At 55.7% G+C, this 55,173-nt stretch carries 48 protein-coding genes (1 of these 48 running past the window's edge); 27 read left to right on the top strand and 21 right to left on the bottom strand.

The window, feature by feature from the left end:
- On the bottom strand, positions 1-249 hold a 249-nt coding region (locus tag ED901_RS05880; RefSeq protein WP_240993874.1), incomplete at its 3' end, for a DNA-3-methyladenine glycosylase I.
- Positions 250-618: 369 nt separating this feature from the next.
- Between ED901_RS05880 and tus the strand changes: the two genes are divergently transcribed.
- Positions 619-1,554 carry a DNA replication terminus site-binding protein gene (tus, locus tag ED901_RS05875; protein ID WP_056770569.1) on the top strand — a complete coding sequence of 312 codons (936 nt, stop codon included), beginning with the start codon at positions 619-621 and terminating at the stop codon, positions 1,552-1,554.
- A 53-nt stretch (positions 1,555-1,607) separates the two neighbouring features.
- Here the strand turns inward: tus and fumC are convergent, their stop codons facing one another.
- On the bottom strand, positions 1,608-3,005 hold the full coding sequence (fumC, locus tag ED901_RS05870) for a class II fumarate hydratase (protein ID WP_122095285.1): 1,398 nt from the start codon (positions 3,003-3,005) through the stop codon (positions 1,608-1,610).
- A gap of 249 nt (positions 3,006-3,254) precedes the next feature.
- Here fumC and manA point away from each other — a divergent pair, with 249 nt between their 5' ends.
- Positions 3,255-4,433, top strand: coding sequence for a mannose-6-phosphate isomerase (gene manA / locus ED901_RS05865; protein ID WP_056770562.1), 1,179 nt, complete (start codon positions 3,255-3,257; stop codon positions 4,431-4,433).
- A gap of 137 nt (positions 4,434-4,570) precedes the next feature.
- On the top strand, positions 4,571-6,109 hold the full coding sequence (locus ED901_RS05860) for a YdgA family protein (protein ID WP_122095284.1): 1,539 nt from the start codon (positions 4,571-4,573) through the stop codon (positions 6,107-6,109).
- Positions 6,110-6,192: 83 nt separating this feature from the next.
- Here the strand turns inward: ED901_RS05860 and ED901_RS05855 are convergent, their stop codons facing one another.
- From ED901_RS05855 to bcsR, 5 genes are read right to left on the bottom strand one after another with little or no spacing between them, the layout of a single operon-like run.
- Positions 6,193-9,489 carry a cellulose synthase subunit BcsC-related outer membrane protein gene (locus tag ED901_RS05855; protein ID WP_240993873.1) on the bottom strand — a complete coding sequence of 1,099 codons (3,297 nt, stop codon included), beginning with the start codon at positions 9,487-9,489 and terminating at the stop codon, positions 6,193-6,195.
- Between the two features lie 4 nt (positions 9,490-9,493).
- Positions 9,494-11,833, bottom strand: a complete 2,340-nt coding sequence (gene bcsB, locus ED901_RS05850; protein WP_122095282.1) for a cellulose biosynthesis cyclic di-GMP-binding regulatory protein BcsB — start codon at positions 11,831-11,833, stop codon at positions 9,494-9,496.
- Entirely contained in the window at positions 11,833-14,445 is a 2,613-nt protein-coding gene (gene bcsA, locus ED901_RS05845; protein ID WP_122095281.1) for a UDP-forming cellulose synthase catalytic subunit, read from the bottom strand. The genes bcsB and bcsA overlap by 1 nt, the downstream gene beginning before the upstream one ends.
- The gene (bcsQ, locus tag ED901_RS05840; RefSeq protein ID WP_122095280.1) at positions 14,442-15,167 is read right to left on the bottom strand and encodes a cellulose biosynthesis protein BcsQ; all 726 of its coding nucleotides are present in this window, start codon (positions 15,165-15,167) and stop codon (positions 14,442-14,444) included. The genes bcsA and bcsQ overlap by 4 nt, the downstream gene beginning before the upstream one ends.
- Before the next feature lie 2 nt (positions 15,168-15,169).
- Positions 15,170-15,379, bottom strand: coding sequence for a cellulose biosynthesis protein BcsR (gene bcsR, locus ED901_RS05835; RefSeq protein WP_056770546.1), 210 nt, complete (start codon positions 15,377-15,379; stop codon positions 15,170-15,172).
- Between the two features lie 204 nt (positions 15,380-15,583).
- Between bcsR and bcsE the strand changes: the two genes are divergently transcribed.
- From bcsE to fetB, 5 genes are all read left to right on the top strand, one after another.
- Complete coding sequence (gene bcsE / locus ED901_RS05830) at positions 15,584-17,185, top strand: cellulose biosynthesis protein BcsE (protein WP_122095279.1); 1,602 nt, start codon at positions 15,584-15,586, stop codon at positions 17,183-17,185.
- A 1-nt stretch (position 17,186) separates the two neighbouring features.
- Positions 17,187-17,417 (top strand): cellulose biosynthesis protein BcsF, encoded by a 231-nt coding sequence (bcsF, locus tag ED901_RS05825; RefSeq protein ID WP_122095278.1) that lies wholly within the window; start codon positions 17,187-17,189, stop codon positions 17,415-17,417.
- On the top strand, positions 17,414-19,057 hold the full coding sequence (bcsG, locus tag ED901_RS05820) for a cellulose biosynthesis protein BcsG (protein WP_122095277.1): 1,644 nt from the start codon (positions 17,414-17,416) through the stop codon (positions 19,055-19,057). Before bcsF ends, bcsG begins: the two co-directional genes overlap by 4 nt.
- Positions 19,058-19,180: 123 nt before the next feature.
- On the top strand, positions 19,181-19,852 hold the full coding sequence (gene fetA, locus ED901_RS05815; protein WP_122095276.1) for an iron ABC transporter ATP-binding protein FetA: 672 nt from the start codon (positions 19,181-19,183) through the stop codon (positions 19,850-19,852).
- On the top strand, positions 19,839-20,612 hold the full coding sequence (gene fetB / locus ED901_RS05810) for an iron export ABC transporter permease subunit FetB (protein WP_122095275.1): 774 nt from the start codon (positions 19,839-19,841) through the stop codon (positions 20,610-20,612). The genes fetA and fetB overlap by 14 nt, the downstream gene beginning before the upstream one ends.
- 49 nt (positions 20,613-20,661) lie before the next feature.
- Here the strand turns inward: fetB and ED901_RS05805 are convergent, their stop codons facing one another.
- Positions 20,662-21,357, bottom strand: a complete 696-nt coding sequence (locus ED901_RS05805) for a GntR family transcriptional regulator (protein WP_056770529.1) — start codon at positions 21,355-21,357, stop codon at positions 20,662-20,664.
- A 199-nt stretch (positions 21,358-21,556) separates the two neighbouring features.
- Positions 21,557-22,207, bottom strand: a complete 651-nt coding sequence (locus tag ED901_RS05800) for an NAD(P)H-binding protein (RefSeq protein ID WP_122095274.1) — start codon at positions 22,205-22,207, stop codon at positions 21,557-21,559.
- Between the two features lie 427 nt (positions 22,208-22,634).
- On the opposite strand from ED901_RS05800, the gene ED901_RS05795 reads away from it, so the two are divergent.
- Entirely contained in the window at positions 22,635-22,937 is a 303-nt protein-coding gene (locus ED901_RS05795) for a helix-turn-helix transcriptional regulator (RefSeq protein ID WP_056770523.1), read from the top strand.
- On the opposite strand, the gene xdhC is transcribed toward ED901_RS05795, so the two are convergent.
- The 6 genes from xdhC to ED901_RS05765 all read right to left on the bottom strand — a co-directional run bounded on the left by xdhC (position 22,930) and on the right by ED901_RS05765 (position 30,802).
- Positions 22,930-23,718: a xanthine dehydrogenase accessory protein XdhC gene (gene xdhC / locus ED901_RS05790; protein WP_122095273.1), complete on the bottom strand. Its 789-nt coding sequence runs from the start codon at positions 23,716-23,718 to the stop codon at positions 22,930-22,932. The two genes, ED901_RS05795 and xdhC, sit on opposite strands and share 8 nt — an antisense overlap.
- An 11-nt stretch (positions 23,719-23,729) precedes the next feature.
- Complete coding sequence (xdhB, locus tag ED901_RS05785) at positions 23,730-26,129, bottom strand: xanthine dehydrogenase molybdopterin binding subunit (RefSeq protein ID WP_122095272.1); 2,400 nt, start codon at positions 26,127-26,129, stop codon at positions 23,730-23,732.
- On the bottom strand, positions 26,122-27,525 hold the full coding sequence (gene xdhA / locus ED901_RS05780) for a xanthine dehydrogenase small subunit (RefSeq protein WP_122095271.1): 1,404 nt from the start codon (positions 27,523-27,525) through the stop codon (positions 26,122-26,124). The genes xdhB and xdhA overlap by 8 nt, the downstream gene beginning before the upstream one ends.
- The gene (locus ED901_RS05775; protein ID WP_122095270.1) at positions 27,522-28,160 is read right to left on the bottom strand and encodes a TetR family transcriptional regulator C-terminal domain-containing protein; all 639 of its coding nucleotides are present in this window, start codon (positions 28,158-28,160) and stop codon (positions 27,522-27,524) included. The genes xdhA and ED901_RS05775 overlap by 4 nt, the downstream gene beginning before the upstream one ends.
- Positions 28,157-29,509: a guanine deaminase gene (gene guaD / locus ED901_RS05770; RefSeq protein WP_122095269.1), complete on the bottom strand. Its 1,353-nt coding sequence runs from the start codon at positions 29,507-29,509 to the stop codon at positions 28,157-28,159. Before guaD ends, ED901_RS05775 begins: the two co-directional genes overlap by 4 nt.
- Positions 29,510-29,629: 120 nt before the next feature.
- On the bottom strand, positions 29,630-30,802 hold the full coding sequence (locus tag ED901_RS05765; protein WP_205965082.1) for an ROK family transcriptional regulator: 1,173 nt from the start codon (positions 30,800-30,802) through the stop codon (positions 29,630-29,632).
- A gap of 306 nt (positions 30,803-31,108) precedes the next feature.
- Here ED901_RS05765 and ED901_RS05760 point away from each other — a divergent pair, with 306 nt between their 5' ends.
- From ED901_RS05760 to ED901_RS05740, 5 genes are all read left to right on the top strand, one after another.
- Entirely contained in the window at positions 31,109-32,359 is a 1,251-nt protein-coding gene (locus ED901_RS05760; RefSeq protein ID WP_122095267.1) for an extracellular solute-binding protein, read from the top strand.
- Positions 32,360-32,420: 61 nt separating this feature from the next.
- A complete protein-coding gene (locus ED901_RS05755; protein WP_056770501.1) occupies positions 32,421-33,323 on the top strand; it encodes a carbohydrate ABC transporter permease in 903 nt (300 codons plus the stop codon).
- Positions 33,320-34,159, top strand: a complete 840-nt coding sequence (locus tag ED901_RS05750) for a carbohydrate ABC transporter permease (RefSeq protein WP_122095266.1) — start codon at positions 33,320-33,322, stop codon at positions 34,157-34,159. The genes ED901_RS05755 and ED901_RS05750 overlap by 4 nt, the downstream gene beginning before the upstream one ends.
- A 26-nt stretch (positions 34,160-34,185) precedes the next feature.
- Positions 34,186-35,139, top strand: coding sequence for a carbohydrate kinase family protein (locus ED901_RS05745; RefSeq protein ID WP_122095265.1), 954 nt, complete (start codon positions 34,186-34,188; stop codon positions 35,137-35,139).
- The gene (locus tag ED901_RS05740) at positions 35,140-36,228 is read left to right on the top strand and encodes an ABC transporter ATP-binding protein (protein WP_122095264.1); all 1,089 of its coding nucleotides are present in this window, start codon (positions 35,140-35,142) and stop codon (positions 36,226-36,228) included.
- A 57-nt stretch (positions 36,229-36,285) separates the two neighbouring features.
- Here ED901_RS05740 and ED901_RS05735 read toward each other — a convergent pair whose 3' ends face one another.
- The gene (locus tag ED901_RS05735) at positions 36,286-37,305 is read right to left on the bottom strand and encodes a DUF3829 domain-containing protein (RefSeq protein ID WP_122095263.1); all 1,020 of its coding nucleotides are present in this window, start codon (positions 37,303-37,305) and stop codon (positions 36,286-36,288) included.
- A 362-nt stretch (positions 37,306-37,667) separates the two neighbouring features.
- Between ED901_RS05735 and ED901_RS05730 the strand changes: the two genes are divergently transcribed.
- The 5 genes from ED901_RS05730 (at position 37,668) to ED901_RS05710 (ending at position 41,994) form a co-directional block, all read left to right on the top strand.
- Complete coding sequence (locus ED901_RS05730) at positions 37,668-39,113, top strand: MFS transporter (protein ID WP_240993872.1); 1,446 nt, start codon at positions 37,668-37,670, stop codon at positions 39,111-39,113.
- A gap of 47 nt (positions 39,114-39,160) precedes the next feature.
- Positions 39,161-40,216, top strand: a complete 1,056-nt coding sequence (locus ED901_RS05725; RefSeq protein ID WP_122095261.1) for an aldo/keto reductase — start codon at positions 39,161-39,163, stop codon at positions 40,214-40,216.
- A 123-nt stretch (positions 40,217-40,339) separates the two neighbouring features.
- Entirely contained in the window at positions 40,340-41,089 is a 750-nt protein-coding gene (gene ydfG, locus ED901_RS05720) for a bifunctional NADP-dependent 3-hydroxy acid dehydrogenase/3-hydroxypropionate dehydrogenase YdfG (RefSeq protein ID WP_056770477.1), read from the top strand.
- Between the two features lie 18 nt (positions 41,090-41,107).
- Positions 41,108-41,620: a hypothetical protein gene (locus tag ED901_RS05715; protein WP_235533376.1), complete on the top strand. Its 513-nt coding sequence runs from the start codon at positions 41,108-41,110 to the stop codon at positions 41,618-41,620.
- Positions 41,617-41,994, top strand: coding sequence for a MarR family transcriptional regulator (locus ED901_RS05710; RefSeq protein WP_056770475.1), 378 nt, complete (start codon positions 41,617-41,619; stop codon positions 41,992-41,994). Before ED901_RS05715 ends, ED901_RS05710 begins: the two co-directional genes overlap by 4 nt.
- 78 nt (positions 41,995-42,072) lie before the next feature.
- Here the strand turns inward: ED901_RS05710 and ED901_RS05705 are convergent, their stop codons facing one another.
- The gene (locus ED901_RS05705; RefSeq protein WP_056771944.1) at positions 42,073-43,368 is read right to left on the bottom strand and encodes an NCS2 family permease; all 1,296 of its coding nucleotides are present in this window, start codon (positions 43,366-43,368) and stop codon (positions 42,073-42,075) included.
- Positions 43,369-43,678: 310 nt separating this feature from the next.
- On the opposite strand from ED901_RS05705, the gene ED901_RS05700 reads away from it, so the two are divergent.
- Positions 43,679-44,584: a LysR family transcriptional regulator gene (locus tag ED901_RS05700; RefSeq protein ID WP_056770472.1), complete on the top strand. Its 906-nt coding sequence runs from the start codon at positions 43,679-43,681 to the stop codon at positions 44,582-44,584.
- On the opposite strand, the gene ED901_RS05695 is transcribed toward ED901_RS05700, so the two are convergent.
- Positions 44,581-44,907, bottom strand: coding sequence for a YnfA family protein (locus ED901_RS05695; protein WP_122095260.1), 327 nt, complete (start codon positions 44,905-44,907; stop codon positions 44,581-44,583). The genes ED901_RS05700 and ED901_RS05695 overlap by 4 nt on opposite strands.
- A 134-nt stretch (positions 44,908-45,041) precedes the next feature.
- Here ED901_RS05695 and ED901_RS05690 point away from each other — a divergent pair, with 134 nt between their 5' ends.
- Together ED901_RS05690 and ED901_RS05685 are read left to right on the top strand one after the other, a co-directional pair.
- Positions 45,042-45,410 (top strand): DUF1283 family protein, encoded by a 369-nt coding sequence (locus tag ED901_RS05690; protein WP_056770469.1) that lies wholly within the window; start codon positions 45,042-45,044, stop codon positions 45,408-45,410.
- Between the two features lie 46 nt (positions 45,411-45,456).
- Positions 45,457-45,750, top strand: coding sequence for a DUF1161 domain-containing protein (locus ED901_RS05685; RefSeq protein ID WP_056770466.1), 294 nt, complete (start codon positions 45,457-45,459; stop codon positions 45,748-45,750).
- A gap of 136 nt (positions 45,751-45,886) precedes the next feature.
- On the opposite strand, the gene ED901_RS05680 is transcribed toward ED901_RS05685, so the two are convergent.
- Positions 45,887-46,585, bottom strand: coding sequence for a FadR/GntR family transcriptional regulator (locus tag ED901_RS05680; RefSeq protein ID WP_122095629.1), 699 nt, complete (start codon positions 46,583-46,585; stop codon positions 45,887-45,889).
- Between the two features lie 197 nt (positions 46,586-46,782).
- Here ED901_RS05680 and uxuA point away from each other — a divergent pair, with 197 nt between their 5' ends.
- The gene (uxuA, locus tag ED901_RS05675) at positions 46,783-47,967 is read left to right on the top strand and encodes a mannonate dehydratase (protein WP_122095259.1); all 1,185 of its coding nucleotides are present in this window, start codon (positions 46,783-46,785) and stop codon (positions 47,965-47,967) included.
- A 105-nt stretch (positions 47,968-48,072) separates the two neighbouring features.
- On the opposite strand, the gene ED901_RS05670 is transcribed toward uxuA, so the two are convergent.
- Positions 48,073-49,587: a YchO/YchP family invasin gene (locus ED901_RS05670; protein ID WP_122095258.1), complete on the bottom strand. Its 1,515-nt coding sequence runs from the start codon at positions 49,585-49,587 to the stop codon at positions 48,073-48,075.
- A 364-nt stretch (positions 49,588-49,951) separates the two neighbouring features.
- Between ED901_RS05670 and ED901_RS05665 the strand changes: the two genes are divergently transcribed.
- The 3 genes from ED901_RS05665 to ED901_RS05655 are packed head-to-tail and all read left to right on the top strand — an operon-like array spanning position 49,952 to position 53,712.
- Positions 49,952-50,701, top strand: a complete 750-nt coding sequence (locus ED901_RS05665) for a gluconate 2-dehydrogenase subunit 3 family protein (protein ID WP_056770454.1) — start codon at positions 49,952-49,954, stop codon at positions 50,699-50,701.
- Positions 50,702-50,716: 15 nt separating this feature from the next.
- Complete coding sequence (locus ED901_RS05660; RefSeq protein WP_122095257.1) at positions 50,717-52,480, top strand: GMC family oxidoreductase; 1,764 nt, start codon at positions 50,717-50,719, stop codon at positions 52,478-52,480.
- Positions 52,477-53,712, top strand: coding sequence for a cytochrome c (locus ED901_RS05655; protein WP_056770450.1), 1,236 nt, complete (start codon positions 52,477-52,479; stop codon positions 53,710-53,712). Before ED901_RS05660 ends, ED901_RS05655 begins: the two co-directional genes overlap by 4 nt.
- 88 nt (positions 53,713-53,800) lie before the next feature.
- On the opposite strand, the gene ED901_RS05650 is transcribed toward ED901_RS05655, so the two are convergent.
- The gene (locus tag ED901_RS05650) at positions 53,801-54,220 is read right to left on the bottom strand and encodes a hypothetical protein (RefSeq protein WP_056770448.1); all 420 of its coding nucleotides are present in this window, start codon (positions 54,218-54,220) and stop codon (positions 53,801-53,803) included.
- A 316-nt stretch (positions 54,221-54,536) separates the two neighbouring features.
- Here ED901_RS05650 and rstA point away from each other — a divergent pair, with 316 nt between their 5' ends.
- On the top strand, positions 54,537-55,173 hold the 5' portion of the coding sequence (rstA, locus tag ED901_RS05645) for a two-component system response regulator RstA (protein ID WP_056770445.1). Its footprint extends 95 nt past the window's final position; the window shows 637 of its 732 coding nt (coding positions 1-637); the start codon lies at positions 54,537-54,539; its stop codon lies off the right edge, out of view.

The following is a 55,173-nucleotide window of genomic DNA, read 5'->3' as shown; positions in this document are numbered from 1 at the left end:
CGCCGCCGTAATTTTGCTGCGTGAGCGGATGATATCGGCGTTGTTCATCAGCTTTTCGATATCATCTTCGGTGAATTCAGCGACTTTTTCCGGCTCAAACTGGCAGAACGCGAGACGCAATGCCTCACGTTTTTTCAGCACAATCCGCCAGGACAGCCCCGCCTGAAAACCATCCAGCATCAGCTTTTCCCACAACGCACGGCTGTCGCGCACGGGTTTACCCCATTCGGTGTCGTGGTAGTGAATCATGAGATCGTCCTGGAGATTCCAGGGACAACGGACGGGATCAATGGTCATGGCGGAACTCGGGCTGATGGGTTTTGCGTAGTCTACCCGAGAACGGTCTTCGTTATTCAGGGAAAAAAAATCTCGCACGCCCCTGTGGTTTTATGAATTTCATTCATAGCGGCTATTTACCGGGCGTAATCTGAAGTTTCATGAACCACCGGCAGGGTTCAGCAAATATTCATGAGCCCTGCTGATTAACCTCGGTTTTACACTCCCTTGATTTCCCTTCCAGGCGCCTTAAAAACAACCGCTGCACATTTCCCCGAAGGTTAAGTATGCACATTTAATTATAATACCCTATAATGTATGTTGTAACTAACCGGAGGGGATATGGCAGATTATGATTTGATCGCTCGTATGAATGGCTGTTTTAACGAGCTGGAAATGGCGTTGCACGACCTGGGGAATTTCCTGAGCAGGCTGGAATTACTGCAGGCGCGGGTGTTTGCCTTGCCGGACATCGCCAAAGGCGAAGAACATAATCCTGCGGATAAGATTTCTGTTACCCCTTATCTCGGTGAAGCCGCGCAGGAGATGGCGTTGCAGCATTTCCAGCGGCTGTTCATTCATCATAATAACGAGAATATCAGCAGCAAATCCGCGGTCCGTTTGCCCGGCGTGCTGTGCTATGCCGTTGACCCCGCAGAGCACCAGTCTGCCCTGTTGCTGATCGAAGAAGTGAACAAACTCAAGGCGGAACTTGAGCACATCGTCACCGTTGAATCCGGGCTGGCCCGCGAGCAGCGTTTCGAGTTTGTGCACACCCATTTGCGCGGCCTGATTACCCTTAACGCCTACCGCTCCGTGACCTTTTTAAATGACCCGGATTCGGTGCGCTTTGGCTGGGCCAACAAGCACATTATTAAGAATGTCAGCCGGGACGAAGTGCTGGCGATGCTGGAAAAAAGCCTCAATGCCGGACGCGCCGTGTCGCCGTATACCCGTGAACAGTGGATGGAAAATATCAACCGCGAAATGATTGATGTGAAACGGCTACCGGAACATGCCGCGCTGAAATTTAAACGTCCGGTGAAAGTTCAGCCCATTGCCCGCGTGTGGTATCGCAACAGCCAGAAACAGGTGCAACACCCCTGCCCGCTGCCGCTGATCGCATTGTGCCTGCGTACGCCGATGATGCAGGTACCGAAGCTAGGCGAATTGCCGGATTACGACGTCACCGCCATTAAACACAAGTACAAACCGCAGTCTCAGCCGCTGAGCCTGCTGATCAAACGCCTGCATTTATACACCGACCATCCGCTGTAAATGAAAAAGGTCCGGCAAGCCGGACCTTTCTGGTGCACAGGTATCAGGGAAACTTATGCCTTCATGCTGCCGACCATGGCTTCCGGTCTGACCCATTCGTCGAACTGTTCTTCGGTCAGATAACCGAGTTTCAGCGCAGAACCTTTCAGGGTCAGCCCTTCTTTATGGGCTTTCTTGGCGATTTCCGCCGCTTTGTCATAACCGATATGGGTATTGAGCGCCGTCACCAGCATCAGCGATTCATTCAGCAACTGCGTAATGCGGTCACGATTTGGCTCAATGCCGACGGCACAGTGCTCATTAAAACCACGCATTCCGTCGGCCAGCAAACGGATTGATTGCAGATAGTTGTGGATCACCAGCGGGCGGAACACATTCAGCTCGAAGTTACCGGAAGCACCACCAATATTGACGGCGACATCATTTCCCAGCACCTGCGCGCAAAGCATGGTCATGGCTTCACACTGCGTCGGGTTCACTTTGCCTGGCATGATCGAGCTTCCCGGTTCATTTTCCGGAATGGAAATCTCGCCAATACCGCAACGCGGGCCGGAAGATAACCAGCGAACGTCGTTGGCGATTTTCATCAGCGAAGCCGCCAGGCCTTTCAGTGCGCCATGCCCATGCACCAGCGCGTCGCAGGTTGCCAGCGCTTCGAACTTATTCGGCGACGTGACGAACGGCTGTTTGGTCAGGTCAGCCAGCGCTTTCGCGACGCGAACCGCATATTCAGGGTGCGTATTCAGGCCAGTACCTACCGCCGTGCCGCCCAGCGCCAGCTCCGCGATGTGCGGAATACTGTTTTCAATGTGCGTGACATTATGCGCCAGCATCGCCACCCAGCCGGAAATCTCCTGGCCCAGGGTCAGCGGCGTGGCATCCTGTAAATGTGTCCGGCCAATTTTAACGATATCGCGATAGGCTTCGGCTTTCGCTTCCAGCGTTTTGTGCAGCACTTTCAGCTCAGGCAGCAGCGTTTCACGCAGTTCAATCACCGCGGCGACGTGCATCGCAGTCGGAAAAACGTCGTTGGAACTTTGACTTTTGTTGACGTCATCGTTCGGATGCACTTTACGCGCTTCGCCGCGCTCACCGCCGAGGATCTCACTCGCCCGGTTCGCCAGCACTTCATTCATATTCATGTTGGTCTGGGTGCCGGAACCGGTCTGCCAGATGGAAAGCGGAAACTCTTCAGGATGTTTATTCGCCAGCACTTCATCGGCAGCGGCAACAATGGCGTCGCCCCGCTCGGCGGGCAGCAAACCGAGATCCATATTGACGCTGGCGGCCGCACGTTTAGTCAGGGCCAGCGCGTGGATCAGCGCCGTGGGCATTTTTTCAGAGGAAATACGAAAGTGTTCAAGCGAACGTTGCGTCTGTGCGCCCCAAAGCTTATCTGCCGGAACATCGATAGGCCCCATTGAGTCTTTTTCAATGCGAGTCGCTGTCATTGTTGTCTCCTTAGATAGTTATTTTCGAATGAGTGTCTGTGTTTTGTGCAGGATTTTCAGCCGCCAGGTGCGCTCCCACGCGTTCATCAGCGGCCTGACGAGTATAGTGACATATAAGGCAAGCGTATTACCCGTTCGTTTTACATTGAAGAGATTGCGCCATCACCGCACTTTTTGACCCTTCACAGTTGTAAAGGCCGCCCCGTCATTGTTTACTAGCGGGTAGAATTTTCCATTCAGGATGAAGCAATGCAAAAGATGCATAACGGTGTACAAAATTACGCCTGGGGCAGTAAAGACGCGCTGACAGAACTTTATGGCATTACCGATCCGCAAGATCGTCCGATGGCGGAATTGTGGATGGGTGCTCACCCGAAAAGCAGCTCTCAGGTTGAGAATGCCGCCGGTGAGACGATTTCACTGCGCGATCAAATCAGTGCCAATCTTGAGGGGCAGTTAGGTAAAAAAGTCGCCAAACGTTTTGGTGAACTGCCTTTCCTGTTCAAAGTATTGTGTGCCGATCAGCCGCTGTCAATTCAGGTTCATCCAAGCAAAGGCGCAGCCGAGCTGGGTTACGCCAAAGAAAACGCCAACGGGATCCCGCTCGATGCGGCTGAACGTAACTATAAAGATCCGAATCACAAGCCGGAACTGGTCTATGCCCTGACCGAGTTCCAGGCCATGAACGGTTTTCGCGAGCTGCGTGAAACCGTTTCTTTGCTGCAACCGGTCGCCGGTGCCCATCCGCTGATTGCCAGCTTCCTGTCTTATCCCGATGTTGACCACCTGCGTACCCTGTTCGCCGGGCTGCTGAGTCTGGAAGGCGACGATAAATCGCGGGCGCTGGATGTGCTGAAATCCGTCCTCAACGATCAGCGCGGCGAGCCGTGGGACACCATCCGCAGCATCGCTGAATTTTATCCGCACGACACCGGCCTTTTCTCTCCGCTGCTGCTGAACGTGATTACCCTGCAACCGGGCGAAGGCATGTTCCTGTATGCCGAAACGCCGCACGCCTATCTGAAAGGAGTGTCGCTGGAAGTGATGGCGAATTCCGATAACGTCCTGCGCGCAGGCCTGACGCCGAAATACATCGATATCCCAGAGTTGCTGGCGAACCTGAAATTCAATGCCAAACCGGCCAGTGAATTGCTGACGACGCCGGTGGAAAAAGGCGCAGAGCTTAACTTCCCGATCCCGGTGGAAGATTTTGCGTTCTCCATCCACAGCCTGTCTGCAGAGCCGCAAACGCTTGAACAAGACAGCGCGGCGATTGTCTTTTGTATCGAAGGCCAGAGCGTGCTGGTGAAAGACGGCCAGACGCTGGTGCTCAATCCGGGTGAGTCCGGCTATATTGCGGCCAGTGAATCGCCGGTCAGCATAAGTGGCAACGGGCGCATTGCCCGCGTGTTCAATACCCTGAGTTAAGTATCCGGTCATTAAACAAATTGGGGCTAATGGCCTCAATTTGATGATTTTTTTACTGATTGAGCTACACTCAGGAGACTAATAACGCCGCAAGGCGTTTTTTGTTTTCGGGACATTTCATAAGGATAAACAGAGATATGAAGAAGTCGTTAGTCGCTGTAAGCGTCATTGTCGTCCTTGGCGCAGCCTGGACAGGCGTCTCGTGGTACACGGGTAAACTCATCGAACAACATATGGATGAAGAAGTCGCGGCGGCCAACAGCCAGCTGCAGACTGCTTTCCCGAAAGCCGGTCTGAAAGTCAGTTATCAGGATTACCAGCGTGGCGTGTTCAGCAGTAAATTGCGCATCGTTTTGCAACCTGATGCCGCTGCGGCCACCGCAGGTACCAGCGCGCTGAAAACCGGTGATGAAATCGCGTTTATCGAAACCGTCGATCATGGCCCGTTCCCTGCCGCTCAGCTGAAGAAATTCAACCTGATCCCGAGCATGGCCTCGGTGCATTCCGAACTGCAAAACACCCCAACGCTCAAACCGTTGTTTGACGTGACCAAAGGTCGCTCGCTGATCACCGCGGATACCCGCGTCTCTTACAGCGGTGCGAGCGCTTCGGCCATCGACATTATCCCGGTGACCTACCAGAAAGAAGAGAGCCAGCTGCAATTCTCCGGCGGCACCATCAATGTGGATGTGGATAAAGAGCTGACGGCGATGAAGCTGAAAGCGGACATCGACAGCCTGGCGATCACCTCTAAAAACCAGTTTGGTCAGCTTGAAAAAGTGACGCTGGCCGGTTTGAACATGGACAGCGATACCCAACAGGGTAAATTCCAGGTTGGCGTAGGCGATCAGAACCTGAGCATCAAACAGATTCTGGTGAACGTTGACGGTAAAGACGCGGGCTCCCTGGATAACTTTAAACTGGTGAGCAAATTTGCTGAAAACGGCAATAACATCGGCGGCCAGCAGGATTACACCATTGATGCGCTGAAAATTCAGGGTGCTGATTTCGGTTCTGCCAAACTGACGCTGAAGCTGGACAAACTGGATGGCCCGGCGCTGAAACAGTTTGCTGATAATTACAATCAGCAATCCCGCGCCCTGCTGATGCAACAAGGTGAACTGGATCCTGCGGTTTACCAGCAACAAGCCGCCGATATGCTGCTGGCGAATCTGCCACTGCTGCTCAAAGGCAATCCAAGTATCAGCATTGCACCACTGAGCTGGAAAAACAGCAAAGGTGAAAGTACCTTCAACCTGCATCTGGATCTGAAAGATCCGGCCGCTACGCCTGCGCAAACGCAGGATCAGATGTTGTCTAATCTGGTCAGCAAAATCGACGCTAAACTGAATGTCCCGCTGGCGATGGCGACCGAAGTCACCACTCAGGTGGCTAAACTGGAAGGTTACAGCGGCGATGACGCCACCAAGCTGGCACAGCAGCAGGTTCAGGGTCTGGCAGCCATGGGTCAGATGTTTAAACTGACCACGGTGAAAGATGACACCCTGACCAGCAGCTTCAGCTATGCGGATAATCAGGTGGATCTGAACGGTCAGAAGATGACGTTGCAGGAATTTGCCGGTATGTTTGGCCTGTTCAGCGGCCCGGCTGCTCAGCCACAGCCTGAAGCCCCTGCGCCTCTGGCACCGCCGGTCGCCCCGGTTCCGGCGCAGTAATTCTGATACAGCCGCGTTAAGCGATAAGTAAGAACGAAAAGAGGGGAATGTCTTCCCCTCTTTTTTATGCCTGAACCTTTCGCTTATTTAAAATCAGCATACGGCGTTAAAGGTTGCGGCGGCAGATCCAGACTGCCCTGCCAGCCCCCCATCGAATACCTCGCGTACAGTAAATAATGGCTCGGCGTGTAATCTTTCGCCTGCTGAATGTCGATACCCGCCCCGACCGTCCAATGGGCGCTGACCCTTCTCTCCAGCAAGGCCTGCACGGTGTAGCCGAAACCGGAACCGCTGCTGCCGGACTCAACGGCACTTTTATCCGTTAACGTATCGGGGATCAGGCTTTGGATCGGGTAACGTTTTTGGCTGCTTGTCGATGACTGTGACCAGGAAACCGAGCCGCCCAGTTGCCATGACCAGTTTTCCGTGCGCTGGCGATAATTCACCGGCACCGCCAGCGAGAAGTAGCGCTGCGGGCTGTAATACCCGCCTTGTCCCAGCGTGTAACCGCTGAGATCTTTCTGGTAATGCCAGACCATTGAACTCAGGCCGACGGTCGCCCGGCGGTTATCCTCGTTGATGACCTTGTAGTAATAGCCGCCCATCAGCCGCTCACGGGTATTGTCCGCCACATTCTTACCGGTCAGCTGATGCGCACTGATGTCTGCCCAGACGCCGTTGGCTTCGCCCTGATCGTAACTCAGGCCGAGGCTGGCACCGGTGGCACGAACGCCGCCCCAGGTGGTATTGGTGCCCGGATCTTTCGCTCCGGCAAAGGAGAGCAGTGAGCTGGAGATCGGGCGGCGCGAGACGGTGGTGGTCCAGCCGAGTGTATCCCAGTCGCCGCTGTATGCCAGCCCACCGACCCAGTCAACCACCGGGAAGCCGAGCGGCGTGGTGCCCAGATCCCCTTTCCATTTTTCATTTTCCCAGCCCGCCGCCAGACTCAGGCCATTGGCGTTCTGACTGCGATAACGCCGGCAAACCTGATCGGTACAGGTACCAAAGCTCTCTTCAAAGTTACCGTTCTGATGATCAAACGTTCCTGCATCCATCCGCACCCAGTCAGCGCGCAGGAAACCTCTGCCCTGATACACCGGCATATCGGCCTGAAACATCGTGGTATTGGCGGTCAGATCGGATTTACCCGGCGTACCGCTGGACGCCCAGGAGTCGGTATCCACCGTGAAGTTGACGTCCTGCTGACGGTACAAATCGTGGGCATCGGAGCGGATGCCGCGTTTAAGCCAGTCATCTCCGGCCTGCTGACGCGTCAGTCGGGTGTAACCGTCGTTATCCTCCGGCACCTGCGCCGTAATGCCGCTGGCCACCATCGCCTGTGCGTAATCCTGGCGGGCGAGATCGGGCTGGCCGAGCTGTTGTTCAACATTCGCCGCATTACGGTAAATCAGCGCCTTGTCCTGCCCCGCGGGTTGCTGGCGGGCGGCCATTTTAAGTGGCTGCAATAACGCATACGCCCTGCTGGCTTCGCCGACATCCAGCCAGGCCGTCGCCACCCGACGCTGCTGATTAAGACTCAGCCCGTCAGCCGGCAGATCCGCCTGTTGCAGACGCTGTTTCGCCAGTGCGGTATCGCCCGCCGCCAGGGCAGTGTCGATACCTGAAAGTGTTTTATCGAGCCGGATGCGCTGTGCCATTTCGCGCATATTGGCGTCCCATTGGTTCTGCGGCAACGTCTGTAAGTGACGCAGCGCCGCTTCGTCGCGGTCAGAACCCGAGAGGTAAAGCGAATAGGCATAGACCTGCTGCGGATCGGCCGGTTTTTTCGCCGCCAGCCAGGTAAATGCGGCATCTGCTTTGTCCGGATGCCCCGCTTCACGCAGCGCACCGGCGTAGTGATACGTGCTCCAGACGTCGTCCGGGGTCAGGGCCAGCACCTGCGCGTAAAGGGTGGCGGCCTGATCCCACTGACGTGCTGCCACCGCTTTTTCTGCCTGTGCGGTCAGCACATCGCTTTGCAGGCTTTTCTGACGATCGCTGAACGTTTGCCGGGAAGCGGCAGGCAAGGTACTGAGATAATCGAGCGCTTTTTGCGGTGACTGCCGCTGATAAATGTTCACCAGCCCGCGTTCGGCGCTGCTGTTGTTGGGTTCCAGCGCCAGCGCACGGCGATAGGCCTGTTCGGCGAGCGGATCGTTTTTACGTGCCACGGCCACATCACCGAGGCCAATTTGAGCCCAGGGATCGCGGGCGTCGATGTGCTGAGCCTGCTGATAGGCGCTTTGCGCCCGATCCAACTGCCCGGCCTTCAGCGCGTTATCACCCTGCTCAATCCTGAGCCAGTAGCTGTTGGTGTCGATCAGGCTGTTCCATTTACTGGTGTTATAGCCATCCTGTTCGGCTGCCCTGGCGCGCTGAAACATCACCAGTGCCTGCTGACGGTTGCCGGAACGGGAATACGCCAGCCCCATCGCCCCGAGCACTTCAGCGTCGTTAGGTTTTTCCTGCAAGGCCTGACGCAGCGGCGCAATGGCCGCCGTGGAGCCGCCTTTTTCTATCTGCGCCAGCCCTTTGATCCGTGCCTGATAATGAGGATCGGCAAGCATCGCCTGCTGTCTCTGGAGTTCCTGTTGGGCGGCGATCACCTGAGGGCCGGTATCAAAGGTGGCGATAAACGCCTGCAACGCATCCACACTGGCGTTCGCCACCGGCTGCGCCCGGATACGCGCCAGCCATAAATCTGCGGCAGACGACCGCCCTTCATTAGTGGTGGCAACCTGTTTCACCAGCGCGACCCCACCGGCGTTGTCACCGGCATCAAACGCCATTTGCGCCAGTTGCAGCCGCAACTGCACATCACCGGGATACTGTTGATTGAGTGCCTGAAGCTGCCCCTGCGCACGGGCTTTCTGCCCCGGCAACCGGGCGACCAGCTGCCAGTATTCCACGGCGAGATCGAGCGTTGGCGGCTGCCCCTGAAATAACGCGTCGTACTGCGCTTTGGCTTCGTCAAGACGTCCGGCGGTCGCCAGTAAGCGCGTTTGCTGGAGTTTCTGCTGCATGTCAGGCGAGGCAATCCGCAGGCTCAGCTGCGCCTGCCGGAAGTCGTCAGAATCTGGCGCGACCTGCTGAATTTTTTGCAATTGCTGTTTCGCACCGGCCTGATCCCCTTCGCGCAGTAACAGCCGCAAACGGGCGGAAAGCACCTGCGGATTCTGAGGATCCATCAGTTCCAGACGAAAAAGAGACTGGCGCACCAGGTCTTCCTGATGGCTGGCTTCACCGACGCGCACCTGTTCCAGCAGCCACTGCTCAGGGGAAACCACCGGTGCGCCCCCGGCCTGTGCGCTCAGCAGCGCCAGCCCCAGGGTCAGGGCCAGCCTGCTGAATGTGAACGGCGTCTTGCGTGGGGTGTTCACGGGCTTATTCCTGATCGTCTTCATACAAACGACGACGGCTCAGGGCACGCAAGCCACTCCACAGCAAAATAGCCGCGAGAATCACCACGACAACCGCCATTACCGCCAGTAAAACCGGATGTGTCGCCAGCGCATTCCAGACGCGCTCCCACCACGGCAGATGCCCCACGTAATAGGTATCGCCAACTTTGAGGCTGGTGGTACCGGAATCACGCACCACCGCCACCGAGCCGTAAACCAGCGCGCGCTGTTTGGTGTCCTGCAAAGAGTGATTGAGCATGTCAAAGCCCTGCTGACCATTCGCCATCAGGGCAACCACGCTGCGTTGTTCGAAATACGGCGACTGGAAACCGACAACCGCCGCCACAGGGCCCTGTGCGGTGATCTGCGCACTGGCATCGACGCGGGCATCGCTGGCCGGTGCGGCGTTATCCGGCAGCGGTGTCTGGCGGATTGGCGTGTTGATCGCATCCCGCGCCGCATTGATCAGCAGATTGGCTTTTTTATCATCGCGCATACTGTCATCACGTAAATCCGCCGGTAATTCACCCACCACCAGCAAATCGGCATCCGTCGATTTGGCTTTCGCGGCATCTTCGGTCAGGCTGACGCTCAGCGCCGGATAACCGGTCAGCGCGCCGATATTCCCCAGCGCATTAAGCAGCGTGGTCAGTTGCACCGGCTGCGGCTGCGGCTGAACCAGCAGCAACGTCTGAGACAAATCCGCCATGCGGCTGAACGGGAAACCGGCATTGGCAAAGGCGCGTAAATCCGGCATCGCCATAAAATGACGATAACCGGAGAAATCGATGGTGGAGCTGTCGTCGATCACCACGTGATTTGGCACGGTGGTATAGGTTTCGCAACGTCCTTCGGTGCCGCTCGCCAGCAGCGAGGTGTAATCAAAATCAAAGCGCATCTGGTTGACTGCGCCGAGTTTCAGCGCCGGAATGTTCAGGTCTTTGCTGCCATCGAGCAGCCCCTGCAATAGCGACAAATGCAGTAACTGAGAATCTTCATCGTGACCGGTTTTCAGGGTCAGATCCTGCATAAACTGGTTATTCAGGCTGATGCTCAGCCGTGAGGTATTTTTCAGCTGCGGCGAGGTATAGCGGTATCTGAGACGCATATCGATACCCGAACTGTTGATCAAAAACAGATCCGGCGGCAGGTTGATGTTCAGAGTGATCGGGTTTGGCTGAATGCCGTCAGACTGCAACTGTTCGGCATACTGTTTGAGTTCACCAAAGTTCATCGGACGATCGGTGCGTACCCAGTTTGGCGCGTCATACGGCTGACGGGCCTGAACCTGCTCCACTTTATCCACACCCACGGTTTGCCCGCGGAACAGAATATTGCCCTGAGCGATGCCTTTTACCGCCGTCAGCAGATCCTGATCGTCACGGCCCAGAATCAGCAGCATTTTAACGTACGGGTTATCTGCCCGGCTGATCATCTGCACCACCGGTCCTTTTACCGGCGGCATCTCTTTGAGGAAGTCAGGGCGTTTATCGTTAGTGGCAAAGATCACCGCATGGCTGTCCGGCAGCTGGTTATACAGGGCCGGGAATGACTGACCGCGCCACTGCGCTTTGGTACCAAACCAGGATGCCAGAATGGCCGCCGCCTGTTGTTGTGTGGCATCCGGCGAGGCAGCAAACACCATCGGCAAATCCAGCGGCCGGCTGTCGCGGGCATCGAAGAACGGCACCGGGAAATGCGCCAGATCGTTGCTCAGCGGCAGCTTCTGGTATTGCAGGCTGAGCGAACTGCCCTTACCAAGCTCCAGCCACAGTGTGCTGTTAGCCGGGTTTTCACAGATATTCTGATAATGACCGATAAACTCCAGACGGATGCGGTTGAAGTCGGTCACATAGCGCGGGTCAATCACCATTTGCAGATGATTTTTCTTGCCGAGCTGGTCTTTATCGATGACTTCAACGCCCATCAGCTGATCGTTGAGATAGACCTTCAGATGCGACTGGACCGGAATGAGCGACGGCGACGGCGTGAATTCCAGATTCAGCATCGCCTGCGTCACCACTTCGTCGCTGCGCACGCCGAACTCGATCTGGCCGTTGGGCTGGATGCCGCGCAAGGTTATCGCGCCCGGCGTCGGTGCCACATCGGCAAACGGCAGCGTCAGGCTGCGCACCGGTGCGCCAGGGATGATCATCGGGTTGACCGCAGGCGCGACCATCGGCAGTGCCACCTGTGGCGGCGTCGCAGCCGTTTGCGGCAATACCGGAGCCGTGGCCTGCTCGCCATACGCAGAGGCCGCAGAACCCAATGCCAGTGTCATCAATGCGGATGCCATCAAAGTCGTCAAAGGAAGTCTTTTCATTATTTTGTCATCATCAGGGTTGATTCATCAGGCTGAACGGACAGCGGCGGGTTACGCGGCGCAAACGAGAGCAACCAGCGGCCAAACGTCTGGGTTTTGGAGGCCAGTGGCCGGTAGCGCTGCGGGGCGATATCCAGCATTCGCATATATCCGCGGATCCCCAGCCCCAGCACTTCCCGCAGACTTTCCATCGGTTTGTCTTCCGGGAAGCTGTCTTCGCGTAATACCCAGCTGTCTGCCCGGGCAAAGGTACATTGAATAAAATCGATGTGTTGTTGAGTGGTTAACGGCAGAAGCTGCATCCCCATACTCTGGCCGAAGACACGGCTGACCTGCACAGGGAAGGCATACTCCTGCTGGCCGCGATGCAGAATTAACGTGACGTTGTCACCGGCATTAAAATAGCGGGCACTCTCCGTTTCCAGCCCGACGCCGTTGTCGGAGTAATCCTGCACGGTACACACATACAGATGGCCGTCAGGGCGCAGCAGCGACGCGGGCATTTTGGCGTCCACACGGTGCGCCTGACGCACCTGCTTGGATTCAAACGCCACGGCGATCGCCCCGCCGAGAATGATCATGTTGTAAATCACCCATGCCATGCTCACCAGCACCGTCAGCAATTCATCCGCCTGACCATAAATCGCGCGATAAATACCAAAGAACAGCCCGGCCAGATTCAGCAACATCAACACCTGATAAGGACGGCTGATTTTCCAGTCGACGTAAGCGTGTTTATTCAGCCCGCCTTTCGCGGTGACGTTAAAAGTGCCGGCGTGAGGATTAAATAACGCCACGGTCGTCGGCCTGGCGATGTACCAGGCCAGCACGGTTTCGTAAATCTCGTTCCAGAAAGAGTGACGATATTTGCCCTGCACGCGGGAGTTGGTCAGGCTGGCGTGGATCATGTGCGGCAGAACATACAGTGCGATGGCCAGCGCAGGCGCGTAAATGACATAGGCATGCATCAGCAGGAAAGCCAGCGGCGCAGTCAGGAAGATCAGGCGGGGTATACCGGCCAGAAAGTGCATCATCGCGTTGGCATAACACAACCGCTGCGCGAGTTTCAGGCCTTTACCGAACAGCGGATTATCCAGTCGGAATATCTGCACCATGCCGCGCGCCCAGCGGATACGCTGGCTGACGTGCGCCGCCAGGCTTTCCGTCGCCAGCCCTGCGGCCTGCGGAATGCGGATATAGGCCGAACTGTAACCGTGGCGGTGCATACGCAGCGAGGTGTGGGCATCTTCGGTGACGGTTTCAACCGCAATACCGCCGATCTCATTGAGCACATCACGCCGCAACACCGCACAGGAGCCACAGAAGAAGCTGGCATCCCACAGGTCATTGCCGTCCTGCACCAGCCCGTAGAACAGTTCGCCTTCGTTGGGCGTGCGCCGCATACGTCCGAGGTTTCGTTCGAACGGATCCGGCGAAAAGAAGTGATGCGGCGTCTGCAACATGCTGAGTTTTTTATCTTTAAAGAACCAGCCGACGGTCAGTTGCAGGAAAGAACGGGTCGGAACATGGTCGCAGTCAAAAATGGCCACCAGTTCGCCCTGCGCCTGCTTCAGCGCGTTATTGATATTCCCGGCTTTGGCATGTTCATGGGTTTCACGCGCAATGTACTTAATGCCAATCTCATGGGCGAAATCGGCGAACTCCGGCCGGTTGCCGTCGTCCAGCAGATAAATCGTCAGTTTGTCGCGCGGCCAGTCCAGCCCCAGCGCCGCATACAGCGTCGGTTTCACCACGCTGAGATCTTCGTTATAGGTGGGGATCATTAAATCAACCGTCGGCCAGACGCTGACATCCGCAGGCATGGGCACGGGCTTACGGTTCAGCGGCCAGATGGTCTGCACATAACCCAGCACCAGCACCGTCCACGAATAGGTTTCGGCCAGCAGCAACAGCAATCCGCAGGTCAGGCTCAGCGGATCGTCCCAGTTCAGGGTCGAGGTATAGCGCCACCACAGGTAGCGACAGGAAATGGTCAGTGACAGCACAATCAGCATCAGCGCCGGGAAACGGCCAGGGATACGGCGGATGATCATCGCAATGCTCCACAGCAGCACCACGAAAACAAACTGCGCCGGGTAACCGAAGGGCTGAGAGATGCAGAACATCGCCAGCGTCAGCGCCACCAGAACAGCCAGCAGTATCAGCACCCGTTTTGCCACGCGGTTCATGGTGCTGACGCGGCGCACCACTCTGGCTTCCAGCGGATTTTGTTCCACCTTCACCGGCAGCGCTTCCAGCCAGCTGTAGAAGCGGTCGCGCAGCCGCTGCGGCCAGCGGGTGTAAGTGAAACGTTCGCGCAGGCCATTGGAGGGAATGATGACCATCAGCCACAGGCTTTGCAGCAGGTAACGTAACGGGTCGGCCAGTTTCGGGCGATCGGCAGAAAGCTGCGGATACCAGCGGGCGCGTTGTCCGCTCACCCGTTGCCACGACGGCGATTCAAACCGTAAAAACAGCCAGCTCACGGCGATGCAAAACACCATGGTCGCAGCGGCAACCGGTGACGCGTGATGGCTGCGGTAGTGGCGATAGCGGCTCTGCAACACGGAGATCACCGGCGGGACCAGCAAAACGTTCAGCAGGCGGCTCATGCGCTGGCGCTCCGCCGATCGTCATGGCTGCGCAAATTCAGCAGGCACCAGCTTGCCAGGGTATTGAGTTCCCGGCTGATTTTACTGTTGGGATCCCACTCGCCTACCGGCTGTTTGGCCGCCAGCGATTCGGCCATCGATTCGTCACGGTGAAGAACGGTCGGGACCAGCGACGCCAGCGTTTCCTGCCAAAGCAATAAAATGTCCTGTTGCAGCTGGCTGGAGGTCATGAACTGATTCACCAGATAACGGCCATTGGCCGGCAGCGCGTGCTGATGTAAACGCACGTGCGACTGCGTATCGGCGTGCAGCAACATCAGCGTGGCGTCGGCCACCGTCTGCGCAGGCAGAGGGTCCGCCGCCGGTGAATCGATGAGGATCCAGTCATACACGCCAGTATTTTTCAGCTGACGAATCGCGCGCGGCCAGTCAAAAGGTAATGGCGAATCGCCACAAGGCAGGACATTGCCATAAGGCAGAAAATCGAGTCGGGGATGATAACGCAGGGCCGATGCCTGCCAGGCGGTCCCCGCATGATGTGCAGCACACCAGCCGCGGGACTGTTCAAACGGCATACCGAAATGCAGGCGCAACAAGTTATCCGGGGAGAAGTCGATCACCAGAACCTTTTCATTGAGCTGTGCAAGGGCCCAGGCCAGCGCAGCCGTCACGCAGGTGGTGCCCGTGCCGCCCCGAAAACCCTGTAACGCGATAACGGCCATGATTATTTTTTCTCCGCGTCAGGGGGCGACAGCTCGTCGAGTTTTGCCAGTTCGGCCAGCAGCGGCCAGCGCGACATCAGTTGCGGAATTTTTTCTTTGCGGCCGATATCGACATAATTTAATTCAGAGACAGAAAAATAGTGACTCAGTGCATGAAAATCGTTGTCTTTACTCGAATCGGATTCGTCTGAGTCTATAATATTGGCGCCCAATGGACCCCCTCCCTGCATTCAATCTCGCACTGACGCCACACCACGCAAAAATTGCCCTGCGGAGTTAGGCATTTTAGTATCAAAACATTATTGTGAAGATTTATGATTATTTAATGTAGCAATGATAGAATTTATTATACTCACATTTAGATTGTGTCCCTAGCAGACTTTTAATCGAACCCGAATACAAGCAGATATAACTCTATGGCACTCTCCTTTTCTTTAGGCATGTCGCAATTCTGGAATGGATTAGCGGAAATGCAAATTCGCGGTCTTTACTGGGTCAATGCAGACAGCCAGGAGGCCGCCTATCGGCTCTGCGGGCAGGTTATTGAGGCACAACATGACGTTGCGCCGGTCAGCGTGGTGTTTCCAGAGCACAATTTAATTTGCACGAATGAAGAAAACCGGCTAGAGGCTGACGATGTTATTTTAACCAGCCTGACAAAGCCGCGCAAACAGGTGGCTTATTATCAGCTCGGCAACAAAATGAAAGCCCTGCTGGCATTGCCGTCTGATATTCATCGTTTACCTAACTCAAATTCGGCATTATTGATTTTATTGATCCCCGCGACTTCGGGCCTGGCATTAAACGATAAACAGCTCACCCGTTGGGTACGCGAAATGAGTATAGCCTGCGATAATAAACGCAGCAGCTGTCTTATTATCTGCTATGGCAGCGGTATTAATACCGTTAAAACCCGTTTGCATTTATACCACCGGCAAATATGTGGCCTGGCCGAGATTAAAACGGACGTTCAGCCCAATCAGTGGGGGGTTTCCTGGTGGCATGACAATGTCATTTCACAAGCCAATACCCTCTACCCGCTGACCGTACGTGAAACCGGCTGGGAAATTCAAAAAAATACGCCCACTCTGGTTGCCGGGCAAACCGGTGACGATCAGTGGATGTTGCTGGCAGAACGCAGCGTGCTGGAAGGCGCACCGCCGCTTTCTGAACGCTGGTTCCTGTTCGATGATAATGCGACGTTAGCCGAAAGAGCGGCGCATGCCCGCGCGGCGACCGTGATTTTTGCCCTCGGCGGTAATGATGAAGTGGAAGTGATCGCGCGCCAGATCCACCGTCTGCGGATGCAACGCGGCAACAGCCTGAAGATTGTCATTCGCGAAATGAACTCTTCGCTGCGGTATGTCGATCAGCGGCTGTTGCAGGCCTGCGGTGCCAATCTCGTGGTTCCTCACGCAGCGCGGCTGTCCAATTTCCTCACCCTGCTCGATGATCTGCAAAACCTCAGTTTCACCCGCCACGTACCGGAAGATATCGAGGTGCTGCTCGACAGCCGCTTGCCTACCCATCACAAAGGCTATCTGCCCTTACCGGCGTTCTGCACCGTGATGAAAGATATCTGGACGCACGCCTCACTGGCCACCGAATCACGCGGGATTTTGATCTCCCTGCGCCCGGCCAGTGGCATCAGCCCGCAGCAGGCGATGTCGCTGTGTTCCCTGCGTCGCGACGGCGACATTCTGACGGTGACGGAAAAACATCTGTATCTGTTCCTGTCTAACTGCCAGGTCAGTGATGTCGCAAGCGTGCTCGATTTCCTGTTTTCTTTGCCGGTGAAAGAAGTGTTCACCAGCCAGACCTTCTGGAGCCAGGAACGGGATATTCAGACCGAGGTGCGCCGCCTCGCGGCCAAACCGCCAATGGCGCAACCGGTAGCGGGCGCGGAAGCCTTTGTGGCGCATAAAACCGAACCCCTGAAACGCGCGCCTGTCCATCAGCCCGTCGCTGTCACGCTGGCCGTCAGTGATTCACCCGTCATCAAGACGCCGGAGTTATAAAATGTCTGTCAGCGATATCATTGAGATTTTTATATTAGCGGCGATCCTGTTTATCCCGCTCGGTTATGCCCTGCGCAGCCGTTTACCGCGCTGGAAAAACAGGCTGGCCACACGGTTCCTGCGCCCGCGCTATCTGACCCCCATCACCCTCAGCACGGTGAACAAGCATCGCCAGCGCACAGCAAAAACTGATACTTCTCTCGCCACCGGGAAATCCAAATCGTCACTATGAAAGAATCACACCCTTCCGCACCCCGTCTGCGGGTCTGGCAATCCTGGCGCGGTCTTGGCGCATGGAACTACTACTTTCTGCTCAAATTTGTGCTGCTGGCCCAGGGCTACCTGAATTTTGATGCGCTGAGCAACCTGATTTTCGCGGCCGTACTCCTTTTCCCGCTGCCTTCCCTGCGGATGCACCGCTGGCGGCAGTGGGTGGCTTTGCCGTTTGGTCTGGCGTTGCTGTATCACGACACCTGGCTGCCGGGCTGGCGTTCCATTGTCAGTCAGGGCGCAGATGTCACCGGATTCAGCATGGGTTATCTGCTGGAGCTGGCCGACCGCTTTATCAACTGGCAGTGGATTGGCGTGGGTTTTGCGCTACTGGTGGGCTATCTGTTCATCTCGCAGTGGATCCGCCTGACAACCTTTACGGTGGCGGCATTACTGTGGGTAAACCTCAGCTTCCTGGTCACGCCGTTGTTCACGCCTGCCGCAGTTACGGCGGCGGTGGATAAACCGGTCGCCGCGCAACCGGCAGCCTCTTCCGCCACGACGAATACGGTCAGTGGCCCGCCGACGGATGCCAATCTCAGCGCCTATTTAGAGCAGTTCTACCAGAATGAAAGCCGCCGCAACGTCCGCTTCCCGGACGCCCTGTCGGCCGATGCTCAGCCGTTTGATCTGCTGGTGATCAACATTTGTTCACTCGCATGGGCAGATCTGGATGCAGTTAACCTGTCCAGCTCACCGCTGTGGTCACGCTTTGATTACGTGTTCAGCCGTTTCAACTCCGCCACGGCTTACAGCGGCCCGGCGTCTATCCGTCTGTTGCGCGCCAGTTGCGGGCAGTCGTCGCACCATAATCTGTATCAGGCTGCCGGGCAGCAATGTTACCTGTTCGACGATCTGGCGCGTCTGGGCTTCACGTCCCAGCTGGCGATGGATCACACCGGCGAGTTTGGTAATTACATCGGCAACCTGCGCGACGACGCAGACATGAAATCGCCACTGATGTCGCAGGCCGGTCTGGGGCATGAACTGACCTCTTTCGACGGCTCACCGATTTTCAACGACGGGCAGTTGTTCTCCCGCTGGCTGGAGAATCAGCAAAAAGCCGGAACCGCGCGCACTGCGACCTTCTTTAACCTGATCCCGTTGCACGACGGCAACCGTTATGTGGGCAGTAATAAAAGCGCCGACTACCGCAGCCGCGCCCAGACGCTGCTCAGTCAGCTGAATACCTTTATGGATCAGCTTGATAAATCAGGCCGCAAAGTGATGCTGGTGGTGGTGCCGGAACATGGCGCCGCGCTGGTCGGTGACAAAATGCAGATTTCCGGTCTGCGCGATATTCCCAGCCCTGGCATCACGCACATTCCGGTGGGTGTGAAATTCTTCGGCATGCAGGCACCGCATGGGTCAGCACCGATAAAAATCGATACGCCAAGCAGCTATCTTGCGATTGCCGACATGGTGTCCCGCGCCGTTGACGGCAAGGTCTTCACCACACCGTCAATGGACTGGAAAACCTTCAGCGCCAACCTGCCGCAGACGCCGCTGGTGTCTGAAAATGAAAACGCCGTGGTGATGGAATATCAGGGGAAAATCTATATCCGCCTGAACGGCGGCGGATGGGTACCCTATCCGAGTTGATTGCCTGCTCATCCTCCTCATGTCCTCCTTCTTCGCCGGGGGAGGAGCAAACCCCGCTCCCTCACAAAAACGCAAAACAGTGATATTATTCACACATTCAACACATTACCCCTGGATATTTCCATGTCTGCTCCTCCGGATTTACTTCGCCTGAACGATGTCGCGTTCACCCTCAATGACACCCCGCTTCTTGAGCCTGTCTCGCTGACCCTCAATCCCGGTGAATTCACCCTGCTGACCGGGCCGTCGGGCAGCGGTAAAAGCACGTTGCTGAAAATCATAGCGTCGCTTTTAAACCCGACCGGCGGCAGCATTTACTTCAAAGGTGAAGACATCAGCCGGATAAAACCGGAGGTGTATCGCCAGCGGGTGTCGTATTGCTTTCAGACGCCGTCACTGTTCGGTGAAACCGTGCTCGACAATCTGGCGCTGCCGTACCAGATAAGACAAAAAAAGGTGGACGAGGCACTGCTTCGCGCCTGGCTTAAACGCGTCCACCTGTCTGAAGATATGCTGACCAAAAATATTCAGGAACTCTCGGGGGGCGAAAAACAGCGGGTCGCCCTGCTGCGTAACCTGCAATTTCTGCCGGATGTGTTGTTGCTTGATGAAATCACCAGTGCGCTGGATGAAGACAACAAAGAAAACATCAACTCGATCATTGCCAGCCTGACAGAACAGAAACAGCTCGCCGTGCTGTGGGTCAGTCACGATCAGAATGAGATCCGCCACGCCAAAAACGTCATCACCCTGTCGCACACTTCGCCTGAGAACGCCGTCAATGAATCAGCATAATATTACTAACGAATCTCTGGCCCTGGCACTGGTTCTGGTGGTGGTCGCCCTGCTTATCAGCAGTAAAGAAAAACTGGGGCTGGAAAAGGACATCATCTGGAGCGTGGCCCGCGCCATCGTGCAACTGGTGATCGTCGGCTATGTGCTGAAATACATTTTCGATCTCAACAATGGCTGGCTGACGGTGCTGATGGTGTTATTTATCTGCGTGAATGCGGCGCTGAATGCCAGAAAACGCAGCCGTAACATTGATAACGGGTTCGTGATCTCGTTTGTCGCGATCACCGCGGGTACCACGCTGACGCTGACGATTTTGATCCTGACCGGATCCATTGAATTTTTGCCCATGCAGGTCATCCCGATTTCCGGCATGGTGGCGGGGAATGCGATGGTGGCGGTGGGATTGTGTTACAGCAATCTGAATCAGCGGTTTCTCGACAATCAGCAAAAAATTCTTGAGATGCTGAGCCTTGGCGCGTCGACCAAAATTGCGTCCGGGAGGATAATTCGCGACAGCATCCGTGCGGCGATGATCCCGACCGTGGATGCGGCGAAAACGGTGGGTATTGTCAGTTTGCCGGGCATGATGTCCGGGCTGATTTTTGCCGGTATCGACCCGGTAAAAGCCATCAAGTATCAGATTATGGTGACATTTATGTTACTGGGCACCGCCAGTTTATCGACCATCATTGCCGGGTACCTGGCCTGTCAGCGTTTCTACAACGATCGTGCTCAGCTGCGCCGCCTTAAGTCCTCATAATGCCCTGTTGCGCCCGCGTTCTGCGGGCGCTGTCTGCCGGTGTTGCGTGCTATAAATCGGACAACACCTGCCGCAGATTCACTTCTGTGCTGGCGGCATCATCAAGGTCTAAAACGCCTTCGAGATCGTCGAGATGTTCCAGCATGATGTCTGCTGCCTGAGCCGTGTCTCCCGCTTCCAGCGCATTAATGATCGCTTCATGTTCATCACACTGGCAGGAAGGCACTTCATTGCGCTGGTACAACGCGACAATCAGAGAGCTGCGCACCATCAGATTCGACAGGATTTCGCTCAGCACCTTATTGCCACAAATCTCGCCGAGGATCAGATGAAACTCACTCAGCTCGCGCACAATGGCGCGGCGATCTTCTGATGCCGTGGCATCGCGTTCGTTGCGCATGTGACTGCTGATCCGCTGACGATGTGAACGCAGGATGTCCGGCGTAATGCTTTCCACAATCGCCCGCTCAATAGCCCGGCGGGCAATGAACACTTCCCGCGCTTCCCGTGCGGTGGGTTGTGCAACCATCGCCCCGCGGTTGGGTTCAATCGTCACAATGCGTTGCATCGCCAGACGCTGAAGCGCGACCTGTACGTGATTACGATTGGCGTTGAGGGCTTCAACCAGCTGCGACTCCACCAGACGCGTGCCCGGCCTCAGCCGCTGCTGCCCGATGGCTCTGGATAGGATTTCGGTGATTCGCTGAACTTCCAGCTGTTTCGCTGTTGTAGTGTGAGTGCTCATGGAATGGGATATTGCCTCTTGTGCCTGTCTTTCTATTTGCGCTGTCAATGAGCGTAAATTAGCACTCTTCCTGAACGATTTCAGTCGTAAATCATGCACTACCTTGTAACAAAACAACACACCTGAGGCATTGCTCTTTACATACATTCGCGCTCAGCACTGCTTTCCCGCGATCAAAAAAGCAGTGCTGGCTGGCGGTTTACTGCGTCACAGCGTCTCTGACCGGCGTATCACCGCCGCGAAGTTCCCACTGTTTGCCAATGGACGAGGGGGCATTCAGCACCGCCACGACCACCAGCGCCACATCTTCGCGGCTGACGTCGCCTCTTCCGGCACGCTCGTTGAGCGTCACCAGACCGGTTGCCGGATCATCCGTCAACGGCCCCGGACGAAGAATGGTCCAGTCCAGCCCGCTTTTGCGCAGTTCGATATCGGCATCGCGCTTGGCCTCGACATACGCTTTCCAGACCGGATCGGTATCGGGTTTCAGCGGTTTATCCACATCCACCGCCGAAATCTGAACATAGCGGCGTATACCTGCAAGCTGTGCGGCTTGCGCCAGCAACACCGAGCCTGCGTAATCGACCGTGCGTTTACGCTCCGCCGTCGAACCGCCACCGGCACCGGCGGCAAACACCACGGCATCTGCGCCCTTAAGTGCCGTCGCCAGCGCCTGCGCTGTGGTATTTTCGATATCCAGCAGAACGCCCTTCGCGCCCAGCGCGTCCATTTGCGCCAGCTGTTCGGTTTTACGCACAATCCCGATGGCTTCAAGGCCCTGCGCACGCAAATGTTTGATGATCAGTTTGCCTATCTGACCGTGTGCTCCCACGATTGCAACTTGAGTCATTACGCCTCCTGACGTTTTCATTTCAGTTCCCTTTAACTGTAGCACATCAAATTTCACGTTTTATTAGCGCACAGAGCCGCAGGCTTTGCGTTGATCAGACTGGTTTTCCAGCCCTCACCGATTTTTTGCGAGACATCGCGAACGAAAACGCTCTCCTCATTCACAACCTGTAAAACCTGTTCAGAATGCCCGTTCGTCAGCGTACGAAACGGCGGAACCCGGCAAAAATGTGAACCCGGTTCCTGTTAAAAAAAGAATCATAAATGATTACTTTTCAATTAAAGGGAGAGTCATCATACTTCACCGCAAGGAAAGCGATTGTGTACGACGTAACCCTGTTACCCGGCGCTAAGAAAACGCATAAAACGCCTCCCAACGATTTAGCGCTGGCGATAAAACGCATGAAAACTGTCAAAAGGAATGAAACATGATTGACGATGATGATGACTATGAACTGATCCCCTTTAGCGTTGTGAAAGCGGAAGCGATGAAGAATCCCGAATTTGCCGCCGCGTACGCCGCTCACAAAATGCATAAAAAGATGGTGGCAGATCTTAAAGCCATGCGAATTGCCGAATCGCTGACGCAGGAAGATATTGCAAAACGTACCGGCATCAAAAAGCAAAATATCAGCCGCTTTGAAAACGGTGCTGCTTGCCCCACACTGAATACCGTCAGCCGTTACGCCGTCGCGCTTGGCGGTACCTTTGAATTTAAAAAACTCAGCTGACCGCCTGCCCGTGCGCGCCATACGCAGCGATAAACTCCCCGGCAATTGCCACGGCAATTTCTGCCGGGAGTTTGCCGCGCACATCCGGTAAACCGACCGGGCAGCGCATTCGCGCCAGCTGTTGATCCGAAATTCCTTTCCCCGATAACCGGTAATCGAAGCGTTTACGCTTGGTGTCGGAGCCTATCAGCCCGAAATAACGGAAATCTCCCCGCTTCAGGATGCGTTCGCTCAGGGCGAAATCCAGCTGGTGATCGTGCGTCAGCACCATGAAATAGCTGCCAGCGGGCATTTGTGCCACTGTCCCTTCCGGTTCTTCATCCACGATGCAGGTGATGTGCGGATCCACCTGCGCAGGAAACTCACTGGCGCGCGCATCGACCCAGGTAATGCGGCAAGGCAACGTGCTGAGGATATTCACCAGCGCCCGCCCGACGTGCCCCGCGCCGTAAACCACCACATGCGGCTGCGGCTGCCCGAGCGGTTCGAGCAACACCGACGCCATACCGCCACAACATTGCCCCAGCCGCGCCCCTAACGAAAAACGTTCAAAGCGGCTGGTTTGTGCGCCCTGCTGCAACATCTCGCGGGCAATCGCCGTGACCTGAAACTCAAGGTTACCGCCGCCCAGCGTATAAAATTGCTGCCCGGCGGTGATCAGCATTTTGCTGCCCGCATCGCGCGGCGTGGAGCCCTGATTTTCCACCAGCGTCGCCACCACGCAGGGTTCCCCGCGACGTTGCAGGTCCTGTAAACGGGTGATCCAGTCATCTGTACGCATGAAAACCTCCGTTAGCCGGTGACGCGGGCGGTGGCCGGCTCAGGATAAGTGACGACGTCACCATGAAACATCAACTGATTGACCGCATTCAGCACTCTTTCCGGCGTGGCGGGTGCATCCAGATGCGGATGTACGCGGTAATCCGCCAGGCTGGCGACGGCATCTTTGATCGCACACCAGACTGAAATCCCGAGCATAAATGGCGGTTCGCCCACGGCTTTGGAATGGAAAACCGTGTCTTCCGGGTTCTTGCGGTTCTCCACCAGTTTCACGCGCAGATCCTGCGGAATGTCGCCAATGGCCGGAATTTTGTAGGCTGCCGGGCCGCTGGTCATTAACCGCCCCTGGTCGTTCCACACCAGCTCCTCCGTGGTCAGCCAGCCCATGCCCTGCACGAATCCGCCTTCTACCTGACCGATATCAATGGCCGGATTCAGCGAATCACCGACGTCGTGCAGAATGTCCGCACGCAGCAATTTGTATTCCCCGGTCAGGGTATCGACCAGCACTTCCGCGCATGCCGCGCCATAGGAGAAGTAATAGAACGGGTGTCCGGCCGCTTTGCTGCGATCGTAGAAAATCTTCGGCGTTTTGTAGTAGCCGGTGCTGGAGAGCGGCACCTGATTCAGCCAGCACTGGGTGGCGACCTGCTCAAAACTGAAATACAGATCTTTCACCCGCACCTGCCCGTTACTGAAGGTGATGTCCGTTTCCTGCGCATCATGAACGCGCATCAGCATTTCAGTCATGCGACCTTTGATGATCTCCGCGGCGTTTTGCGCGGCTTTACCGTTCAGGTCTGCGCCGGAGGAAGCAGCAGTCGGCGAAGTATTTGGCACTTTACCGGTATCGGTGGCGGTGATCTGAATCCGGCTGATATCCACCTGAAACACTTCGGCCACCACCTGCGCGACTTTGGTGTTCAGCCCTTGTCCCATTTCGGTGCCGCCGTGGTTGAGCTGAATGCTGCCGTCGGTATACACCAGCACCAGCGCGCCCGCCTGGTTAAGAAAACTGGCGGTGAACGAAATACCGAATTTTACCGGCGTCAGCGCCAGCCCTTTTTTCAGATAGCGATTACTGCGGTTAAATTGTGTGACAACGTCACGCCTTGCCGTGTATTCCGCGCTCTCTTCCAGCTGTTGGGTCATCTCCTGCAGCAGATTTTGGCCGACCGGCTGGTGGTAATGCGTCACGTTGCGGCTGTCGTGACCGTAATAGTTATTTTTGCGCACGGTCAGCGGATCCATCCCCAGCTCGCGTGCAATGTGATCGACGATATGTTCAATCGCCACGATGCCCTGCGGGCCGCCGAATCCGCGATACGCGGTATTCGAGGCCATATTGGTTTTGCAGCGGTAACCGGTGATCAGCGCATCGCCGAGGTAATAGGCGTTATCAGAATGGAACATGGCGCGGTCTACGATAGAACCGGAGAGATCCAGCGAATAACCGCAGTTGGCTGCCAGTTTGATGTCGATACCGTGGATCACGCCGTCATCGGTAAACCCGACGTCATAACTGACGTGGAACGGATGCCGTTTACCGGTGATCAGCATGTCGTCCTGACGCGCCAGACGCATTTTCGCCGGACGTCCGGTCAGATGCGCGGCCAGTGCCGCCAGACACGCCGTCCCCGCTGCCTGCGTCTCTTTGCCGCCGAAACCGCCGCCCATGCGGCGCATATCGACCACCACTTTATGCATTGGCAAATCCAGCACCGAGGCCACCAGTTTCTGCACTTCGGTCGGATGTTGTGTCGAGCTGTACACCAGCATCGCGCCGTCTTCGCCGGGCATCACGGAGGCAATCTGCGTCTCAAGATAAAAATGCTCCTGCCCGCCAATTTCCAGTTCACCCTGCAAACGGTGCGGCGCACAGGCCAGCGCCATTTCCGCATCACCGCGCTTATGCTGATGCGGCTCTTCCACGTAATGTTCCAGCGCCAGCGCCTGTTTCACGGTCAGAACGGCGTCACGCGGCTGATATTCCACTTTCGCCAGTGCCACGGCGGCACGGGCGGCTTCCATCGATGTAGCGGCCACCACCAGCACAATCTGACCGACATACTGCACGGTGCCCTGCGCCATCAGCGGATCGCCAACGGTGAGTGGCGCGATATCCGGGTTGCCGGGCACATCTTCTGCGGTCATCACCCGCACCACGCCCGGCACGGTGTAACAAGGTTCAGTATCGATATGCAGAATATCCGCGTGCGCATGCGGGCTGAGCAGCGGCACCAGGTGCAGCTGACCGGGGAACTCCAGCCGGTCATCGACATACACCGCTTCGCCGCTGACGTGTTTATCCGCACTTTCGTGTTTCTGGCTTTTGCCGACGCCGCTCTGTAACCCGGCGCGAAACTGCGCTTCCATCTCCGCCTGAGACAGTGAAGGTTTGGATTCAGACATAGTGAGTTACCCGCATCAGTGTTTCAGGAGAAGTCATTTCGATATGGCAGCGGCGCAGCAGATTTTTCGCCACCTGCATGCGGTATTCGCGGCTGGCGCGAAAATCACTGATCGGGGTGAAATCCTGCGTCAGCGCCTGACAGGCACGCTCGACGGTGGCCGTCTGCCACGGCTGGCCGAGCAACTGCGCTTCGCAGCAGGTGGCCCGTTTCGCCACTTCCGCCATCCCGCCGAACGCCACGCGGGCATGGACCACCACGCCGTTTTGCACTTCGATATGCAAAGCAGCACAGACGGCGGAAATGTCATCCTCAAGCCTTTTCGACACTTTATAAACCCGCAACTGACGCGCCGCCGAGGTGTTGCGCGGGATGCGGATTTGTTCAATAAATTCGCCGGGCTGTAACGCCGTTTTGCGATAGCCGAGAAAGAACTGATCGAGCGGCAATTCGCGCTGTTCAGCGCCACGCCGCAGCAATAAAGATGCGCCCAGCGCCAGCAGCACCGGCCCGCCGTCACCGATGGGCGACGCGTTAGCGATATTGCCGCCAAACGTGCCCTGATTGCGGATTTGCTGTGAGGCAAAACGCTCAAGCAGCTCGCCAAATTCCGGGAATTCATCATGTAAAACCGGCATACATTCGCTCAGCGGTGCCGCTGCGCCAATATGAATAGCCTGACCGGTCAGCGTAATGGTTTTGAGTTCGGGGATATGGCTCAGTGAAATCAGCTTGGGCAGGCGCTGATAGCGTTGTGTCACTTCCAGCGCCAGATCGGTGCCGCCCGCCACCAGACGGGAATCCGGCTCAGCAAGGTAGCGTTGCGCCAGGTGGTCAAGGCTCACCGGCTGTTCAGTGGCGGACATCGCGGCGAGTTTTGCCAGCGTTTGCAGGGCATCAGCATCAAACTGATCCGGCTCGGGGGCGTCACAAATGGCCTTCGCGGCATCCATGATCGGCCGGTAACCGGTGCAGCGGCACAGGTTGCCGGAAAGCGTTTCCTGCACGCCTTCCACCGTGTAAGCGGGCTTATTTTTCTCCATCGCAAACAGCGACATCACAAAACCCGGCGTGCAAAACCCGCATTGCGAGGCGTGATTGTCCACCATCGCCTGCTGAACGTGATGCAGTTTGCCGCGATGCTTTAAATCTTCCACGGTGATCAGCTGTTTGCCATGCACGGCGGGCATAAACGTCAGGCAGGCGTTGACGGTGCGGTACTGCAACTGGTCACCCTGTTTTTCCGCCAGCACCACGGTGCAGGCACCGCAGTCACCGGAGGCGCAGCCTTCTTTCGTGCCGCAACGTCCGGCGTCACGGCGCAGGTACTGTAAAACGGTGGTATCGGCGGGCAGATTTTCCGTGTGGATCCTGCCGTTCATCAGAAATTGGATCATACGGCACCTCCTTTTTTACAGCCGTTTAAAATCAGTGTCGTGACTTCATCGATAATGTGTTCACGCGCCTGCTCATCGCCCTCGAAATTGCCGTACATGTGTTTCACCTGCACCGCGAAATCAGCGTAATACTGCGTCACCGCCCAGATATGCATGATGAACAGACGGGCATCCAGCGCGCGGATTTTGCCCTGCACAATCCACTGATGGATCAAGTTCTCTTTGCCGGCAATGTTCTGCGTCGCCTGTGGCCAGTATTTCTGTAAATAGTGACCGCCGCCGAGCACCTCACTGGTGAAGATGCGTGAGAGTTCCGGCTGATCGAACGAGAAGTTGAGTTTGTTGCGGATATAGCGGCTGAGCACGTCTTCTGGCTCGCTGACAGACGGGTCGAACTGAATGATGTCGCCCCAGACTTTCAGCACTTTCTGCAAGAGTTCTTCGTAAAGCTCCTCTTTCCCCGCGATGTAATAGTGCAGCTGGGCTTTTTTGATCCCTGCGCGCTGAGCGATAGCCTGGGTGGTCGCGCCCTGAAAGCCTTTTTCACTGAATTCCGCAATCGCCGCCGCGTGGATATTCTCCAGAGTGCGTTCACGTGCAATGCGGACTTTGCCGCCGGTGTCATTGTTCATCATGCTGAACGCTCCCCCTGCAAAGCATCTCGCGCATAGACCTGTTCGCCATCCACATAGGTGCTGTACACATTGCGGTCATCGCCCAGCGTCATCAGTACAAACAGCTTTTCGGCCAGCGTTTTACTGTTACCGGCGCGCAGTTTTTGCAGCGCACTGACGCCCGGTTCGAGCACCACGAAATCCGCCTCTTTACCGGCGTTAAAATTGCCAATTTTGTCGTCGAGATGCAGCGCCCTCGCGCCGCCCAACGTGGCGTGATAAAAGGCTTCGAAAGCGGATAAACGGTAGCGCTGAAGCTGCCCGACTTTATAGGCTTCCGACAAGGTTTCCAGCATGTTGAACGTGGTACCGGCACCGACGTCGGTGCCCATGCCGACGCGCACCTGCTTCTGCCAGGATTTCTGCAAATTAAACAGGCCGCTGCCGAGAAACAGGTTGGAGGTCGGGCAAAACGCGATGGTCGAATCGGTGTCGTGCAGGCAATCCCACTCGCTGTCATCCAGATGCAGGCAGTGCGCAAACACGCAGCGTTCGCCGGTCAGGCCGTACTGATGATAAACGTCGAGATAATGCTGATGTTCGGGGTGCATTTCTTTCACCCACGACAGCTCCGCGACGTTTTCGCTCAGATGGGTATGCATGTAAACGTCGGGAAACTCCTGCCTGAGCAGCCGCACCTTCTGCAACAGTTCCGGCGAGGATGTCGGGGCAAAACGCGGCGTCAGCGCATAACTCAGGCGCTGACGGTTGTGCCAGCGCGCAATCAGCGCGCGCGTATCGCGTTCACTTTGTTCCGGCGTTTCCAGCAGGGCGTCAGGGGCGTTTTTGTCCATCATCACTTTACCCGCCACCATCCGCATATTGATATCTGCCGCTTCTTTAAACAGCGCATCGACGGATTGCGGATGTACGGTGCCGAACACCAGCGCCGTGGTGGTGCCGTTGAGTAACAGCTGATCGAGGAAGAATTTCGACATGCGCTTCGAATAGTCGGCGCAGTGATATTGCTGTTCGGTCGGGAAGGTATAACGGGTCAGCCACTCGAGCAGTTGCTCGCCGTAGGCGCCGATCATTTCGGTTTGCGGATAGTGAATATGCGTATCGACAAAGCCCGGCACGATCAGCTTGTCGCGGTAATCATCGATGTCCAGACCGGCGGTTTTTTGCGCCCGCGCCAGCCTGCCCTCGCCTTCCTGCCAGCTGCCCAGCCAGACAATATGCCCGCCGCTGAGCAACATCAGGCCGTCTTCGATATAACGCACCTGCGCTTCAACATCTTCCGGCGTTAACACCGGTTCGCGGATATCAAAGAAATTGCCGCGTACCGCGCGGGTGATGATCTGACTCATGGCATAGTCCTTCTCTGCAACATTCATATTCACGTTTGATAACAGAACATTTGCAAAGCTTATGCCAAATCTGACCAACCGGTCAGACCGTCCGGATGTTTTTTATGTCGGACAGCAACGCTACTTCAGCAGCACTTCATATTGCGGGTTGAATTCGTCGAAGATCGGCAGCGCCGCCGCACCGAGCGCAGGGGTGTCGCTGCCGGACATGCCGAGGCGAATGCGCGCACTCTGCGCATAGCGGCTGCGCACCGAATTATACAGCGGCGTCAGGCGCTTAATCAGCTTCTCCACCAGCGGTTTCGGCATGGTGCCGCCGATGATCACGCACTGCGCATCGAACACACATTCCATAATATTGATGGCCTGCAATGCCGGTTCCACCGCCGTATCCAGCCACTGGTCGAAGCGTTTTTCATCCACACTCAGCAGATCTTCCGGCATCGCCGAGGCCGGATCCAGGCCGCAGGCTTCGTACGCGGCCTGCAAAGAAAGGTAACGTTCGAGGCAGCCTTTGTTGCCGCAATAGCATTCGCGCCCGCCCGGTTGCACCACAATGTGGCCGACTTCGCCCGCATTGTGTGCATGGCCGGTATAAATTCGCCCGTCAGTGAAGATGCCTGCGCCCAGACCGGTACCGATATACAGATACACAAAGGAGGTTAATTGCTTGGCGACGCCGTGAAAACGTTCGCCAATAGCCGCCACCGTCGCATCGTTTTCCAGCGTCACCGGCCAGCCGGTCGCGGCGCTTAAACGGGCTTCAATATCAACGTTATCCCACCCGTGCAGCGTGGTCGGCCCCTGTGAGGAAATCCCTTCCACGCCAAACGGCCCCGGCATCACCACGCCGACGCCCAGAATTTTTCGCCAGTCAATTTTCACCTGTTGGCGCATTTCTTGCAGAACCTGATCGATCAGAGCCAGCGTGGGCTCTGGCTGCGGTTTCTGCACATGGAGCAGTTTGCGAAAGCGAACGGTTCCGGTCAGATCCACCAGCACAATCAGCAGCGACTGATGATCAAGATGGATGCCGATGGAATAGGCGCTGTCAGGATTGAGTGTCAGTGGCGTTGCTGGTTGACCACGGCCTCCCGCACGGCGCGGCAGGTGGGAGGACAGAATGCCCGCCTGCTCGAGTTCGGTGGCAATGTTGGAAACGGTTTGCGGCGTGAGCGACGTCAGCCGGGCAATTTCGGCACGGGTCAGTTCACCGTTAAGGCGAATGGCTTCGATCACCACCCGACGATTGTGAGCACGGGCGTGCTCGAGATTGGTGCCAGAAGTTGTTATCACATCCCTCTCCGCGGTGAAGACCTTGCGGGCAGTATGTGGCGAGTGATTACAGCAATCAAATTGATTTTATAAATAACAGAGTATGAATATGACGGTGGCATCACAGCTTTGAATGTTATTGCCATGTTAATAATAATCGTCAGTCACTATTCACTTTACGCTGTTTTGATATTCGCCTTAAAACCCGGTAGCACAATCCGGCAGGGACGCAGGGACTGGCAGAGTTATGCCTTCCCATTTTTTTTAGCCGATTAAAGCAATCAAATTGATTTAATAAACTTAACCCTGTTTCGGAGAATGACGATGAGCCTACGATTTACCCCTGCGGCCACCCTGTGCGCCCTCTCTGCCCTGACTCTTGGATATTCTGTCAATGCGCTGGCCCAAACCACCCTCAGCGCCCTGTTTATGACACAGGCGGCGTACAGCGAAGCGGATATCCGCGCCATGGCCGCTGATTTCACCAAGCAGCATCCGGATATCAAAGTGAATCTGGAATTCGTACCGTATGAAGCGCTGCACGACAAAATCGTCGCCGCGCGCGGTGCCGGTGACAAAGGTTATGACGTGGTGTTGTTCGATGCGATCTGGCCCGCCGAATTTAACAAATACGGTCTGTTGCAGGACGTGACGGCGCGTATTCCGGCGGAGGAAAGCAACAAGATTTTTGACGGTGCCATTTCCACCGTGACGTATAAAGACAAACGCTGGGGCATGCCGTGGATCCTCGATACCAAATATCTGTATTACAACAAAGCCATGCTGGCAAAGGCCGGGATCACCACGCCGCCCGCCACCTGGGCTGACGTTGAGAAACAGTCTGCGATCCTGAAAGAAAAAGGCATCGTCAAATATCCGCTGGTCTGGAGCTGGTCACAGTCCGAAGCATTGCTGTGCGATTACACCACCCTGGTTTCCGCGTTCAAGGGTGATTTCTACAAAGACGGCAAGCTGAACTTTACTAACTCCGGCGCCATGAAAGCCATCAGTTACATGAAAGAGACGCTGGATAAAGGGCTGACCAACCCGAACTCCCGCGAGTATCTGGAAGAGGACGTGCGTAAATCCTTCTCCAACGGCGATGCGGCTTTCGCGCTGAACTGGACCTACATGTACAACATGGCCAACGATCCGAAACAGAGCAAAGTGGCGGGTGACGTCGGAGTGATCCCGGCACCGGGTGAAACCGCAGGCGGCGCGTCCGGCGTTAACGGCTCGATGGGGCTGGGCATTGCCAAAGCCAGTGCGCATCCGGATCAGGCGTGGGAATTCATCAGCTACATGACCTCGCAGCCGGTGCAGAACAAATACGCCAAACTGAGCCTGCCAATCTGGAAATCCTCTTATGACGATCCGGCAGTGCAAAAAGATCAGGAGCAACTGATTGCGGCGGCGAAAACCTCGCTGAACGTGATGCTCTCGCGCCCGGTCACGGCGGATTACTCCCGTTTATCCAATATCTTGCAGCAAAATATTCAGGCGGTATTGCAGGGAAAAACCCCGGCACAGGACGGTATGGAAGCCGCAACCCAAGCTGCTGATCGTTTACGTTAATTTCGCGACCAACACCAAAAATACCCGCCATAGCCTGACTATGGCGGGACGGGAAAACTGAATGCTGACATTACCGCAACGTGAGAAACGTCAGGCCTGGTTGCTGCTCGCGCCCATGCTTCTGATGATGTTCTTACTCACCGCCTGGCCGCTTGTCCGTACGTTGTGGCTGAGTTTTACCGATGCCGGTCTGATTGGCGACGGCTCTGCGCCCAACTGGGTGGGCAGCGAGAACTTTTTGTATGCGCTGACCGACCCTGATTTTCGCGCCGCACTCTGGCGCACGCTGTATTTCACCGTGGTGTCGGTGGTGATTGAAGGCATCATCGGCGTACTGGTGGCGCTGTTGCTGAACCAGCCATTTTGGGGACGCAGCGCCCTGCGCGTGCTGGTGATTTTGCCCTGGGCACTGCCGACTATCGTCAACGCCACCCTGTGGCGGCTGAATTTCAATCCGGATTACGGCAGCATCAACGCCCTGCTTTCCCAGCTCGGGCTGATTGATACCTACCGCAGCTGGCTGGGCGATCCCTCTTCGGCGATCAATGCGGTGATGTTTGCGGATATCTGGAAAAACTATCCGCTGATCACCCTGCTGGTGCTGGCGGCGTTACAGACCATTCCGGAAGATTTGTTCGAAGCCGCACGGCTCGACGGCGCATCGGCTTTCCGCCGTTTTCGCAAAATTACCTTACCGGCGATTGCCGCACCGCTGGCCGTGGCGCTGATCCTGCGCACCATTGATGCCTTTAAAGTTTTCGACATCATTTATGTCATGACCCGAGGCGGCCCGCTCGACAGCACCAAAACCGTCAGCTTCTTTGTCTATCAGGAGTCGTTCAGTTATCTGCGCGCTGGCAGCGGTGCCGCGTACGCGATACTGATGACCTTAATCTGCGCCCTGCTGATCACGATTTACATGGTGATGTTGCTGCGCCAGCGCCGTTCAGGGAGCACAGAATGAAACAGAAAATCCGGCTTGTTTTACGCTATTTCGCTGCACTGGTGCTGGCGGTGTCGATTCTTGCCCCCCTGCTGTGGATGTTCCTGATGAGCGTCAGCTCGGCGGAAGATCTGACCCGCATTCCGCTGGAATGGCTGCCGCGTCACTGGGATTTCAGCCGTTATGCCAGCCTGCTGACCTTACAGGCCGGCACGCCGGGCGCGCTGTTCCTGCATGCGCTCGGTAACAGTTTGCTGGTGGCCTGCGGAGCCACACTGGTTTCGCTGCTGCTGGCGATCCCGGCCGCTTACAGCTTCTCGCGCTATCCGGGCCGTGACGGCTGGCTGTTCGGCAGCCTGGCAATTTACATGGTGCCACCGGTGGCGTTCGTTCTGCCGCTGTACTTCATCCTGCAACAGCTGACGCTGCTCAATACCCACCTCGGGCTGATTCTGGTGTATTGCTCGATGATCCTGCCGTTCCTGACCTGGATGCTGAAAAACCAGTTCGACGCGCTGCCGGTGGATATCGAACAGGCTTCCCGCCTCGACGGGCTGCGCTACTGGCAGGTTTTGCTGCGCATCACCCTGCCGCTGGCAAAACCGGCGCTCGGCGCCTCGGCCATGTTTGGCTGGCTGCTGGCCTGGGACGAATTTTTCTACGCCCTGCTGTTTACCAACAATATCGACGCCCAGACGCTGCCGGTCACCATTGCCGGGTTCACCGCCGGGCGCGCCACCGATGACGGGCTGATCGCCGCCGTTGGCATTCTTGCGGCCATTCCGCCGCTCTTTATTGCGCTTTGGCTGCAAAAAACCATGGTCAGCGGGTTAACCGCCGGCGGCAGCAAAGGCTGATTATGAACACCAGGGAATTCTCATCAATGACAACCAGACCGCAGACCCGCGCCACGCTGTATGTGGCGGGCAACATCAACGTGGATTTGATCATGAGCACGCTGCACGCATGGCCGAAAAAAGGCACCGAAGCGATGCTCGAAAGCAGTTCATTGCGCCCCGGCGGTTCTGCCGGAAACTGCGCGCTGGCGCTCTCCGCCCTCGGATCCCCTTTCCGGCTGGTGGCCAATCAGGGCAACGACCAGTTCAGCGGCTGGCTGGCGGGCATGTTTCCTGAGAGCGCCCCAGGCTGGCCGACCTGCGAATGCGAAACCTCGCTGACGTTTGGCGTTACGCACCCTGATCACGAAAGAACCTTTTTCAGCAATCAGGGGCACATCGTGCGCCTTTCCATGCAGGACGTGCTGGCGCAAATCCCTGAAACGGCGCAGGCCGGTGACTGGGTATTGCTGTGCGGCACCTGGCTGTGTACGGCGCTTTATGCTGACTATCCGCAACTGCTGGCCGTGCTTAAACAGCGCGGCTATCAGGTGGCGGTGGACAGCGGCTGGCCGCCGGAAGACTGGAGCGATGCGCTGCGTGACCAGGCATCAACATGGCTGCCGTATTGCGACGCGCTGCTGCTTAATGAAGTGGAAACCCTCGGGCTGGCGGATGCGGCCACGCTGGATATCGCCGCGCTGACGCTGCTTGCGCAGATGGCGGAAAACGCCTTTTGCGTGGCGAAATGCGGCCCGGAAGGCGCGCGGCTGTGGTCGAAAAACCTGACGCTGCATCAGCACGCGGAACCGGTCGATGTGGTGGATACCATCGGTGCCGGAGACAGTTTTAACGCCGGATTTTTATCCGCGCTGATTTATGGCCTGCCGCCTGCCACGGCGCTGCAATGGGGTGTCCGCGTCGCCGGTTGTGCGATTGGCAGTTCCCCGCGCCGTTATCCTGACTGGCAATCGCTTTTTGGCCTTGTGGAGAAAATCTAAATGGCTCTGGTAGAACTGGTAAAAGTCGCCAAACATTATGGCAAAGTGCAGGTGTTGAAACCGCTGGATCTGACCATCCCTGACGGCAGTTTCACCGTGCTGGTTGGCCCGTCGGGCTGCGGAAAATCCACCCTGCTGCGCCTGCTGGCCGGGCTGGAATCGCTGTCTGACGGCGACATTCTGCTCGATAAACAGCAAATCAATAATTTCGACCCGGCCGACCGGGATATCGCCATGGTATTCCAGAGTTACGCGCTGTATCCGCACCTGACGGTGGCCGAAAATATGGCGTTCCACATGCAGGTTAAGAAAGTGCCGAAAGCCGAGCAGCAGGCCAAAGTGCAACAGGCCGCTAAAGTTCTGGGGATTGATCACCTGCTCAAACGTCTGCCGAAAGATTTGTCCGGCGGCCAGCGCCAGCGTGTCGCCATGGGCCGTGCGCTGGTGCGAAATCCGAAAGTGTTCCTGTTCGATGAACCCCTGTCTAACCTTGACGCCCAGTTGCGCATGGAGCTGCGTGCTGAGATAAAATCACTACACCAGCAGTTTCGCACCACCACCGTTTACGTCACGCATGATCAGGTCGAGGCCATGACGCTGGCCGATAATATCGTGGTGATGAAAGACGGATTTATCGTGCAACAGGGCGACCCGCTGTCGATTTACGACAAACCGGTTAACACCTTTGTGGCTCGGTTTATCGGCTCACCGCCCATGAACCTGCTCAGCGGTGTCTTCCGCAATATTGACGGACAGCCAGGCGTGACCTGCGATCAACTGTGGTTCGCCCTGCCGGAGAAATGGGCATTGCAGGCGCGGCACGCCGAGGGAAAACCGGTGACCCTGGGGCTGCGTCCGCACGACTTAAAACCTGTGCCGGTAAGCACGCAGCCTGCCGCCACATTGCGCTTGCTGGAAGTCACCGGCGAAAGCAGCCTGCTGCACATCGACTGGAGTGGATTCCCGCTGCACGTGCAGTTTGCCGGACGCGCCCGCGTCAGCGCCGACCAGCCGTTGTATCTCGAGGCCAACAGCGAAGCGATTCATTTGTTTGATGTGACAACGGGAGAACGGCTGGCGGAGGAATAAAAGGTAAAGACCCCGACAAAACGGGGTCTTTATTCGTGCGATAACGGTAAAATTTAATTATTGCAGAAGGTTAAAACTCGCGACCATTTCATTATTGGCTTTCATCGCATGATTAAAGGTTCCTTCAACCATCGCTGATGATTTCTGGTCAGTGAGCTGTGCCTTTTCCGCTTCGGTGAATGGCTGGTTATCCCGCACATGATTAATTCGCTGTTGCGCGGCCAGCACGTATTCTTCAATATTTTTAATCAGCTTGCTGTAGTCCTGCGGTTTTTCCCCGGTGTTCGCGGAAGGCTGCTTCATCACGTCAAGAGAGGCCTGTATTTCGCTCACAATACGCGTGGCAGATTCGGCTGAAAATTTATCCTGCACCAGTATCGCATTCAGCTTTTTAGCATTTATCACGATGGACAAAGCATGATAGCGGACATTTTTACCCTCCGATTGTTCGATTTCCTGCAAACGGGCGAGTTGTTGTGCATCGCTAACGGTATCAATTGCGCTTCTGAACGCCGCAGAATCTGAATTAAATGACTTCAGTTTATTCATAAGTTCAGCGTGTGAAGTTTTTCCTTTCAGGAAGGCATCTTTCTTATAATCCTCTTGCTGATAATATTGACTCAGAGAATTCATCACCTCACTCAAACTGTTTGCTGACTTTATGAAATTAAGCGCCGCACGATCCAGTTCTGGAATACCCGGTTGCCGTTCAGCTGCCAGTGGCATTTTATTATTACAAAACTCTAATAATTTGCTATTAACAGGACTCATTCCCGACACTTCAGTTTCATTCCCTGCTGGCCCCTGATCAACATCTTTTACCCAGCTTGAATATTGGTTAAAGGAATGATTAATTCCTGCATCCAGCAGGCTGTAGCATTTAATGTAGATCTGCATTTTTGCGGCAACCACTGCCGCTGAGGCTTTCTGGGCAGCCTGTGTAGGGGATTTTTCAGCTGTATCAGCCGCTTTGGCAGCCACATGAGCAGGCTTAGGCTCAGCCTTTTTATCATCACAACCTGATAACGCAACCAGAATTGATGAAAAGAGCACTGCGTATATAAATTTATTATTCATAATGAGATTAACTTCATTCCTGTGAGGTAAAAATATCGAATGAACAAATAACTATCGATAGGACATATAAAATATGAATATCAAAATAATTCAACACACTGATGAATCATTGCCATTATTAATAAACAGGCCGGGCATTATGTTCCACCTGAACAATGATGACTATTTAAATGTGCGAAATGATATTGCCAGCACGTATTTACGCCTCGCGTATTAACCCTGCGCGACATATCAGAGGGAAAAAAACGCGTAAGCGTTAAAGGAATGATTAACAGATAACCTTTCCTGTTATTCACCGTTGACGCCACACCCCGATGCGCTATGCTCAGGCATTGCCTGTTTCATTAGCGCGCTTACCTTCTATGAGCTTCTTCCCAAACAAAAAATTCTCGCTGCCGCCCGGTTCTGCTTTGCCATTACTGGTGGCAGGCGCGTTCTTTATGGAAAACCTCGATGCCACGGTGATCGTGACTGCGCTGCCGCAGATGGCGAAAGATTTCGGGGTGCATCCGGTGGATATGAATATCGGTGTGTCGGCGTACATTCTGACGCTCACGGTATTTATTCCCGCCAGCGGCTGGATTGCAAACCGTTTCGGCACCCGCAATGTTTTCTCGCTGGCGCTGGTGTTGTTCACTCTCGCCTCGGTGTTATGTTCCGCCAGCACCAGCCTGCCGACGTTTACCGCTGCCCGAATGTTGCAGGGCTTTGCCGGTGCGCTGATGGTGCCGGTCGGGCGGTTGGTGGTGCTGAAAAACACCCGGAAATCGGATTTGATCCGCGCCATCGCCACCATCACCTGGCCGGGGCTGGTCGCCCCCATTCTCGGACCGCCGCTCGGCGGATTTATCACCACCTATGCCTCATGGCACTGGATCTTTATCCTCAACGTGCCGCTCGGGTGTATTGCTCTGTGGTTTAGCCGGAAACTGATCCCGCTTATTCCCGGCGAAAAAGGCGTACCCTTCGATGTGACCGGATTTGTGCTGACCGGGATTGCCTGCCTCGGGCTGATTTTCGGGCTGGATAAATTCAATGAAGGGCGTATCGACTGGAAACCTTTCGCGATGATCGGCGGCGCGCTGTTGACCGGGGCGCTGGCTATCTGGCATTCACGCCGGGCGGCGCACCCGTTGCTGCCGCTGACGGCGATGAAAATCAAAAGTTACGCGGTCACTATTTACGGCGGTTCGCTGTTTCGTATTGCCATCGGTGCCCTGCCGTTTCTGCTGCCGCTGATGTTCCAGCTCGGTTACGGCATGAGTGCTTTTAATGCCGGTTTGCTGGTGCTCGCGGTTTTTGCCGGAAATCTGGCGATGAAGCCTTTTACCTCAGCGATTTTGCACCGCTTCCGCTTTAAGTCGATTATGCTGGTTAACGGCCTGATCAATTCTGCGACCATTTTTGCCTGTGCGCTGTTAACGCCAAACGTGCCGACGGCGCTGACGCTGCTGCTGTTATTCGCCAGCGGCATGAGCCGCTCGATGCAGTTCACTGCCCTCAATACGCTGGCCTTTTCGCAGGTGCCCTCTGAACAAATGGGGGGCGCGAATACGCTGTTTAACACCGCGCAGCAGCTTTCTACCGGGCTGGGTATCGCCATCGGCGCGCTTTCCCTGCGCATCGCCGAACATTTTCTGCCCGCCAGCGACACGTTGCAGACCGGCACGTTTCATATTGCTTTTATCATCATCGGCCTGTTTTCTCTGGCCGGTACGCTCGACAGCCTGACGCTCGACAAAACGGCAGGCGATGAAATACGACGCAAAAAAGAATCTGTAACCCCACCGGCTGTACCGGAAAAATAATGGCGCAGCCAGACTGAAATTACGTATCCGAAAAATGGAGTTAAACCATGGAATACCGTCTGTTAGGCCGCTCTGGCCTGAAAGTTTCAGTTTTAAGCCTCGGCACCATGACATTTGGTGGTCAGGGCAAATTCGCAAAAACCGGGCAAACCGACGTTGAGGCCGCTCAGCGCCAGATAGGATTATGTCTGGACGCCGGTATCAATCTGTTCGATACCGCCGATGTTTATTCAGGCGGTGAATCAGAAGTGATCCTCGGTAAGGCGCTCGGCGACAAACGCCATGACGTGCTGGTCGCCAGTAAAGCCCGCTTCCCGATGGGCGAAGGTCCGAACGATCGCGGTTCGTCACGTCATCACATTCTGCGCGCCTGCGAAGCCAGCCTGAAGCGTCTGAATACGGATTATCTGGATTTGTATCAGTTGCATGAATGGGACGGCCTGACGCCGCTGGAAGAAACCCTGCGCGCGCTCGACGATCTGGTCAGCAGCGGGAAAGTGCGGTACGTCGGTATCTCTAATTTCTCCGCCTGGCATGTGATGAAAACGCTGGGCGTGGCCGATGCCCATCATTATATCCGCCCGGTCAGCCAGCAAATCCATTACACCCTGCAGGCCCGCGAAGCCGAATACGAGTTGCTGCCCGCCGCGCAAGATCAGGGGCTGGGTACGCTGGTCTGGAGCCCGCTGGCAGGCGGCCTGCTCTCCGGTAAATATCGCCGCAATCAGGCTGCGCCGGAAGGCACCCGCCATCTGGCAGACTGGGGCGAGCCGCCGGTGCGTGATGAAAGCGCGCTGTACGACGTGGTCGATGTGCTGGTCTGTATCGCCGAAGCCCGTGGCGTTTCCGCGGCGCAGATTGCGCTGGCCTGGCTGATTGCCCGCCCGCAGGTGACCTCGGTGATTGTCGGAGCGCGCAATGAAACTCAGTTGCAGGACAACCTGCTCGCCGCCGGTTTAACTCTCAATAATGAAGAAATTGAACGACTTAATCAGGTCAGTCAGTTGCCTTTGTTGTATCCTTATTGGCACCAGGCGCAGACGGCACCGGATCGTTTGTCCGCCGCGGATTTATCGCTGATTGCGCCCTATCTGAAAAAGTAACGGCAATAAAATGAAACGTAACACGGTCGGCAGAGAGTGCCGGTCGTGTTATTTTTGTGTTAATACTGTGAAGGTCTTTTTGAGTGCACTGAGCACCTTGCTTAAATATTGAGGATTACCGGGATGATTATTTTTGTTACCGGCGCCACTGCCGGATTTGGTGCAGAAATCGCACGCAGGTTTGTCAAAGAAGGTCATAAAGTGATTGCATCTGGCCGCCGCAAAGAGCGTCTGGACGACCTGAAAGCCGAACTGGGAGACGCGCTGTACGCTGTTGAGCTGGATGTCACTAACCGCGCATCCATCCAGGATGCCATCGACAGCCTGCCTGCTGACTGGCGCAACATCGACGTGCTGGTCAATAACGCCGGTCTGGCGCTTGGTCTGGAAAAAGCGGATAAAGCGTCGCTGGAAGACTGGGACAAAATGATCGACACCAACACCAAAGGGCTGGTGTACATGACCCGCGCCGTCTTGCCGGGCATGGTTGAGCGCAATACCGGGCATGTGATCAACATCGGTTCCACTGCCGGTAACTGGCCGTATGCCGGGGGTAACGTCTACGGCGCGACCAAAGCTTTTGTGCGTCAGTTCAGCCTGAACCTGCGCACCGATCTGCACGGCACTCACGTTCGCGTCACCAACATCGAACCGGGCCTGTGCGGCGGTACTGAATTCTCAAACATCCGCTTTAAGGGTGACGATGAGAAAGCCAGCAAAACCTACGACAACACTAACCCGCTGACCGCCACTGACGTTGCCGAATCCGTTTTCTGGGTGTCCACGCTCCCTGCGCACGTCAACATCAACAGCATCGAAATGATGCCAGTCAGCCAGTCTCTCGCCGGATTGCAGGTCCATCGCGAAGAGTGATCTTGCTTCCTGAACCTGATGAAAAATAATGAAAAGCAGCTCAGGCTGCTTTTTTTATTGGTTTATTTTGATGAAAAGCGGCATTTTGCACCTGAATTGTGCTGGTTGTATTTCGCACAAAGAGTTATGATCACCTCACAACACACAGGTTCTACTATGGAAGCCAATTTTGAGAACGGACTCGAATACTTACTGGAACTTAATGGCTGGATTAACTACACCACGTCAGGTTACTGGTGGAAAATTGAAGCCCGGCGCGTACCGAAAACGGTGACGGTTCCCCACGGCATTCGCTATAACCTGACTCTGCATGATAATCACGATCAGCGGGTCTATGGAATGGATAACAGTCATGCAGTGATCTCAGGCAAACGTGGCGTTTATCACGGCAGGTCCGTGACCTACGATCATCTGCATAAGGGAATCAGACAAAAAGGAACGCCCTACATGTTTACATCACCCTGCCAACTGCTTGACGATTTTTGGCAGGCAACAGACTCAATAATCAAGGATGTTAAGAGGTCCGAATGAAAGCACTTATTGGCGTAATGCCGGAAGAGATGGTTCGTCAGCGTATGCTGGCAATCCTTAAGGGCGACTATAAGCCAGCGGCGGATGAACCGAAAATTTGGTACAACTCACTGGCCGCACTGGCGCAGATCCTCAGCCCGGACAATATTGCATTGCTCAGCCTGATGTATGAGCGCAATCCGCAAACCCTGACAGAACTGGCGACACTTTCCGGGCGACATAAAAGCAACTTGTCCAAAACGCTGAAAACTCTCGAGAATCGTGGGTTTGTGAAGATGGTGGCTTTCGGTGCCAGGAAACGCCCGGTCGCGCTGTTTACGGAATTTGATATCCGCGTCGAGAATTTCCCCTCCGCTGCCAGAACGGCAGCCTGACTGACGGGTATGCCACTCACAAAAAAAGGCGCGGCAAACCTGCCCGCGCCCTCTTCTGACTGATGTCTGACGTAACGGTTACGCGCTCAGCCAGCCCAGTTTGATCACGAACAGAATCGACAGCACGATCAGCGCAGAATTCAGCTCACGCCAGCGGCCGCTCAGCAGTTTACACAGCGTCCAGGTGATGAAACCAAACGCGATACCGTTGGCGATGGAATAAGTGAACGGCATGGTCAGCGCGGTCACGGTGACCGGTGCGGCGACCGTGATGTCTTTCCAGTCGATTTCAGCCAGACCGGAGGTCATCAGCACCGCGATAAACAGCAGCGCAGGCGCAGTGGCGAAGGCCGGAACGCTGCCTGCCAGTGGTGCGAAGAACAGGCTCAGCAGAAACAGGATGGCAACCACAATCGCAGTCAGACCGGTACGGCCACCGGCGCTGACGCCCGCCGCCGATTCGATATAACTGGTGGTGGTTGATGTGCCGAGCAGCGAACCGAACAGCGCAGCGGCGCTGTCAGCCACCAGCGCACGGCCCATTTTCGGGATGTTGCCATCTTCGTCTGCCAGACCGGCACGTTTGGTCACGCCAATCAGGGTACCGGAGTTATCAAACACATCCACAAACAGGAAGGCGAAGATCACGCTAATCAGCGAAACGTTGAATGCGCCTTTGATGTCCAGTTGCATAAAGGTCGGCGCAATAGACGGCGGCATCGACATAATCCCGCCGAAAGCTGAATAGCCCAGCGCGATCGCCAGCACGGTAACCGCCAGCACGCCGATCAGCACCGCACCGGTGACTTTTCGCGCTTCCAGCACCACGATCAGGATAAAGCCCAGCATCGCGAACAGCGGGCCCGGTTTCGTCAAATCACCCAACCCCACCAGCGTGGCCGGGTTCGCGATCACGATACCGGCATTTTCCAGCGCAATCAGCGCCAGGAATAAACCAATACCTGCGGCAATGGCCGAACGCAGCGGCAGCGGAATACTGCGGATAATCCACTCGCGGATTTTAAAGATAGATAACGCGAAGAAAATACAGGCGGAAAGGAAAACGGCACCCAACGCAATCTGCCACGTGTAACCCATATGCAGAACCACGGTGTAGGTGAAAAAGGCGTTTAACCCCATGCCCGGCGCCAGCGCGATCGGGTAGTTGGCGATAAAGCCCATCAGTGCGGAACCGATTGCGGCAGCAAGACAGGTTGCCACGAATACCGAGCCTTTATCCATCCCCGTCGCGCCCAAAATAGACGGGTTAACAAACAGAATATAGGCCATTGCTAAAAACGTAGTCAGTCCTGCCACAATCTCAGTCCGCACGTTAGTGCGGTGAGCTTTTAACTTAAATAGTTTTTCTAACATGAGAAGGAATCTCTTGGTCGCATGATCACTTTTGATCTGGCGATCAAATAGCGCACGCTTGTTATTAGTGTTGTTATTCAAAACACGCCCGCGCGCCCGCAGTGAGGATGCCACAATTCGCCCCACTGCCTGATACTGATAGCGGAACACGAGCTGAAAACGTGTTTTGACGAACCCTGTCATTGCCACTTTGCACATAAAACAACCTGAGGACATTGTTTTATAAAGGGGCATCGCACAATCTAGGAAAAATGAGTGATGCAGTCCATAATAGATATCTCACTTATTCACTGCATAAATTAGTACACCCATGTCGCCATTCTCCCGTTTTTCGCAATATTTTACCGAGGTCGCCCGAACAGGAAGTTTGCGCAAAGCGGCGGAAGTGCTGCACGTCTCGGCTTCAGCCATCAACCGGCAAATTTTACAGGCCGAACAGACGCTGGAAACCCCGCTGTTTGAACGGCTTCCAACCGGGCTGAAACTGACGTCGGCGGGTGAAATCTTGTTCGATGACATTCGCCGCTGGCGAAAAGAATTTTCCCGCACGCGTGAAAGGTTTGATGAAATCCAGGGATTACGGCGCGGTCACGTCACGATTTCGATGATTGCTGCGCTGAGCGAAGGCATGGTCGCAGAACTGATTGCCGACGTCGGCAAGGAACACCCTTATCTGACCTTTGATATCCGCATTGAAGACAGCCGCAATATCAGCGAACAGGTGAGTTCCGCAGAAGTGGATTTCGGTTTGTTGCTTGATCCGGTGGAACATACCGGGCTGGAAGTACGGGCGTTTGCTGAACTGCCGATCGGCATCGCCATGCCGGTCGGGCATGAACTGTCTCATCAGACGTCGCTGTCGTTCAGCGATATCGCCGCTTACCGGCAGATCATTCCGTCTGAGCCGCTCATGGTCAATGCCCGCGCCAAACTGCTGTACAACCGTTATCAGCTGCTGGAAACGCCGTCGATCGTCTGTAATGACGTACGTATGATGCGCGAACTTATCCGCAAAGGTGCCGGGGTCGGCGTGTTGAGTTTGTTAGATGTCCTGCCCGATTTGCAGGAACAGCGGCTGGCGTTTGTGCCGTTGCAGGGCCGTACCGCCAAACCGCTGACGCTGGCTTTGTGCGTCGCCCCGCGCAGGCAACTTTCCCGCGCGGCGCAAATGGTGATTCAGAAAGTCATCGTCATGATGGAGCAGTTAACGCATTAAGCGGCTTTCCAGCCGGAAATAATAATCAGCATTCCCGCCAGCGCCACGCAGGCCCCCAGCCAGTCAGTGGTGCTGAGTTTCACGCCATCCACGAAGCGCAGCCACAGCATCGCCGTCATCACGTACACGCCGCCGTAGGCCGCATACACCCTGCCGCTGGCCGCCGGATGCAGCGTGAGCAGCCAGACAAAAGCCGCCAGGCTGAGCGCCGCAGGGAATAAAAGCCATGCGCTGCCGCCTTTGCGTAACCAGAGATAAGGCAAAAAACAGCCGATAATTTCCGCCAGCGCCGTCGCAAAGAACAGTAAAGAAGTTTTGAGCATCATATTTGTCAGGTTTACAGTCCGTAGTTCAATCACAAATCAATGAGTTCACTGTCAGAGGATGACGTCATTGAGCGGGATGTTATAATTGATATATTCGCCTGAGCGATGTGTAAAAATAAAAGGATGAGCTAATGAATACAACGTTTATGTCCCGACTGACCCGCAGCGTATTGCCGGTTGCCTTGCTGGTCATGACAGCGGGCTGGCAGGCCCCTGCACTGGCAGCCACCAACTGCGCGGGCGGAACCTGTGTCTTTGGCGGTACCGGCAATGATGCCATGACCAACGAAGAAGCACGTCAGAGCAAAGAACAGTGGAATGAAACTCAGCGCCTGCGCGCCATGAAAAACCAGCGCAACGAGAAAGATTTCTCCAAGTACGACAACTCGGTGGATCTGCGCGACAAGTGCGAAGCCAGCCAGAATATTAATGCCTACTGGGAACCGAACACCGAGCGCTGCCTCGATCGCCGGACCGGTCGTCAGTTAATGGCGCCGTAATCTGCTAAACTCATTGATACGTTGATTTTCATAAAAGGAATGAATGATGAAAAAGACACTTTTAGCCGGTCTTGCGGTGGTCATGCTGGCCCCCCTCGTCGCACAAGCTTCCTGTGAAAGCGTGAAGGCAGATATTACGTCGAAAATCGTTGCAAACGGTTTGCCGGAGTCCGGCTTCAAACTGGACATCGTACCTAACGATCAGGCAGATCAGGCCGGCGGACAGGTGGTCGGGCATTGCGGAAACGACAGCCAGAAGATCATCTACACCAAAACCGCGGACGCGGGCGATGAGACAGCCTCAAGCCCTAAAACCGGCACCAGCCAGGACTCTCAGTAGTCTTCGGCAGCACCGGCCAGACGATGTCGGGCTGATGAGCGCTAACCGCGTCATCCCCTGACACCGAAATACCCTGGGGAGCTTCTGCTCCCCTGATTCCTTTTCTCCCCCCCCTTAATTTCTCACACGCGACCACTCACCCGGCAAACAGCTGATCGTATACGTGCTGAAGATGCCTGCTCATTCGCGCTTTGGCACCCGCGCCGTCACGCGCCAGAATCGAATCCAAAATTCCCTGATGATCCGCGTTCATCTCACGCGCAAAATCCACCTCGGTATAGTGGCTTTCAAGCCGCATAAACCGGCGCGACTGACGCTTATCCCACAGGTATCCCATCATATCGTGCAGCACTTCGTTGCCGGTCATTTCGCTGATCATCAGATGGAAACGGCGGTCGGCTTCGAGGAAAGCGTCATTATTGGCGTTCAGCTCGTTAAGCTCGCGGGCAATCTCTTTGAGTTTCGCGCGCTGGTCGTCAGTGCCGTTGATGGCCGCCAGTTCTGCGGTCATGGCTTCATAAATCTGACGCGCTTTCACTAATGATTGCAGGCTGAACTCTTCTTCTGCGGGCGCGGCGTGAACCACCGGCGAGCCGTCCGGCAGGGGATTGCTGACGTACACCCCGTTTCCGGTACGAATTTCCACCCAGCCGGTGATCTCCAGCGCAATCAGCGCTTCACGAATAGAGGAGCGGCTGACGCCCAGTTGTTTGGAGAGATCGCGCTCCGAAGGGATCATCGCCCCCGGCAGAAATTGCCCGGTCTTAATACAGTTAATCAGGACATTAGAAATCTGGCGATACAGCCGTTCGACTTTCAGTGTAGGTAATTCCATTGTTTTCTCCGTGCTGGTGCTGAATCCCAGATTTGTTATCCCGATCACATTAATCATCGGTTTGATGCTGAATCATATGTTGGTCTGATGGCCTGACCAGCAGACCACCGGACCATGCCGTGCACTAAGATTGAACTTATCACCGGCCATGCGTCAACTACATTGGCAAGCATCAGTAAAATAATTAAGGAAATCAGATGGAACAGACATGGCGTTGGTACGGCCCGAAAGACCCGGTATCGCTTGATGATGTGCGTCAGGCTGGCGCAACCGGCGTGGTCACCGCCCTGCACCATATTCCGAACGGCGAAGTGTGGCCGGTTGAGGAGATCAAAAAACGTCAGGCTGAGGTGGAAGCGAAAGGTCTGGTGTGGTCGGTGGTAGAAAGTATTCCGGTGCATGAAGAGATCAAAACCCGCAGCGGCAACGTTGAGCAGCACATTGCCAACTACCAGCAGTCAATCCGTAACCTCGCGGCCTGTGGCATCGACACCGTCTGCTACAACTTCATGCCGGTTCTGGACTGGACGCGTACCGATCTCGGTTATCTCCTGCCGGACGGTTCCCGCGCATTGCGTTTCGATCACATCGCTTTTGCCGCCTTCGAATTACACCTTTTGCAACGTGAAGGGGCGACATCCTCTTACAGCGCTGAAGAGCAAAAACAGGCTGCTGATTATTTCGCGGCGATGACTCAGGCAGAAAAAGACACCCTGGTCGCCAACATTATTGCCGGTCTGCCGGGCGCGGAAGAAGGCTACACGCTGGAACAGTTCCGCGCGCGTCTGGCAACTTACGACGGGATCGACAAAGCGAAGCTGCGTGAAAACATGGCGCATTTCCTGCGCAGTATTGTGCCGGTGGCAGAGGAATGCGGATTGAGTCTGGCGGTTCATCCTGACGATCCTCCGCGCCCTATTCTCGGCCTTCCGCGCATTGTCTCCACCATTGAAGATATGCAGTGGCTGAAAGACACGGCAGACAGCATCCATAACGGTTTCTGTTTCTGCACCGGTTCTTACGGCGTGCGTGAGGACAATGATTTAGTGAAGATGATGACCACCTTCGCCGATCGCGTTCACTTCATTCATCTGCGCGCGACGCAGCGTGAAGAGGTACCGGGAAGTTTCCATGAGGCCGACCATCTGGACGGTGACGTGGATATGGTCGCGGTGATCAAAGCCATTCTGACCGAAGAGCAAACCCGCCGCCGTGCCGGAAATCAGCGCGCTATTCCGATGCGCCCGGATCACGGCCATCAGATGCTGGATGATTTGAACAAGAAGACCAATCCGGGTTATTCCGCTATTGGCCGTTTACGCGGACTGGCGGAACTCAGAGGGGTTGAACGGGCACTGAAAGTCAGTTTCTTCACAGAGTAAGCCATCTCCGGCTGCGCACGCGTTAACTGCCAACATCGTCTTAACTGCGCCACCCTCCCCTTCATCACCGGGGAGGTTATGCGCACCTTCTCTCAGACCCTCAGATCAGAAATTCAGACCGGCTTCGTTACCGTATTGCGGCTGTGCGGCCAGCGGCGGCGCGACGGTCAGCGTGATCCAGTTCGAGGTTACTTTCTGCGATTGACTGTCTTCCACCGTAACGGATAAGCGATAGCTGTTACTCGCGCCCGGCGACTCATCCCACGGCGGCACAATCACACTCCAGCCATCGGCATTGCGGTTATTGGCTGGCGGCGTCAGGCTCAGCGCCTGGGTATCGCCCTGCCAGCTCAGCGCCACGACAGAATTCAGTGCGCGTAATTGCAGTTTCAGCGGAACCGTTTCCCCCGGCTGTAACGTCCACGGCGGCGTGGCGAGGAAGACCGACAGGGTTTTGCGCTGCTTAAACTCCATCACCGGCATATTATTACGATCGACCATCGCCATCCGGCTGCCGCGCAGCGAGTTCGCCGCCGCCACATTGCGCGCCGACAACTGCTGATCCAGCGGAACGCCGAGACGATAGTTAAGCGTCAGTTTCACCAGATCCTGATTATCGCCATCCTGACCGGCCTGATGCTCGGCCATTACGGTCACCAGCGGCACCGGCGTGTAATTCAGCCCGAATGACACCGCCGACGGATTGCTCTGTCGCGTGCCGTTACCGAACAAATCCACCTGGTTACCGAAATACTGCTCATAACTGAGCGATGCCCCAAGCTGGCGATAAAACGGCAAATACCCTTTGGTGGTGATGTCATACCCGCGCGCCTGACGACGCTGCTGGGCGGAGGTGCGGCTGTCCGCTTTATACGAGGAGATCGGGTGATAATAGTTGGTGGAGAGACGCAGATAGTCTGACCAGGCTTCCGCCCCCAGACTGCCGCGCGTGAGCTGATGATCGAAATCGTTATCGATGAACGCGTTGTAGCCCAGCATCCACGCGCCGGTGTTGATACGCTGTCCGACGCCGAAATTCCCAACCGTAGCATCGCTCGCACTCTGCAAACCGATCTGGCTGTACACCAGATTATTATCGGTATTGTACAGCGGGCTGAAAAGCTGCCCGGAGCTGCCGTCAAGATTATGCCCGGTCATATCCAGCGTGGTGCTGACGGTGCCGAGCGGTGACAGTAAACTGTTGGTTTCTTTCTGCACCAGCTTCGCCGCCTGACCCAGCGCCAGATTTTCTGCCTGCAGGCGCAACGGATCGTCGCTGTCTGCCGTGGTGGTGCCAAGCTCTTTGAGGGTCGTCGCCAGTTGCTTTTCGGTTGCGGTCGGGCCGGAAGCACTTTTGATGTACTGGCTGCCCAGGCTCGGCAAAGCCGCAGGCTGAGCGCCGCCGCCGGTATTGAAGGCTGACTGCTGGTCACTGGCGGGAAGGAAGCCGGAAAGATCGTAACTGAGGTTAAGGGCGGCGGAATTGCTTTCAGCCGGGTCTGCCGTCAGCGCAAAGGCGCCGACAGCATAAAAAGTCCCTGCCCCGGCGATAAGCACGGAAAGACAGGAAGGTCCCGAACGCTTCAATAAATATGAAAAAAAATCTGTGACGTTTGTCATGCCTTGCACATTTTGCCAGTGAGAGGTGATCTTAGCTGACAGGCAGCATATTTCAACCCTCAGGCCACGAAAGGCCACATCAGACTTCCCGTCCTGATGACCGCGACGGATTATCCCCATGAACTTAACGTTTAAAATGTAAACATTCGTCAATTAATCGTCTAAAATTACAACATAAAAAACCATTCACACACATTTCATAACATTTTTAACATTCATTCTATTTATCCTTACCCGGATTTATCACTTATCCTTAGCATGTTAACGATTATCACAACGCCACCCGACTGCTTTTGCAGCGCGTTGCTGATAGCACGCCTGACCGCCCTCTGTAGCGATTTTCTATAACAAACAGGGAACATAAATGAGCAAAAAAACCTTGCCCGGGGTAACCCGTCGGCAAATTCTCTCGTTCACGGCCGCCTCCGCAGTGCTGGGCGCCGCCAAAGCCGCCAATGCGGTGACGCTCAAAGGTACGCCCGTGTGGAGCCCCTTCGACGCCAGCCCGCCTCCACAGATTGAAACCGACGGCTGGGTGTTTTTCACCGATGCCGAAGCCGCCACACTGGAAGCCATTGTTGACCGTCTGGTACCCGCCGACGATCTGAGCGTGGGCGGAAAAGACGCCGGTTGTGCCGTGTTTATCGATCGCCAGATGGCCGGTTTCTACGGCACCTATGCCCGTCTTTATATGGAAGGCCCTTTCCAGGAAGGCACGCCGGAACAAGGCGATCAGTCACCGCTGGTTCCGCAGCAGCGCTACCGCCTCGGTCTGGCTGCGCTGAACAAACTGACCCAGTCACAGCATCAGAAGTTGTTCAAAGATCTGCCCGGCGACCAGCAGGACCAGATTTTGTCCGGTCTGGAAAGCGGAAAAATCGCTCTCGATGGGATCGATTCCAAACTGTTCTTCGCCATTGTGCTGAAAAACACCATGGAAGGATTCTTTGCCGACCCGATTTATGGCGGCAACCGCAACATGGTGTCGTGGAAAATGCTGGGCTTCCCCGGCGCACGTTATGACTACCGTGAATATGTCGGCAAACATAACCAGAAACTCGATCTGGAACCGCTGAGCATTTCAGGCGGCGACGCGTGGAAAATGAAGAGCTAAGGGCAGAACACTATTATGGCAAAGAAATTACCCAAAACTGACGTGGTGGTGATCGGACTCGGCTGGGCCGGTTCCATCATCGCCAATGAATTGTGCGACGAAGGTCTGAACGTGGTGGCGATTGAACGCGGCCCGTGGCGCGATACCGCACGCGATTTTAACGTGGCCACAGTGACCGACGAACTGCGTTACAACTCCCGTCAGGAACTGATGTTACGCACGCGCCAGAACACCATCACCATCCGCAACAACCCGGCGCAAACCGCGTTACCGATGCGCGAATGGGGTTCATTCCATCCGGGGAACGGCACCGGCGGCGCAGGCAACCACTGGGCAGGGATCACTTTTCGCTTCCAGCCGGATGAATTCCGCCTGAAAAGCCACCTCACCGAACGTTACGGCGCAAACGCCATCCCGGAAGAGCTGGTGTTGCAGGACTGGGGCACCGACTGGGATGAGATGGAGCCGCATTACGCCTCTTTCGAACGTCTGGCCGGGGTTTCCGGTAAAGCCAGCAACGTGAAAGGCGAACATCATGACGGCGGTAACCCGTATGAAGGGATGCGCTCGATTGAGTACCCGACCCGCCCGATGGATCAGCCTTATGGCCCGACGCTGTTCGCCGAAGCTGCGCGCAACATGGGTTACAAAGCCTTCCCGGTGCCCTCTTCACTGATTTCCGAGCCTTACACCAACCCGCTCGGCGTGAAAATGGGGCCATGCACGTACTGCGGTTTCTGCACCAACTACGGCTGCGCGAACTACTCGAAAGCCAGCGCGATCACGACCGTTTTACCGGCGCTTGTCCGCAAAGAGAATTTCGAAGCGCGCACCAACTGCGAAGTGATGCAGGTCCTGACCGACTCCACCGGCAAACGTGCCACCGGCGTTATCTACATTGATTCCTCCGGCGACGAGTGGGAACAACCCGCCGATCTGGTGATTGTCAGCGCGTTTACCTTCGAAAACGTCCGGCTGATGCTGCTTTCCGGCATCGGCAAGCCTTACGATCCGGTAAGCCTGAGCGGCACCACGGGCCGTAATTACGCCTATCAGACCGCCAACGGCGTGCAGCTGTTCTTCGACGATAAAAACTTTAACCCGTTCATCGGCGCAGGCGCGGTCGGCATGGGTATTGACGATTTCAACAACGATAACTTCGACCACAGCGGGTTGGGTTTCTTCGGCGGCGGCAGCATCCGCGTCACGCCAATTGGTGGCGCACCCATCGGTTATCGCCCGGTTCCGCCGGGAACACCGAAATGGGGCAGCGAGTGGAAAAAGGCGACCGTCGCCAACTACCTCAGCTCAATGTCGATCGGTTGTGAGGCCAGCAGCTACACCACCAAAACCAACTATCTGTCGCTTGATCCGAACTACAAAGATCGCCTTGGCCGTCCGCTGCTGCGCGTAACGTTCGACTTCCCGGAAAACGATCTGAAAATGGCGGCGTATTGCACCGGCAAAGTGGCGGAAATCGCCAAAGCGATGAATCCGCGCCAGCTGGTGGCAAACCCGATGAAAGGCCACTGGAACGGCACGCCGTATCAGTCTTCCCACGTTGTCGGCGGTTTCGTGATGGGTGCGGATCCGTCCACCAGTTCGGTGAACAAACACCTGCAGGTCTGGGATGTGCCTAATCTGTTCGTGGTCGGCGCCTCTGCCTTCCCGCAGAATCCGGGTTACAACCCGACCGGCACCGTCGGCGCGCTGGCCTTCAAAGCGGCTCACGCGATCCGTAATTTCTATCTGAAAAAGCCGGGAGAGATGATTGCATGAAAAAGTTAACCTCCTTCTCACTCGGTTTACTGGCACTGAGCGTTTCAGGGCTGGCCCATGCCGCCGGTGACGGATCGTTCGAGCAGGTGGAACGCGGGCGTTATCTGGCGACGGTCGGCGACTGCGCCGCCTGCCATACCGCTTCCACGCCGGATGCCAAACCCTTCGCCGGTGGCGTGCCAATTGAAACGCCGTTTGGCCGTTTAGTGGGCGCAAACATCACGCCGGATCCGGAAACAGGTATCGGTAAATGGAGCTTCGACGACTTCCAGCGCGCGATGTCTGAAGGGATCGGCCACGGTGGCAAACGCCTGTACGGCGCGATGCCGTTTACCGCTTACACCAAAGTGACCCGTGAAGATAACGCCGCCATCTGGGCTTATCTGCAAACCCTGCAACCGGTGCATCACGAAGTTGAAACCAACCAGCTGCCGTTCCCGTTCAACGTGCGTACCAGCCTGATGGGCTGGAACTGGCTGAACTTCAACAAAGGCGAATTCAGGCCGCAGATGGATAAATCCGCAGAATGGAATCGCGGGGCATACATTGTTGAAGGTTTAGGTCACTGCGGCACCTGCCATACGCCGAAAAACATGATTGGTGGTGACAAGGACAGTGAATTCCTGCAAGGCGCCGTGGTTGAAAACTGGGTCGCGCCGGACATCACCACCAACAAGCACACCGGCGTGGGCAACTGGACGCAGGAAGACCTGATGCAATATCTGAAAACCGGTGTAAACCGTTTCGATATCGCCTCCGGACCGATGGCGGAAGAGGTGACCAATTCGTCACAGCACTGGACGGATGCGGATCTGAAAGCCGTGGCGGTTTATCTCAAAGACAGCGGTCATGACAGCGGGAATAACGCGCCGGCGCCGGTGAAAGCCGATGACAGCGCGATGGTCGCCGGGAAACACATCTATGCCGACCGCTGTTCTGCGTGCCACACGCCGGACGGTAAAGGCCAGGAGGGTCTGTTCCCGCGTCTGGCGGATTCTGCGCTGATTAACCAGACCAATGCCACCTCGCTTATCCACGTTGTGCTGGCGGGCAGCAGGCCGGTGGCGACGGACAGCAAACCTACCGCGCCGTCAATGCCATCGTTTGACGCAAACATGAGCGATGCGGACGTGGCGAACGTGCTGACCTACATCCGTAACAGCTGGGGCAACGCGGCTGCGCCAGTGGCAGCGTCAGACGTGAAAGATGTGCGGGAAACGCTGAAGAAATAAACGTGCTGTTCTGAAAATGACAAAGGCCGCACTCGCGGCCTTTCTTTTTTGTCATGTCTTCGTCACTGAACTGTTACAAACTGTGAAATCAGTGCTGCGGCGGCATCTGCATAATTTGTACAAAAAGATGATCGTTATTCTGGCTGAGCTGTACCAGATGTTTGCACTCAACCTTAATTGCCGTGAGCTGATCGTCTGTCAGGGAATACGGTAAATTAATATCGATGTTGTACATGCCCTGCTGCTCCGCCAGTTCAATCAGACGGACAATATTCGTCTCGTCGCTGACCTGGGTAGAAACGACCTGCAACGCCAGCGCCCGCAAGGATTCTTGCTTCGAGTTATCTTTTTGAGAACGGGATTTTAACACCATGCCAAAGAACGGCATCACACCATAAATGGCGTCAACGAAACTCCATTTCTTTTTACAGGATGCGGACAAATATTCCATGTAGTCAAAGGACGCTTTTTGACTACGCGCATCGGGTACCAGGCGGTTTTCATTCATCCCCTCTTCCTCTTCCTGGTCAGGGCCTGTTCAATTGAACGTCTGAAGGCGTACTCGGCGATATTGAGCAAATCAATGCATATAGACACGATTATTCACCTGTATAATGGCATAGTTCACCGACACTTTTCCAGTCAGTTCAGGCGCTTTCACACAGTGACTGTAGCAGGCCGAAAGTGCGGAGACTGAAAATTCAGACTTAGTCGACAGAATCGCCTGAATTGTGGAATGCGTGCCGCAAGAGTCATTGCCGCCCATAGCGTCGGACGCGCGCTCACGCTATGCTAATCACCGGATTTTTAACAGCAGCAACCTAATGAATAAAATCGTTTTTGTAGAAGATGATGCTGAAGTCGGCAACCTGATTGCCGCCTATCTGGGCAAACATGATATCGACGTGCTGGTTGAACCCCGCGGCGATACGGCGCAGGCAAGAATTGAGAAAGAAAAACCCGATCTGGTCCTGCTCGACATCATGCTTCCCGGCAAAGATGGCATGACGTTATGCCGTGATTTGCGCCCGGTCTTTCCCGGCCCGATCGTGTTGCTGACGTCACTGGACAGCGACATGAATCATATTTTATCGCTGGAAATGGGCGCGAGTGATTACATCCTGAAAACCACACCGCCCGCGGTGCTGCTGGCGCGTCTGCGTCTGCACCTGCGACAGAATCCGTCGCCGTCCTCGCAAAGCGAACAGCCGGTTCAGACGCTGACCAGCGGTAACGCCCTGCACTTCGGCCAGCTGTGTATCGATCCGGTGAACCGGCAGGTCACGCTGGTGGATGAAACCATCGTGCTCTCAACCTCTGATTTCGATCTGTTGTGGGAACTGGCGACGCACGCCGGACGCATTATGGATCGCGAAGCCTTGCTGAAAAATCTGCGCGGCGTCAGCTATGACGGGCTGGATCGCAGCATCGACGTGGCGATTTCACGCCTTCGTCGCAAAC

The organism is Rahnella sp. Larv3_ips (genome assembly GCF_003697865.1).
GTDB classification, from domain to species: domain Bacteria; phylum Pseudomonadota; class Gammaproteobacteria; order Enterobacterales; family Enterobacteriaceae; genus Rahnella; species Rahnella rivi.
Note: the sequence above shows the minus strand (reverse complement) of the source record. Positions and strands in the feature narration are given on the sequence as shown.

What these genes read in the sequence shown, in the direction of transcription:
- tus (WP_056770569.1), top strand. Translation starts at nt 619, where the DNA reads ATGGCAGATTATGATTTGATCGCTCGTATGAATGGCTGTTTTAACGAG.
- fumC (WP_122095285.1), bottom strand. Translation starts at nt 3,005, where the DNA reads ATGACAGCGACTCGCATTGAAAAAGACTCAATGGGGCCTATCGATGTT.
- manA (WP_056770562.1), top strand. Translation starts at nt 3,255, where the DNA reads ATGCAAAAGATGCATAACGGTGTACAAAATTACGCCTGGGGCAGTAAA.
- ED901_RS05860 (WP_122095284.1), top strand. Translation starts at nt 4,571, where the DNA reads ATGAAGAAGTCGTTAGTCGCTGTAAGCGTCATTGTCGTCCTTGGCGCA.
- bcsB (WP_122095282.1), bottom strand. Translation starts at nt 11,833, where the DNA reads ATGAAAAGACTTCCTTTGACGACTTTGATGGCATCCGCATTGATGACA.
- bcsA (WP_122095281.1), bottom strand. Translation starts at nt 14,445, where the DNA reads ATGAGCCGCCTGCTGAACGTTTTGCTGGTCCCGCCGGTGATCTCCGTG.
- bcsQ (WP_122095280.1), bottom strand. Translation starts at nt 15,167, where the DNA reads ATGGCCGTTATCGCGTTACAGGGTTTTCGGGGCGGCACGGGCACCACC.
- bcsE (WP_122095279.1), top strand. Translation starts at nt 15,584, where the DNA reads ATGGCACTCTCCTTTTCTTTAGGCATGTCGCAATTCTGGAATGGATTA.
- bcsF (WP_122095278.1), top strand. Translation starts at nt 17,187, where the DNA reads ATGTCTGTCAGCGATATCATTGAGATTTTTATATTAGCGGCGATCCTG.
- bcsG (WP_122095277.1), top strand. Translation starts at nt 17,414, where the DNA reads ATGAAAGAATCACACCCTTCCGCACCCCGTCTGCGGGTCTGGCAATCC.
- fetA (WP_122095276.1), top strand. Translation starts at nt 19,181, where the DNA reads ATGTCTGCTCCTCCGGATTTACTTCGCCTGAACGATGTCGCGTTCACC.
- fetB (WP_122095275.1), top strand. Translation starts at nt 19,839, where the DNA reads ATGAATCAGCATAATATTACTAACGAATCTCTGGCCCTGGCACTGGTT.
- ED901_RS05805 (WP_056770529.1), bottom strand. Translation starts at nt 21,357, where the DNA reads ATGAGCACTCACACTACAACAGCGAAACAGCTGGAAGTTCAGCGAATC.
- ED901_RS05800 (WP_122095274.1), bottom strand. Translation starts at nt 22,207, where the DNA reads ATGACTCAAGTTGCAATCGTGGGAGCACACGGTCAGATAGGCAAACTG.
- ED901_RS05795 (WP_056770523.1), top strand. Translation starts at nt 22,635, where the DNA reads ATGATTGACGATGATGATGACTATGAACTGATCCCCTTTAGCGTTGTG.
- xdhC (WP_122095273.1), bottom strand. Translation starts at nt 23,718, where the DNA reads ATGCGTACAGATGACTGGATCACCCGTTTACAGGACCTGCAACGTCGC.
- xdhB (WP_122095272.1), bottom strand. Translation starts at nt 26,129, where the DNA reads ATGTCTGAATCCAAACCTTCACTGTCTCAGGCGGAGATGGAAGCGCAG.
- xdhA (WP_122095271.1), bottom strand. Translation starts at nt 27,525, where the DNA reads ATGATCCAATTTCTGATGAACGGCAGGATCCACACGGAAAATCTGCCC.
- ED901_RS05775 (WP_122095270.1), bottom strand. Translation starts at nt 28,160, where the DNA reads ATGATGAACAATGACACCGGCGGCAAAGTCCGCATTGCACGTGAACGC.
- guaD (WP_122095269.1), bottom strand. Translation starts at nt 29,509, where the DNA reads ATGAGTCAGATCATCACCCGCGCGGTACGCGGCAATTTCTTTGATATC.
- ED901_RS05760 (WP_122095267.1), top strand. Translation starts at nt 31,109, where the DNA reads ATGAGCCTACGATTTACCCCTGCGGCCACCCTGTGCGCCCTCTCTGCC.
- ED901_RS05755 (WP_056770501.1), top strand. Translation starts at nt 32,421, where the DNA reads ATGCTGACATTACCGCAACGTGAGAAACGTCAGGCCTGGTTGCTGCTC.
- ED901_RS05750 (WP_122095266.1), top strand. Translation starts at nt 33,320, where the DNA reads ATGAAACAGAAAATCCGGCTTGTTTTACGCTATTTCGCTGCACTGGTG.
- ED901_RS05745 (WP_122095265.1), top strand. Translation starts at nt 34,186, where the DNA reads ATGACAACCAGACCGCAGACCCGCGCCACGCTGTATGTGGCGGGCAAC.
- ED901_RS05740 (WP_122095264.1), top strand. Translation starts at nt 35,140, where the DNA reads ATGGCTCTGGTAGAACTGGTAAAAGTCGCCAAACATTATGGCAAAGTG.
- ED901_RS05735 (WP_122095263.1), bottom strand. Translation starts at nt 37,305, where the DNA reads ATGAATAATAAATTTATATACGCAGTGCTCTTTTCATCAATTCTGGTT.
- ED901_RS05730 (WP_240993872.1), top strand. Translation starts at nt 37,668, where the DNA reads ATGAGCTTCTTCCCAAACAAAAAATTCTCGCTGCCGCCCGGTTCTGCT.
- ED901_RS05725 (WP_122095261.1), top strand. Translation starts at nt 39,161, where the DNA reads ATGGAATACCGTCTGTTAGGCCGCTCTGGCCTGAAAGTTTCAGTTTTA.
- ydfG (WP_056770477.1), top strand. Translation starts at nt 40,340, where the DNA reads ATGATTATTTTTGTTACCGGCGCCACTGCCGGATTTGGTGCAGAAATC.
- ED901_RS05715 (WP_235533376.1), top strand. Translation starts at nt 41,108, where the DNA reads ATGAAAAATAATGAAAAGCAGCTCAGGCTGCTTTTTTTATTGGTTTAT.
- ED901_RS05710 (WP_056770475.1), top strand. Translation starts at nt 41,617, where the DNA reads ATGAAAGCACTTATTGGCGTAATGCCGGAAGAGATGGTTCGTCAGCGT.
- ED901_RS05705 (WP_056771944.1), bottom strand. Translation starts at nt 43,368, where the DNA reads ATGTTAGAAAAACTATTTAAGTTAAAAGCTCACCGCACTAACGTGCGG.
- ED901_RS05700 (WP_056770472.1), top strand. Translation starts at nt 43,679, where the DNA reads ATGTCGCCATTCTCCCGTTTTTCGCAATATTTTACCGAGGTCGCCCGA.
- ED901_RS05695 (WP_122095260.1), bottom strand. Translation starts at nt 44,907, where the DNA reads ATGCTCAAAACTTCTTTACTGTTCTTTGCGACGGCGCTGGCGGAAATT.
- ED901_RS05690 (WP_056770469.1), top strand. Translation starts at nt 45,042, where the DNA reads ATGAATACAACGTTTATGTCCCGACTGACCCGCAGCGTATTGCCGGTT.
- ED901_RS05685 (WP_056770466.1), top strand. Translation starts at nt 45,457, where the DNA reads ATGAAAAAGACACTTTTAGCCGGTCTTGCGGTGGTCATGCTGGCCCCC.
- ED901_RS05680 (WP_122095629.1), bottom strand. Translation starts at nt 46,585, where the DNA reads ATGGAATTACCTACACTGAAAGTCGAACGGCTGTATCGCCAGATTTCT.
- uxuA (WP_122095259.1), top strand. Translation starts at nt 46,783, where the DNA reads ATGGAACAGACATGGCGTTGGTACGGCCCGAAAGACCCGGTATCGCTT.
- ED901_RS05670 (WP_122095258.1), bottom strand. Translation starts at nt 49,587, where the DNA reads ATGACAAACGTCACAGATTTTTTTTCATATTTATTGAAGCGTTCGGGA.
- ED901_RS05665 (WP_056770454.1), top strand. Translation starts at nt 49,952, where the DNA reads ATGAGCAAAAAAACCTTGCCCGGGGTAACCCGTCGGCAAATTCTCTCG.
- ED901_RS05660 (WP_122095257.1), top strand. Translation starts at nt 50,717, where the DNA reads ATGGCAAAGAAATTACCCAAAACTGACGTGGTGGTGATCGGACTCGGC.
- ED901_RS05655 (WP_056770450.1), top strand. Translation starts at nt 52,477, where the DNA reads ATGAAAAAGTTAACCTCCTTCTCACTCGGTTTACTGGCACTGAGCGTT.
- ED901_RS05650 (WP_056770448.1), bottom strand. Translation starts at nt 54,220, where the DNA reads ATGAATGAAAACCGCCTGGTACCCGATGCGCGTAGTCAAAAAGCGTCC.